Source organism: Pedobacter jeongneungensis, assembly GCF_039538295.1.
GTDB lineage: Bacteria > Bacteroidota > Bacteroidia > Sphingobacteriales > Sphingobacteriaceae > Pedobacter > Pedobacter jeongneungensis.
The window spans coordinates 230,687-288,357 of the sequence record NZ_BAABBY010000009.1 but is presented as its reverse complement, the minus strand read 5'-3'; the positions used below and the strand labels follow the sequence as shown (position 1 = coordinate 288,357).

Sequence of the window (57,671 nt, the reverse complement as noted above, 5' to 3'; positions counted from 1 at the left end):
TCTCAAATCTTATATCTCAAATCTCAAATCTATTCAAAATGAATTTAGAAATATTAACTCCAGATAAAAAAGTTTTCGAAGGTGAAGTAACTGCGGTTACGGTGCCTGGTACTTTAGGTTCTTTTCAGATTTTAAAAGACCACGCCGCTATCATCTCTACTTTAGAAGATGGAGAAGTTATTATAAAAGCAAACAAAGCCGATGAGCAACGCTTTTTTATCAAAGGCGGTGTAGTTGAAGCGATCCACAACAAAGTTGTGGTTTTAGCAGAAGGTATCGCTTAAACAAAAGGTTAACTCATTTATAAAGCCTCCCGATTTAAAAATCGGGAGGCTTTTTTGTTTAACTTAAAGTTTCAAAAAATTAAAATCAGCATCGTCACCCTGAATTTATTTCAGGGTCTATTTTGCAGTAAACATACATTACACAAAAAAGCTATTATTATAGTTGTTACTTAACAAACCCGCAAACCGCAGCAATAAATTCTTTATTGTTTTCATAATAGAGCATGTGCGAACCAGCTAACTGCACCACTTTCTGATTGATAAACTTATAATTTTTATAATAATCCGGTCCAACAGCGTGATCTTCCTTCCCTGTTATAATTAAAGCCGGAATTTTAATTTTATCGGTTAACAAGGCGTAATCCTTAAAATATTCAGGGTATTGCTGAACTTTTGTACTATCTACCAACGGCATAAAAAGCATCATTCCGAAATCTGATGTACGCTTATAAGAATTTTCGATGCTGTCCATTTTGATAATCGTATTCACATTATTGGCAATGTATTTATACCCAAGATGAGCTGCACTTAACTTTTTTCGGACTAAAGCCGCGCTACTCATTAATTTTTTAAAATTCGTTTCATTTATAGTGGTATCCCTTTTTAATAGCCCGTACCCATATTCAATTTGTTCCTGCATCTGATTTGAATTCATAAAATGGGCAATTGTATTGGCCATGATGATACCAGTTAAGTGTTCAGGATATTTTAACGCATAATTAATCGCCAGAACCCCACCAAATGAATGGCTGAGTAAATACACTTTTTCTACACCCAATTTTAACCGCAGCTCTTCAATATCTTGCACAACCCGATTTAAACTATAGTTACCCGCATTTTGCGAATGCCCTGATCCTCTTTGATCGAAATAAACCATAGTTAGGCATTTCTCCAGATTTGCACCACCCATCTTTTCAAAGGAAAGGAAATCCTGACCAGGCCCGCCATGCAGATAGATACAAACAGGTCCCTTACCAGCTACTTTAACCGATAATTTTATACTATCTGAAGTCAAAACTGTATGGTTGCCAGCTTTAAGCTTAAGCGTTGAATCTGGTGAAGAACAAGCAGCACACAATAGGATCAACAACATCACAAATAAATTATTTTTTATCATAGGTAGGTTTTATAGAATCAAATTACATAACTATTTCCAATAAGCAACAAAACTGATATAAGTATGTATTGATTTCTCACTTAAAGTCAATAATAATTTCTTCAATTTTACCAACCAAATTTTCAATTTTCTGAGCACTTTTACCCATTTTAGGCAGAAAAACAGAAAATTTACAATGCAAGCATAACAAACATACCATATACCGTTTTGATATTTAGTCTACAGCTGCCGGCATTAAATAACTAACCAAACTCCTATTAAGAATAAAATTCTGTTTTAAATACAAATAAAAGAATAATGTTCCGATTTAACTTTTTTATGATTTCTCTTGCATATTAATGAACCAAAAACTAAATTGGTTTTATAAACAATAAGATAAGAATGACAACTCAAAATAACACATTTACTACCTATACAACTGCAAATGCAGCCAGGTATATTGTGTTGTTACCAGTCATTTTACTTAACCTCCTACTCTTAAATATTTTATGGAGTAAGAAAATGGGCAGCTTTTAAATAGATTTAAAAAAACTAAATATACCTAAAGCGTCCCGATACAAACGGGACGCTTTTTTTAAATAACAAAACACAGTATTATGAAATACTATAATTCTAATACGATTATTTACCTTGATGGAAAGTTTGAGAAAGCTGTAAATAGCAACACTGATCTTTACGGGCAATCGCTGCACTACGGTTATGCTGCTTTCGAAGGTATCAGAGCCTATAAAACGCACAATGGTAACCGCATTTTTAAAGCTGCTGCCCATTTCGATCGTTTAGAGCGTTCATGCCAGTTGGCAAACATTCCTTTTCCATGGGATAAACAGGAACTAATTGCTGCAACCTATAAATTGCTTCAGTTAAACAAACTGAAAGATGCTTATATCCGTCCGCTGGTATTTTGCCACCCAAACATGAAGCTGAATGAGCCAAACGGGGTTTCCATATTAATCTGTGCCTGGGAATGGGATGCTTATTCGGGCAACAAATTATTAAAATTAACCATTTCGGATTACGAAAGGCCAAATCCTAAATCAACTCCAATGGAAGCAAAGTTGAGCGGAAATTATGTCAACTCCATTTTAGCAACCACAGCAGCAAATATTAAAGGTTACGACGAAGCTTTGCTTTTGGATATGCATGGTTTTGTAGCAGAGGCATCGGGAGCAAATATCTTCCTCGAAAAAGATGGTAAGTTATATACGCCTTCACTAGGAAACATTTTACCAGGCATTACACGTGCAACCGTTAAAGAACTTTGTAATGTATTGGATATTGAGTGCATTGAGAAAAAATTAACTGTTGAGGATTTAAAAAAGGCCGATAGTGCTTTCTTATGCGGAACAGCAACCGAAATAGCAGGCATTGCCTCAATTGACGATATTGTTTTTCGCCCTTTGTGGAGAGAATCAATTGGCTATACCATACAACGGGCCTATAAAAACCTGGTGCTGGAAAAAGTGAATTACGAGGTGATAATATAGTCCGAACTCGGTAAGTCAGGAGTCCGAAGTAGAGAAACGAATAAAAAAGTCAACAATAAAACCAAACCAATGACTGAAGAAATCAATCAAAATTACCCTAAAGCTTACCAGCAGATCAATGCGGCTACTAAGGCTTCGGGATTTGATATGGCTTCGGATGTGTTAACCTGCTCTTTGCTTAAAACGCTTGCTGCATCTAAACCTTCGGGCAGATTTTTAGAGCTTGGCACAGGAACAGGTTTATCTACTTCGTGGATACTGGATGGCCTCGACCAGGGCAGTAAATTGACTTCTATAGATAACGACGCTAAATTTTTAGCGATTGCGAAAGATTTTCTTGGCAATGATGATCGTTTAACTTTAGTTGATACCGATGGTGCCGAGTGGATTGAAAAGAATAAAGACAAAAAATTTGATTACATATTTGCCGATACCTGGCATGGAAAATATTTGCTTTTGGACCAAGCCATTGCCATGCTGAACAAAGGTGGTCTTTATATAATTGATGATATGTTGCCTCAGCAAAACTGGCCTGAAGGACATCAGGAAAAAGCAATTAAGCTGATTAAAGATTTAGAATCCCGGGATGATCTGCACCTTACCAAACAGGTTTGGGCTACAGGGATTGTAGTCGGAGTAAAAAAATAGAGAAATAATAAAATAGTTCTTTGCAGTTTTTAATAAGTTAGTATGTTTGTGATTCAGTCGAAGACATGAATATAAACACAAACATTATTAGCAACTTAATTATTGTCATTTCTCAAAAGAGAGGTGGAAATCGTTGCGTATAATATAAAATATACCCTATCGAAACCGCCTCCGAAACGAGGCGGTTTTTTTTTGCCTCAAAATATTTACAACTAACAGAACCAGAATATACATTTTAAACAATGAGCGAATTAAACAAGTACAGTAAAACATTTACACAAGATCCAACACAACCGGCAGCACAGGCTATGCTTTATGGAATTGGTTTAACCGATGCTGATATGGCGAAGGCACAGGTGGGTATTGCAAGCATGGGCTACGATGGTAACACCTGCAACATGCACTTAAACGACCTTGCAAAAGACGTCAAAGCGGGGGTCTGGAAAAATGATTTAGTCGGCTTGGTTTTTAATACCATTGGCGTGAGCGATGGAATGAGTAATGGTACCGACGGGATGCGTTACTCGCTTGTAAGCCGCGATGTAATTGCAGATAGCATCGAAACCATTTGTGGTGGACAATATTATGATGGAATTATCTCTATTCCTGGTTGTGATAAAAATATGCCGGGCGCCATCATGGCCATGGCCCGTTTAGATCGCCCTTCTATTATGGTTTATGGTGGTACAATTGCTCCCGGCCATTATAAAGGTGAAGAATTGAATATTGTTTCGGCTTTCGAAGCTTTGGGACAAAAAATCTGTGGTAACCTTTCTGAGGAAGATTATCAGGGCATCATTAAACATACCTGTCCTGGTGCCGGTGCCTGTGGTGGAATGTACACCGCAAACACAATGGCTTCGGCTATTGAGGCTTTAGGAATGAGTTTACCTTATTCTTCTTCAAACCCTGCAGTAAGCCCCGAGAAAAAACAGGAATGTCTGGATGCGGGTAAATACATTAAAGTTTTACTGGAAAAAGATATTAAACCATCTGATATCATGACGAGAAAAGCATTCGAAAATGCAATCCGTTCAATCATTATATTAGGTGGTAGTACAAATGCTGTTTTGCACTTTATTGCCATGGGAAAAGCCATCGGTGTAGAAATTACGCAGGATGATTTCCAGAAAATGAGTGATGTAACACCGGTACTTGCCGATTTTAAACCAAGCGGGAAATACTTAATGCAGGATTTACATCAATATGGTGGTATCCCTGCAGTATTAAAATATTTATTAAATGAAGGTTTATTGCATGGCGATTGCTTAACCGTAACCGGAAAAACCGTAGCTGAGAATTTGGCTGATGTAAAATCGATTATGGATTACGATCAGAAAATCGTTCAAAAATTAAGCGAGCCTATCAAGGCAACCGGTCATTTACAAATCCTTTATGGCAATTTAGCCGAAAAAGGTTCTGTAGCCAAAATATCAGGTAAAGAAGGTGAAAGATTCGAAGGTCCTGCTCGTGTATTTGATGGCGAACGTGATTTAGTTGCCGGAATTTCCTCTGGGAGAATTAAACCAGGTGATGTTGTCGTAATTAAAAATGAGGGGCCTGTAGGCGCACCTGGTATGCCTGAAATGTTAAAGCCAACCTCGCTGATTATCGGTGCCGGTTTAGGTAAATCAATTGCATTAATTACCGATGGTCGCTTTTCGGGCGGTACACATGGCTTTGTGGTTGGCCACATTACTCCGGAGGCCTACAAAGGTGGCTTAATTGGATTAGTGCAAGATGACGACCTCATTGAAATTGATGCAGTAAATAATACCATTAATTTAAAGGTTAGCGACGAAGTGATCGCCGAGCGTAGAAAAAACTATGTTCAGCCAGCATTAAAAGTAACAAAAGGTGTTTTATATAAGTACGCTAAAACAGTGTCGGATGCAGCTAGTGGCTGCGTAACCGACGAATACTAAAATCAAAAAATCATCCCCGGGATTAATTGATTAAAAAAACAGATTATGCAAATAATTAAAAGTATTCAGAACAGGATTTATGAAATCCGGGGAGAAAGAGTAATGTTGGATTTCGATCTGGCATTACTGTACGAAGTGGAGACAAGAGTATTAAATCAGGCGGTAAAACGTAATATAAAGCGTTTCCCTGATGATTTTATGTTCCAGTTGACTCTGGCAGAGTTTGAAAATGTAAAATTTCAAACAGAAGCAATTAACCAGGGTGCATCACAAATTGTGATAAAAGATCAACCCAACTTGAAGTCACAATTTGTGACTTCAAGTTGGGGCGGCACCAGAAAGTTGCCATACGCTTTTACAGAGCAAGGGGTAGCCATGTTAAGCGGTGTTGTAAATAGCGACAAAGCCATTAACATGAACATTGCCATTATGAGGGCCTTTGTTGATGTCCGCAAAATTTTGCTGAAACAAGGCAACATTAACGAACAGTTAACAGAAATTAAAGAACGGATTGGTGAGCACGACATTCAGCTAAACGAACTTTACGATGCAATGGAAAATTTAATCGACGAGAAAATTGCTCAGATAAAGTGGAATGACAGAGAAAGAATTGGGTTTAAAATTAAAGAATAATAGAACCGCAAAAACATAACTATGGAAACTGCACAAGAAACAATACAACAAACCGAGGCGAAAGCAGAAACCTCAAAAACCTTTAAAGGAACAGGCTCGCAGGTTTTGTTGAATGGATTAATTGAAGAAGGTGTAACCACCATTTTCGGTTATCCGGGTGGAGCAATCATGCCTATTTATGATGCCCTTTACGATTATGCCGATAAATTAGAACATATATTAGTCCGCCATGAACAAGGTGGTATCCATGCAGCTCAGGGTTTTGCAAGGGCCAGCGGCGAAGTGGGTGTTGTATTCGCAACCAGCGGACCAGGTGCAACCAACCTGGTTACCGGTTTAGCTGATGCTCAGATTGATAGCACGCCTTTAGTTTGTATCACCGGACAGGTTTTTGCACATTTATTAGGTACTGATGCTTTTCAGGAAACCGATGTAATCAACATTACCACACCGGTTACCAAATGGAACTACCAGGTTACTGATGCCAAAGAAATCCAGGAAGTATTGGCTAAAGCTTTTTACATTGCTAAAAGCGGAAGGCCAGGACCTGTTTTAATCGACATTACCAAAAATGCACAATTACAGTTAGAGGAATTTCCTGAATATGTAAAATGCAACCACATCCGCAGTTACCGTCCGAAACCAAAAGTTAGAATCGAATATATTGAGCAGGCGGCTGAATTAATTAATTCAGCTAAAAAACCATTCATTTTGTTTGGACAAGGCGTTGTTTTAGGCAAAGCTGAAGAAGAATTTAAAGCTTTTATCAATAAAACCGGAATTCCAGCAGCCTGGACCATTATGGGCGAAGGTGCTATTCCAACTTCACACCCTTTAAACGTAGGTATGTTGGGCATGCATGGTAATTATGGGCCAAATGTGTTAACCAATGAGGCTGATGTAATTATTGCCATCGGTATGCGTTTTGACGACCGCGTAACCGGCCGTTTAGATAAATATGCAAAACAAGCTAAAGTTGTGCATTTGGATATCGATCCTGCAGAAATTGATAAAAATGTTAAAGCAGAAGTAGGTGTTTGGGGCGATTGTAAAGAAACATTACCCCTGTTAACCAATTTAGTTAACGAAAATAAACACGAAGATTGGTTAGCTAAATTCAGACAGTATAACCAGGAGGAAATTGATCAGGTTATTACGCCTGAACTTTACCCAACAGGTGATGAAATGACCATGGGTGAAGTATTGCGCAACATCAACGAAATTTGCGGTGGCGATGCCGTAATTGTTACCGACGTTGGTCAGCACCAGATGGTGGCCTGCCGTTACGCAAAATTCAACAATACCCGTAGCAACATCACTTCTGGTGGTTTGGGTACCATGGGCTTCGGTTTACCGGCTGCTATTGGCGCTAAATATGGTGCACCTGATAAAACGGTTATTGCCATTATTGGTGATGGTGGTTTCCAGATGACGCCCCAGGAATTAGGTACCATCATGCAGTTTGGTGCAGCTGTTAAAATCATGATCCTCAACAACCGTTTCTTGGGTATGGTTCGTCAATGGCAACAGCTATTCCATGATAAGCGCTATTCTTTTGTAAACATCACCAGTCCTGATTTTGTGGCTTTAGCCAAATCTTACTACATCGAAGCAAGCAAAGTAGACGAGCGTGCAAATTTAAGGCAGGCTTTAGAAACCATGATCAACCACGAAGGCTCTTACTTATTAGAGGTAATGGTTGGAAGAGAAAACAACGTTTTCCCAATGGTTCCACAAGGAATGAGTGTAAGCGAAATCAGGTTGAAGTAAAGGAAGGTAAAAGCTAGCGTATCGTCATCTCGACTGTAGCGCAGCGAAACGGAGAGATCTTTCTTTAACAGTAGATTTCTCCACAAAGTCGAAATGACGAATACGTAAAAAAGAAATTATCATGAGTACTGAAAATACATTAGAACATAAAATAGATAAAGCCGATTTAGACGGAAAACAGGAATACACCATTACGGTTTATGCCGAAAACCGCATCGGTTTATTAAACAGGATTGCGATTATTTTCTCGAAAAGAAAAATCAATATCGAAAGTTTGAATACCTCTCCATCAGAAATTGACGGGATTCACCGTTTCAATATCGTAATCCAGGAAGGTTACGAAGTGGTAAGAAAACTTGCACGTCAGATTGAAAAGCAAATTGAGGTATTAAAAGTTTATTTCAACACCAACGAAGAAATTATCTGGCAGGAACTGGCACTTTATAAAGTTTCTACAGATGAAATTGCAGAAAAAGTAACTGTTGAGCGTTTATTACGTCAATATGGTGCAAGTGCAGTAGTAATTCGTAAAGATTATACTGTTTTTGCAGTAACCGGTCACCGCGAAGAGACCGATGCATTAGTAAAAGCTTTAGAACCCTACGAACTTATTGAATTTGTGCGTTCTGCAAGGGTGGCCATTATTAAAGATAGTGCTGGTTTCCACGAAAAGTTAAAAGAATTCGAAGCTATCGAACCTGGAGAAGAATTGGTAGAAAACGAATTTTTAGAAAAAGGAGAAAAGATTTTCACGATGTAAGCGCAAAGCTAAAAGGCTAAAGACTAAAGCTAGCGCCTTTGCGGTTAAAAAACGGAATATGAAATGTAATAATGTACGACCAATTTTAAGAATATTCGATTACGATAAAGCAATCGAGTTTTATGTAAACTGGCTGGGTTTTAAAATAGACTGGGAACATACTTTTGAAGAAAACACCCCGGTTTATTTACAGATTTCGCTCGGCGGAATTGAGTTGCATTTAAGCGAGCACCATGGCGATTGTTCTCCCGGTGCACATGTTCATATTGATTGTACAGGTTTAAAGGAGTTTCATAAGGAACTTATTGATAAAAAGTACAAATACAACAGACCAGGTTTAGAAAAAACTTTTTACGGAACCTGGGCTGTAACTGTAAACGATCCGTTTTTTAACAAGATCACCTTTAACGAGTTGCTAAGTGAGGATGAAAGCTTAAAGAATAAAGACCAAAGCGAAAACATTAATTAAGATAGAAAACGAGATGAACGAAGTATTTGATTTTATAATAAACTCACGCAAGGCCTTTATCCGGTTAATTGATGGTTTAACCATCGAAGAGCTGAATAAAATACCTGATGGTTATAACAATAACATCATCTGGAATTTCGGGCACATTGTAGTGAGTACACAAACACTTTGTTATGTGCGTACAGGTATTTTGGAAGATGCTGCTTCGGTAAAATTTAACGAGTATTATAAAAAGGATACCAAGCCATCTTATATAGTAACTGAAGAAGAAGTAGCAGAATTGAAAACCATTACTTTAGAAAGCATTGAAAAAATAAAAGCAGATTATGCAAATGGAAAATTTTTTGGCATCACTCCTTTCACAACAGCTACCTATGGCGTACAGATGAATAGCATAGAAGAAATTCTGATCACAACCATTGGTCATGATAACGTACATTATGGTTACGCATCGGCACTGAAAAAGTATATGTAATAAATGGAAGATGTCTGATGGAAAATGGATGAAAAATCTGTGTAATCAAACCATCTGTGCAATCAACCCGAATGAAATAACAAAATATAATTGATAATTAAACTAGAAATTAACCAATAAAAAACAATGGCAAATTATTTTAACACATTACCTCTTAGAGAAAAATTAAACCAATTAGGTGTTTGCGACTTCATGGATAGTGCTGAATTTTTAGACGGCGTTAGCGCATTAAAAGGCAAAAAACTGGTAATTGTAGGTTGTGGTGCACAAGGCTTAAACCAGGGTTTAAATTTAAGAGATAGTGGTTTAGATGTAAGCTACACTTTACGTAAGGAAGCAATTGAAGGCAAACGCGATTCGTGGAAAAATGCAACTGAAAACAATTTCACAGTTGGTACCTATGAAGAACTGATACCAAATGCAGATGTGGTAATTAACCTTACTCCAGATAAACAACATACCGCTGTTGTAAATGCAATTATGCCTTTGATGAAAGAAGGTGCTACTTTATTATATTCTCACGGTTTCAATATCGTAGAAGAAGGTATGCAGATCCGTAAAGATTTAACCGTGATTATGGTTGCGCCTAAATGCCCGGGTAGCGAGGTTAGAGCAGAATATGTTCGTGGTTTTGGTGTTCCTACCTTAATTGCTGTTCATCCTGAAAACGATCCTCAGGGCAAAGGCTTGGCCCAGGCTAAAGCTTATTGCGTAGGTACTGGTGGCCACAGGGCAGGTGTATTAAAATCTTCTTTCGTAGCCGAAGTAAAATCTGATTTAATGGGCGAGCAAACCATCCTTTGTGGTTTATTGCAAACGGGTTCTATCCTGTCATTCGATAAAATGGTAGAAAAAGGAATTGATGCCGGTTATGCTTCTAAATTGGTTCAATACGGTGTTGAGGTAATTACCGAAGCCTTAAAACAAGGTGGTATTACTGCGATGATGGACAGATTAAGCAACGTGGCTAAAATCAAAGCTTTCGAAATTTCAGAAGAACTGAAAGATATTATGCGCCCATTATTCCAGAAACACCAGGATGACATTATGAGTGGCGAATTTAGCCGTACCATGATGGAAGACTGGGCAAATGGAGATAAAAACCTGTTAAAATGGAGAGCCGAAACTGGCGAAACTGCTTTCGAAAAAACACCTGCTGGTGATGTAAAAATCGGTGAGCAGGAATATTTCGACAATTATACCTTAATGGTTGCTTTTGTTCGTGCCGGTGTTGAATTGGCTTTCGAAACCATGGTACAGGCAGGTATCAAACCAGAGTCGGCCTATTATGAGTCGCTACACGAAACACCACTTATTGCCAATACCATTGCACGTAAAAAATTATTCGAAATGAACCGCGTGATTTCTGATACTGCAGAATATGGTTGTTATTTATTCGATCAGGCATGTAAACCGCTTTTGGGCGATTTTATGAAGAAAGTAGATACCGATTTAGTTGGTAAAAACTTTAACGAAGGTAAAGATGGTGCGGTTGACAACAGAAAATTAATCGATATTAACGAAGCGATCCGTTCACACGAAGTAGAGCAAATCGGCGCTACATTGCGTAAGGCAATGACCGCGATGAAGGCGATTAAAACAGCATAACCTCACCCTAATTCCTCTCTCCTAAAATGAGAGGGGACTTTGGACAGGTCTTATAAAAATAATAATTACAAACTTAACTTCCCCCTTAAAGGGGGCCAGGGGGTCAAAATGTCAAAAACATTAGTAGAAAAAATTTGGGATGCTCACGTTGTAAAAAGTGAAGAAGGATTTCCTGATATTTTATACATTGATACACACTTAATACACGAGGTAACCTCTCCGCAGGCTTTTGATGGTTTGCGCAAAAGAGGCTTACCTGTTTTCCGTCCAAAGCAGACTGTAGCCACAGCCGATCACAATGTGCCAACCCTAAACCAGTTGTTGCCGATTAAAGAAGAGCTTTCGCGCTATCAGGTTGATATGCTCACCAAAAACTGTGCAGAATTCGGCATAGAACTTTACGGTTTAGGCCATCCTTTTCAAGGGATTGTACACGTTATCGGCCCGGAGCTGGGTATTACCCTGCCAGGAAAAACGATGGTATGTGGCGATAGTCATACCTCTACTCACGGTGCTTTCGGCGCCATCGCATTTGGTATCGGTACCTCTCAGGTTGAGCAGGTTTTTGCAACACAGTGTTTATTGCAATCGAAACCTAAAACCATGAAAATTGAGGTAAACGGCGAACTTGGACAAGGTGTTGGTGCAAAAGACATTATCTTATACATTATTGCACAGATTTCTGCCGCTGGCGGTACCGGTTATTTCATCGAATATGCAGGCTCGGCAATCGAAGCTTTGAGTATGGAAGCCCGTATGACGATCTGTAACATGAGTATCGAAATGGGTGCGCGTGGTGGCTTAATTGCACCAGACCAAACCACCTTCGATTACATTAAAGGAAGAGAATTTGCGCCTGCCGGCGAAGAATGGGATAAAGCCCTTGCCTACTGGAAAACTTTATATAGTGATGCTGATGCCAAATTCGACAGCATATTAACTTTCGATGCTGCAGATATCGCTCCAATGATTACCTATGGTACAAACCCTGGAATGGGTATGGGTATTCAGGAACATATTCCGGCAACAGCTGCACAACCAGAAAAAGAAAAACTTTCGTACCAGAAAGCTTTAGATTATATGGGCTTTGATGACGATTCATCTTTGATCGGAAAACCGGTTGATTATGTGTTCATCGGAAGCTGTACCAACTCACGCATTGAAGATTTACGCGAAGTTGCCGATTTTGTTAAAGATAAACGCAAAGCAGATAATGTTACCGTTTGGATTGTTCCGGGATCGAAACAGGTAGAACAACAGGCTAAAAACGAAGGTTTGGATAAAATTTTCGAAGCCGCTGGTTTCCAGTTACGCGAGCCAGGTTGCAGTGCTTGTTTAGGCATGAACGAGGATAAAATCCCTGCAGGTAAATATTGTGTATCTACATCGAACAGAAACTTCGAAGGCAGACAGGGACAAAATGCACGTACCTTATTGGCCAGTCCGCTTACTGCCGCAGCAGCAGCTGTAACCGGAAAAATTACCGATGTAAGGGATTTGTTGGAGAAGGTTTAAAATAACTGTCATTCTGACGAAGGAAGCATCTGCAGGCGATGAAAAACCTGCCCAAAAAAATTAAAGATTCTTCGTTCCTCAGAATGACAATTTTGAAAAATTATGATTTTAGAAGTTGCAATACTAAATGTAAAAGCCGGATTATCGGCCGATTTTGAGAAAGCTTTTAACGAAGCGCAAAAAATCATTTCCACAATGGAAGGTTACATTTCGCATCAGCTTCAAAAATGTATAGAGGTAGAAAATAAGTATATCCTGCTGGTAAACTGGAAAACACTGGAGGCACATACCAAAGGTTTCCGAGGATCAGCAGCATACCAGGATTGGAAAAAGTTATTACATCACTTTTATGATCCTTTTCCAACAGTTGAACACTTTACCAGAGTAGAAGACTGAAGGTTATTATAAATATTAAATCAATGAAATCGCCCCTCAATCGGTGAAATCATTTAATCTGTGTAATCATCATTAAAAAATGAAAAAATTCACAAAATTAACATCGGCAGTAGTGCCTTTAAACATAGAGAACATCGATACCGACCAGATTATCCCTGCGCGGTTTCTAAAAGCGACCACCCGCGAAGGTTTTGGCGAAAATTTGTTCCGCGATTGGCGTTATAATGGTGATAATACACCAAAGCCAGAATTTGTAATGAACAATCCAACCTACAGTGGTCAGGTTCTAGTTGCAGGAAAAAACTTTGGTTGTGGCAGTAGTCGCGAGCATGCCGCATGGGCCATTCAGGATGCCGGTTTTGATGCCGTAATCAGCAGTTTCTTTGCCGATATCTTTAAAGGAAATGCCTTAAACAATGGTTTATTGCCTATTCAGGTGAGTGAAGAGTTTTTGGCGCAAATTTTCAAAGCGGTTGATCACAATGCAAAATCAGCGTTAGAAGTTGATCTTGAAAATCAAACCATAACCATTATAGAAACCGGAGCTCAGGAATCTTTCGAGATTAATCCTTACAAAAAATCATGCCTGATTAATGGTTATGATGATATTGATTTCATCTTAAACCAAAAACAATTAATCGAAGAATTTGAAGGAGCCAGAGGGTAAAAACCTTTAAAAAGGTAGAAGACTAAAGCAGAAAGACAAAGTAAAATCAGCATAATCATCCCGAAAGGAGAAAAATAATGTTTAAACCATTCCTTCACATACAGGATTTAAACTTAAGTTATCACAACAAAGTGGTGCTAAAGGATTTGTATTGGGAAATGAATATTACCGAGAATTATGTAATCGGTGGAAAAAGCGGAACGGGAAAAACCTCCTTGGCAAAAGCGATTGCAGGTTTAGTTTCATTTCAGGGAAGTGTTGAGCTCAATTTCGATGACTCGAGTAAACTCCCAAAAGAAGTTCTTTACGTAGAAAGCTGGTACCAGTTCAAAAATTTAGAGGGTGTTGCCAATTTTTATTACCAGCAACGTTACACCAGTCAGCAGGCCAAAGAAACGTTAACCGTTCATGCCGAATTGGTTTCCTATGGCAAAGAAAAAGGACTTCATTTCGATCAGGTAGAACCCATTTTAGAGGCATTAGGATTTGCAACATTCGCCAGTTCACAATTAATCGAACTATCCAGTGGCGAACATAAAAAACTGCAACTGGTTAAAGCTTTGTGGTTAAAACCACAATTATTAATTATCGATCAGCCTTATACTGGTTTAGATGCCGCTTCGCGTAAAAACCTGAACATTTTATTGGATCAGGCGGCTGAAGATGGGGTGCAATTGATCCTGATTTGTAATGACAGCGAATTGCCAAATTCAATCAATTCATTTGCCGAAATAAAAGACGGACAATTGGTTAAAGTTGATGCTTTACAAAGTGTATCGACTGAAATCCATTGGAGAGAAATTCCGGCTTTCTTAAAAGAATCGCCTGTTTACAGCGCTCAGGATATTGTAAAAATGGTTAATGTAAACATTAGCTATGGCGAAAAACAAGTGCTCAAAAATATCAACTGGGAAGTTAAAGCAGGAGAAAAATGGCTTTTACAAGGCCATAACGGATCAGGAAAATCTACCCTGTTAAGCCTGGTAAATGGCGATCACCCGCAATCTTATGCCAACGAACTTTATTTGTTCGGCAACAGGCGTGGAAGCGGCGAAAGCATTTGGGACATTAAACAGCATATCGGCTTAATATCGCCCGAATTCCACTGGTATTTCGATCCAACAGCAACCGTTTGGCAAAGTATAGCTTCCGGTTTTTACGATACTGTAGGTTTGTTCCAGCAGTTGCCCTATACCAAAAGTACGCAGGTGGATGAATTAGTGGAATACTTTGGCCTGACTGAAAATAAAAATGAATTATTAACCGCACTCCCTCTCGGTAAACAACGATTGGTATTGTTAGCGCGGACGATTATAAAAAATCCTGAATTGTTAATTCTGGATGAACCTTGCCAGGGCTTAGACCGCCAGCAAACGCAGCACTTTAACCAACTGGTTGACGAACTGTGCAGCAACGGGATGACCCTGATTTATGTTGGCCATTTTGAATCGCAGCTGCCAACCTGCATAGAAAAAAGAATATTGTTAGAAAAAGGCGAAGTAAAAGTCGTCGAAACTATACTAGAAAACGTTTAGTACAATGAAGAAGAACATTTTAGTAATACCTGGAGACGGTATTGGTCCCGAAGTTACTACCTGGGGAAAAGCAGCATTAGAAAAAATTGCCGAGATTTTTGGCCACGAATTTACATTTGACGAAGCCCTGATGGGCCATGCGGCAATTGAAGTTACCGGCGAACCTTTGCCAGACGAAACTTTAGAAAAAGCAAGACAAAGTGATGCGATCCTTTTTGGAGCAATTGGCCATGCCAAATATGATAATGATCCAAGTTTAAAAGTCAGACCAGAACAAGGCCTTTTAAAAATCCGTAAAGAACTTGGCTTATTTGCCAATCTCCGCCCGATATTACTATTTGATGAACTTCTTCAGGCATCGAGTATTAAACCGGAAATTTTAAGGGGGACAGATATTCTTTTCTTCCGCGAACTAACCGGTGATGTGTACTTTGGCGAAAAAACACGCTCTGAAGACAGAAACACTGCTTCTGATCTGATGATTTACCACCGTTACGAAGTAGAACGTATTGCACATAAAGCTTACCAGGCCGCACAACAACGTAATAAAAGACTATGTTCAGTAGATAAAGCAAATGTTTTAGAGAGTTCCCGCCTATGGCGCGAAACTGTTCAGGAAATTGCAAAACAATACCCTGATGTAGAAACCGAACACATGTTTATCGATAATGCAGCGATGCAACTGATCAAAAACCCTAAAAAATTCGACGTGGTGTTAACCGCCAATTTATTTGGTGATATTTTAACCGACGAAGCTTCACAGATTGCAGGTTCAATGGGTATGCTCGCTTCGGCATCTGTTGGCGAAAGTACCGGTTTCTTTGAGCCAATCCACGGTTCGGCACACGATATTGCAGGTAAAGATTTGGCTAACCCGTTGGCTTCTATCCTATCGGCAGCATTAATGTTAGAAATTGGTTTCGGATTAAAAGAAGAAGCCAAACTATTAGTCGATACCATCGACCAGGTGTTGAAAGACGGCTTTAGAACACATGATATCGCCGACCAAAGCACAAACCGTTTCAAAGTTTTAGGCACAGCCGAAATGGGCAAATTGGTAATTAAATTCTTATCCCAAAAATTAATCACATCCTAAACTTAAGATTATGATTCACGACCCAAACAAAGTTTATATTTTCGACACCACATTGCGTGATGGCGAGCAGGTACCAGGCTGCCAGTTAGATACAAACCAGAAAGTAGAAATCGCAAAATCACTCGAGCTTTTAGGTGTAGATGTAATTGAAGCTGGTTTCCCGGTATCCAGTCCTGGGGATTTTAACAGCGTAATCGAATTATCGAAAGCGGTAACTAACCCGATTATCTGCGCTTTAACCCGTGCAAACAAAAATGATATCGATGTTGCTGCTGATGCTTTGCGTTATGCAAAAAGACCACGTATCCATACGGGTATCGGCGCATCCGATTTCCACATTAAACATAAATTTAACAGTACCCGCGAAGATATTTTAGAGCGCGCTGTTGATGCAGTGAAATATGCCAAAAAATATGTTGAGGATATCGAATTTTATGCTGAAGATGCCGGCCGTGCCGATATTGAATTTTTAGCCAAAATGGTTGAGGCCGTAATTGCTGCCGGGGCAACTGTGGTAAACATTCCGGATACCAACGGCTATTGCTTGCCAGACCAATACGGTTCGAAAATCCTTTTTTTGAAAGAAAATGTAAAAAATATCGATAATGCCATTATCTCTGTGCATTGCCACAATGATTTGGGCCTGGCTACAGCGAATTCTATCGCCGGCTTACAAAATGGTGCCCGTCAGGTAGAATGTACCATTAACGGTATCGGAGAGCGTGCAGGCAATACATCAATGGAAGAAGTCGTCATGATTTTGAAAACGCATAAGGTTTTGGGCTTAAATACCCAGATTGATGCGACCCGTTTCTACGAAATGAGCCACATGGTGCGTAACCAGATGAATATGCCGGTACAACCGAACAAAGCAATTGTGGGTGGAAATGCATTTTCACATAGCTCCGGTATCCACCAGGATGGTTTCTTAAAAAACCGCGAAAATTACGAAATTATTAAACCGGAAGATGTTGGTTTCCCTGATGCAACCATTGTATTAACGGCAAGAAGCGGTCGCCATGCTTTAAAACACCATTTAGACCGTTTAGGCCATAAATTAGAAAAAGACCACCTGGATATTGTGTACAAACAGTTTTTGGTTTTGGCCGATAGCAAACAGGGCATTAACGACCACGATTTAAATCAATTGGTTGCGCTGCATTTAGCATAAATGCTGAGGGTTTGGAGTTAAGCGGGTGGCGTTTTTATTTAACGCACCAACTTTACTTTCCTAAACCTGATAGCAGTGGAAATACTTTTTAATTGCAGCCACCTTGGATACAATGTCATGCTGAGGCACGAAGCATCTACAACCGATGAAAAAGGTTCTTCGTTCTTCAGAAGGCAGCTGTTTTAAAAAGATTGGAACGAATAGCAGGACTGCTGCAATCGATAAAATACCGAACCCTGCTTTACAAAAACACAAGCGAGATTTAAGTTTTGATACTCTTATCTCACATCTTGATACTAAACTATGAACACAACAACACCAAATACGCTAGATTTTCAATCTGCACATCAACGATTAAAGGGCGTGGTAAAACGTACACCTTTAGAGTTTAACGCCGGACTTTCTGCTCATTATAATGCCAATATTTATCTAAAAAGAGAAGATCTGCAGATTGTACGCTCTTATAAATTGCGTGGTGCTTACAATAAAATCAGCACCTTACCGCAGGATGCTTTGACTAATGGTGTAGTTTGTGCAAGTGCGGGTAACCATGCGCAGGGTGTAGCCTATTCATGCAAAAAACTGGGTATTAAAGGGGTTATTTTTATGCCAGAAATTACGCCTAAACAAAAGGTTAAACAAACCTACATGTTTGGTGGCGACAGTGTGGAAGTGGTTTTGGTTGGCGATACTTTCGACGATTGTTTGAAAGAAGCCCTTGCTTACAGTGCAGAAAAATCGGCTACTTTTATTCCTCCTTTTGATGATGAAAAGGTAATTGAAGGACAGGCCACGGTTGGTGTTGAAATTTATGAAGATCTGCCTGATTTAGACATCGTGGTGATGCCTGTTGGCGGAGGAGGTTTAGCCTCGGGTGTGAGTGCTTATATGAAAACCGTTAAACCTGATGTAAAACTGGTTGGTGTTGAGCCTTTGGGCGCACCATCGATGGTTACGGCGATGGAACATGGCGGACCATATACATTAGACGAGATAGACCGTTTTGTGGATGGTGCAGCGGTTAAACGCATCGGCCACATTACTTACGAATATTGTAAGGAACTTCTCGATCAGATGCATTTGATTCCTGAAGGAAAAATCTGCACCACGATATTAAAGCTTTATAATGAAGACGCTATTGTGGTTGAACCTGCCGGAGCACTCTCTGTGGCTGCATTAGATCAACTTAGAGACCAGATTGCAGGCAAAACGGTGGTTTGTATTGTTAGCGGCGGAAACAACGATATAGAGCGCATGCAGGAGATTAAAGAGAAATCTTTACTTTTCGAAGGACTGAAACATTATTTCATTGTTCGTTTCCCGCAAAGACCGGGTGCTTTAAAATTATTTGTAAACGAGGTTTTAGGTCCGCAGGATGACATTACCCGTTTCGAGTTTATTAAAAAAACGAATAAGGAAAACGGTCCGGCACTGGTTGGCATCGAACTTTCTAACAAAAATGATTATGCCAGCTTGTTGCAGCGTATGAAAGATTTTAAATTCGAAATTATCGAACTGAACCAGGATCAGACGCTGTTTGAATATTTGGTTTAGCATTGAACTGCAAAGGACGCAAAGAACATCAAGCCCAGCCGTCATTTCGAGCGGAGTGCAACGAAGCCGAGAAATCCATCTCGAGACAGATCTCTCCCTGCCCGATGCAGGCGGGCATTACGCTTTGCTTCAATCGAGATGACGCTTTATTTATAATAGAACTTATAAAAAATGAACTTCAAAGACCTCAACAACCAAACTTTAATTTCCGACAGCGATATCGATTGGGAAGATTTAGGCGCAGGCGTAAAACGCAAGATTATGACTTACGATGACAATCTGATGCTGGTGAAGGTAGAATTTGAAAAAGACGCCATCGGTTCAATTCATAATCATCCGCACCTGCAAATGAGTTATGTTGCCAAAGGAAGTTTTGAAGTAAGCATGGGCGATAATAAGAAAATCCTGAATGAAGGCGATGTTTTCTTCGCGCCATCAAATGTTTTTCATGGTGTGGTATGTTTAGAAGCCGGATTATTAGTTGATATTTTTAGCCCGCATAGAGAAGATTTTTTAATTACGTCACCCTGAATTTATTTTAGGGTCTTCTCGCAGAAGCCACAAGACTTCCAAAGTTTCTCCTATGCACATGCCCGGCACCGGCAAACTTCGGAAGTCTACTCCCTTGTCGTCATTTCGAGCGAAGTGCAACGAAGTCGAGAAATCTATCTCGAGATAGATCTCTCCACTACGCTTTGCTTCAGTCGAGATGACGAAATCTATTGACGATCGCTTGGAACCTTACCCCCCTAAACCTTACACCTTCTACCCTACTCAAAAGTGAACTTCACATTTTTATATCCTAGGCCTTCAACAATTGGTTTAAGCACAGTTGTGGCATTGGTTTTAGTCTGCGCTAAAATACTCGATTTTTTAACTTCGGCAGTTACCTGTCTTTCAGCAGCTTTATAAGCTTCATCTACCAAACTGGCCTCGCGGAAGAAAGCCATCTTTGTATCGTAAACGCGTGAATTTTTGTGGTCAATTTTAACATAGCAGATTTCGGGCTGTGGTAAATTTACTACAGCAGTGTCCGCATCGATGCTAATATCTTCGCGGGTAATTTTCGTAAGGTCGATACAACCTACCGCTTCAGCTTTTACAATCAATAAAACGCTGGCTTCAGGCAAAAAATCGGTTTTATTCTTATGTTCCAACACATCGCTAATCTGGTACCTCACCAGCTCCAGTTTGCCAATGGTCTCGATTTTCTCTACCAGAAGCTGATGTTTGCTTTCAACGGAAGTATTGATACTAAACTTTTTGGAGATAAATAAATACCCGGCAACGATTAAAATTAACCAGGGTAAGAGACGGAAAAAGATCTTCATTTCATAAAAAAATCGGGGTTCAACATGTTGTGTATTTAATCCGTTGCACAATAATTAATCCATAATTCTGATTTAATATTTTTTTGGCAGAAGATTTGTAATACCAATATCACACACACAAATAACACTAATCAAAATGAAAAAACTTACCATCCTGATGCTTTGCATTGCCACACTAGGTCTGGCTTCTTGCAAGAAAGAAACACTTGTTCAACAAACAGCTCCAAATAGAACAGTTGTGTTTGATGTAACTCCAAATAAATGGGTACTTGAAAATGGAAAATATTATCTAGATTTAAATATTCCGGAAATTGATGATATTAATTTCTATGATGAAGGAATATTAATTTACTCAGCGACTCCAAATTATAATAATTATTATCAGTTGCCATACGGTGATATGGATTATGAAGCTCATATTGGCGGAGTCTCAATTAGCAGAACAACGCTTCCAACAACACCTGTTAGAATAAAAGTTGTTTTAGTTGCTGCAGAAAATGTAACGTAATAAATAATATCACTTTACAAGGGCATTTAATATTCACAGATATTAAGTGCCCTTTTTTTTTACATTAATTCCTTATTTTGATATAGCCCTTGTATTATTACTAATAATGTAGTTATTTAGAAAAAAATACTACTATGAATAATAAATACTTAATCGCGTGGGTAATTCCACTCCTTCTGTTTGGAACCTCTTGCAAAAAGCAGGAAAAATTGAATCAGGAGAAACCTGACAAGAAAATTGAAAAAGCTGCTCTTATTGGAGCTTGGAATCCAACAAAGATTGAAACGTCATTTATTGACAAAAAAAATCATGAAATATCCAGGGTAGATAGTTCTGATAAGGTTAAATTTTATATTCCTGCCTATAAATTTACAGCTGATCAGGTTAACGTAGATTACAAAAGCTGGGATTACAGTATCATTACATCTGACAAATCCATTACATTAGAATATTTAAGATTTGGCGTTTTACAACATTATGAAATTTTAAAATTAAATAATAGCCAATTAATTTTAAAAAATATAAGCAATGAAGAATCTGGATTGAGAACTGAAATTATTTATTATAAAAAGGATTAAGATGAAAAGAATACAAATTTTAGCCTTGTTAATTCTACTAATTTTTTCAAAAACAGCATTTCCTCAAGTTCTTATCGAGTTCAATAAAATCACCTATAATCCTGATTTTTTTAATAATAGTGGCTGCTCAACATATAATAGATTCGGACCTAATCCGGTTGCGGTTAATGGCTACAATATAAGAACAGTTGGAGGGACATTATACACATGGAACGCACCGAAGGATTTAAGTCTATATGCTTGGGGAAATACTGAAACAGGGCAGCGTACCAATGCTGTAGTCTCAGTAGAATATCCATTTCTGGCTAATAAAACATATTTAGTAGAAATATATGGAATGAATGATCATAACTGGAATAATTGGGTTGTACCCAAAGATCATTACAATGCCGTTTTCTGGTTTAAGTTAGAAAACAACCCTCAAATTCTAACAACTGCTTCAAATCCATGCGAAGAATCTTATTCTCCAGTAGAAAAAAGCGTAGGAAGGTATTCTAAATTAATTGCTGATCCGGCTATTGCCTTCGAGATGAAAACTTATAGTGTAAAATTTTCACCACTCGAAAATCGAAGTGCTCTAAAAATATTTTTTGACTCCTCACCTGTTGATCCTAAAGTAATTATTGACAACATTTTTAGATTGAGGAATATTAAAATTGTAGAAATGCCTTATGAAGAGGATAGTAGGTATACTGCTGCTTATGAAAATGTTCCTAGAGATCTAAGAATTGGAGAAGCGTACAATATAAGCGTCGAACAACCTCTGGTAGGTGGAGGTGGAACAGTTGTTAGACCAATAATTATCAGCCCTAATCAATGGTTATCCAATTCTAACGGGATTGGATATCACGTTAACTTAAGTAGCATTATTCCAAATTTATACGTTTCAAACGGAGTAGAATTATCAATACATGAACCTTGGAATGGTGTGGGAAGACCTACTAGGGGAGAATACTTTCCAGTACCTAAAAACTACAAAAATACTTATTTTACCTTTATTCTTGAAAATCACGATGTAATCATTAATACAGACAATCTTCCTACAACATCGGTAGAATTTAGTTTAAGTTATAATCCTTAATTAAAAATCTTTAAATCTCTAAAAAACGACTAATGTTCAATTGAAAGTGGTTGTTTTTTTTATGTACTAATTTTCCCACATTAAAAAATAGGGGACGTAAACATAATGTATCCGTTGATATACTAAAAAGTTATAATTATACTTATAACTTTTACAAAAATAGCTGAAATTATAATCACATTTAAAACTCTAAAAAACGACTAATGTTCACTTGAACGTGGTCGTTTTTTTTATGCTCTCCCCTGTTCAACTGTATGGCACGGATGTTAACACCATTCCTTTCTAACAACAGTTCATCATAAAAGCCTTTATAGTACACATCTTTTATTTCAAAACGTCTGCTGCTCCAGTTACTGCTGATTTCAGCCCATTCAGGATAAAAAACAACAGTATCTTTTTCAGTTTTTAAACCGATTTTTTCGGCATCTGCTTTTGGTAAAACTACCGCATTGCCTAAAATCTGGGCAGTGTAAATATGTTTGGGATACTGGTAAATTTCAGCTGGTTTTCCGGTCTGTAAAAGTTCGCCATTTTTTATGATCAGTAACTGATCGGCCAGAAACAAACCATCGGCAGGATCGTGTGAAACCAAAATAACAGTAACACCGGTTTCGGAAGCAATCCGTTTGATATCGGCACGCAGCTGGTTTTTCAACAGCGCATCAACCTGACTAAATGGTTCATCTAAGAGTAAAACCTGCGTATCGGCTACCATGGCTTTAGCTATGGCCACACGCTGCTGCTCTCCGCCACTCAACTCAATGATTTTTTTGTGCTGCAAGGGTAATATCCTGAGGTGATCCATCATCTGGAGTGTTTTTTCAGCTTTGGTTTTCAGGTTGGTGTTCGATAATTGTGAGGCAATGTTATCGTACACTTTTGCATAAATATTCAGCGAAAAATCCTGTGTAACCATTTTCATCTGCTTATGGCCGGGAATCAGTTGTTCATCCGGACCTTTAACCCTTTGATCTTCGAAAAAGATTTCGCCTTCATCAGTTTTTAACAACCCGTAAATGGATTTCAGCAAGGTTGATTTCCCACTTCCACTCTCGCCAATTATGGCCACTACATCGCCTCTTTTAATGTCGAAACTTACATTTTTAATGCCGCCGGCCTGTTCTGCCTGATATTGTTTGGTTAAATTTTTAACGCTGATTAGGATATTGCTCACGTGGTAAAGATAAGAAAAAGGTGGAGCGATAAAAATTACACGTGTATTATATTTTATTTTTGCACGTATAAATATGTATTTATATATTTGTATATTTATATAAAGACGTCAATTATAGATAATATGAACACCAAGCTAACTTTAACTATAGATAAATCTGTTATCAAACATGCTAAGGCCTACGCAGAACAGCAAGGAAGAAGTTTATCTGCAGTCGTAGAGAATTATTTAAAAGCTGTAACCAAAAAGGAAGAAGTGACCAAGGATGATGAGCTGTCTCCTATAGTTAAATCATTGATGATGAATCGTTCAAAAGTAGACTTACCAAAAGACTATGATTATAAAGAGGAATTATCAAAAATTAGAGACGAGAAATATAAAAAATATTGGGACAATGAGTAATATTATTATTGACTCTGACATACTCCTCGACTTTTTTCTTCAAAGAAAACCATTTCTTGATGAATCTATTAAAATTTTAAGTGCCTGTGAAAAAAGACAGGTAAAAGGATTTGTAACAGGTTTAATAATATCAAATACTTATTATATTCTAAGGAAGCATTTCCAACACAAAACGATTATGGCCGATTTTAAACAGCTGTTAGTTTTCTTAGACGTGATAACAATAGACAAAAATGCTATTATTAAAGCTATTGATTCTGAGTTCACAGATTTCGAAGATGCGCTCCAAAATTTTTCGGCTGAAAACCATGGATCAATTAATGCTATAGTTACAAGAAATATTAAAGACTACAAAAAGAGTAATCTAAGCGTGCTAACACCTATAATGTTTTTAAAAACATTATAAACCAAAAAATCCTGTCTCGCCTAACCGAAACAGGATCTGTTTTATTTGTGTGCTGTCGTAATCAAGTCCCCTTTAGGGGATTTAAGGGTATTAGTTTAATCCGAAAGTAACCCCGAAACTCATATTTTTTAAGCCAGCTTGCTGAGAGGTCGTAAACATATCGTTGAAATAATATTTGGTAAACAAACCTAAACCTCCATAACCAAACCTCACTGTACCTCCGTAACGAACCGATTGGAAGTGGTAACTGTCGTATTGTTTTTCTTTACCACGCTCTTCGCTAATCTGTTTAATTTTTCCGTTTAACAAAAAGCTAACTTCAGGACCTAATACTAAATAGAATCTCTTCCCATTTTTATTTTCGTTGGTGCGGAATTCGAAGTTTAACGGAATATGCACATAACTGCTAGAGAAACGGTTTTTAGAGAAATGTACCGGCGATTGATCGGTATAAACAAATTCGTTAGAATTTTTAGCGATGGTAATGTCTTTTCTCAAACGAATCAATGTCCAGTCGAAACCACCAGCCACATAAACCTTAAAGTTAGAGTTAAAACGATAGCCAAACTGTAAGATATCAAAAGAGAAAGTACTGGTTTTACCTCCTTTATAATCCAAAAAATCGTTATTTGGTGATAAATTGAAACTTCCGTTATCGATTAACCTCGAGAAACCCCAATCAATCCTGGTGAAGGTAATTCCTCCTACAAAGCGGCCTTTTTTTGCTTTATCCAAAGAATCTGAACTTTTCGTAATCAAATTGCCACCGCCAATGTTTAAAGTATATTTTGCTTTCTTTTTAATCACGGTATCTTTAACAACCGTATCTTGTTGAGCAAAAGCTCCTGGAGCCATAACACCGGCAAGTCCGCTTACCATAAGTGCTGTAAATATTAGACGTTTCATATCTGTGTGCTTGTTATTTTATTGTTTGAAAGTTGGAAGGTTGTAATGTTTATATATTGAATGTTATAAAGTTGAAATGTTAGCTACTGATAACTAAAAACTGTTAATTGAACACTGTTAACTGAAAACTGCTATTTCTTCCGTTTACCAATTTTAAAAGGCCCGATATTGATGGATGATAAAGAAGAATCATCATCATCTGTACGGAACTGGATCAGTTTATCTTTTCTCTTATCTACTTTGTTAACAATGATGTTAATTACATCACCCATGTTGCGGATGCCTTTATTACTTTGTTCGTTATCGTTAACCGGTTCATCAGTTTTAACCGTTGTTGGGTTACTTGCCGTTACCATATCCACTTTAGGCTGCGAAAAAATAGCGGCATCAATTTGTGCTTTAATATCTTTTTTAGGTTCTTCAACCTGGGCAATCATGGTTTCCTGCTTTTGCATTTCTGGCGCTGTAACCATCCGTTGTTTTTCAACAGGTTTGGCAACATCTTGTTTAACCTTTGTTTTAGCAATAGCCCTTGCTGGTTTAGCCTCTACTGGCGAAATCGGCGTAATCACTTTAACCGGTTCTACAACTGCAGGGAGCTGATCTTTCACAACTGGTTCCTCCACCACTTGCTTTGGCTTCTCAACGGTGTTACTGGCCAGTTGTTTAGTTTCATGGGTATTATTTTGTTGTTGATAAACCAAAATCCCGATGGTAGCAATCAACAAAATAGCCGCTGCCGATAACCAATAAACCGGAACAATCCTTTTTTTCTTAGGTGTTATTTCACTTTCAATATTGCTCCATAAATCCCTTGATGGGGCTACTTCTGCATCGGCAAAAGTATCCTTAAATAACTGATCAAAATCCTTATCCCGTATAGGTTGCATAACCAAATCCCTCCATTTTTATAATTTCTTCCTTTAATATTGTCCTTGCTCTCGATAACTGCGATTTACTTGCCCCTTCCGAAATGCCAAGCGCTTCTCCAATTTCTTTGTGCGAATAACCTTCTATTACATACATATTAAAAACCATGCGGTAACCATCGGCCAGTTTCTGTATTGCCTTCATCAGGTCCTGCATGCCCAAGGTACCAAAATCGAATCCGGTTGAGGGTTGTTCGTAAGCTTCATCAATTTCTACCACGTTTAAGCTGCGTAAATTTTTACGGTAACTTTCAATCGCGGTATTAACCATTACCCTCCTGATCCAGCCCTCAAAAGAGCCATCGCCCCTATACTCTTTTATTTTTTGAAAGATTTTGATGTAACCCATTTGCAGCACATCTTCTGCCTCCATCCTGTCTTTGGCGTAGCGCATGCAAACGGCCAGCATTTTCGAGGCAGTTTGCTTATAAAGCAGCTCCTGCATCTTCCGGTCGCCAGCCTTGCAGCCTTCCATCAAATCGTTTATCGTATAGCTTCGCGTCAATTTCATTGTGTGTTTGTATATAGAAGATGGCAGATTACAAACAATGGTTGCATGGAGGAGAGAAAAAAGTTAAATAAAGTTAAAATCAGAATAAGATATATTGATTATCAGACGGATACAATTAAAATAAATTTTCAGAAAGATATAAATTTTGATTTGGAAAGCAAAGGCAGAAGCATTTTTGAAGTGTTAGTCCCGCTATTCGTTACAATCTTTTTTATACTTCTGTCATTTGAGGAACGAAGAAGCTTTTCCATCGGTTGCAGATGCTTCGTACCTCAGCATGACAGCATATTGAAGGTATTGCGGAAAAAAGGATTTCCACTGCTATCGGGTTTAGAAATTAGGGACAGTTTAAAAATAAAAAACCTCGCAGGTTTTGAAAACCTGAGAGGTTTGAAATCGAGTATGGGTTTAATACCCTAAACCTTACACCTTTTACCTCTCACCTTTCTGCCCTCTACCTTCCATCCTTTTTCACTTTAAACAATTTAAAATCCTGTTTATAGGTCAAAAAGAACGAGTGATTAAACTGAAGTTGTTTATCGGTATGATCGAGGTCGATATGCGGTTCGAAACGCACATCAAGGTATAAATGTGGGATCAGTTCTTTTTGGTAAGCATAACGCAGTGAAACAATGTTCCTCGAGCTCTGCCTCAAGCCCGGACTATACAAATTATCGGAGACTGATTCGTACAGCGGCATCCCCTTAATCGAAATAAAGTTATTGCCCTTCCAGTAAGAAGCAACCAGGCTTCCCCATTTACTTTCTACCCCGGCGTTTAACCACAAGCCAAAACCGCCCTGGTAAGCCCTTCTTTTATCCGGCGAAAAATCTTTATAAACCGCTATGTAATTATCGGTATATACTTGTTTAATATTGGTGTTAATGTCTTTATGTAATTTGATACCCGTTGCACCGTTAAACATGGTCGTAATCGGAATTTCTTTTAAAACGTCAATTTGTCCGCCCTGATGGAAAGCCAAAAACTGTGCTGGAATACTTAATTTCCAATCGTCGTTTTTAATTAAGAAACTTTCGGTTGATAAACCACCAATGATTTCTTCTTTGGCAGGATCACCTTTATAAATCATTTTCTGCCAGGCAATCCAGGCATCCAAGGTAAATTTCTTACGTTCTACCAATAATTGCGTTCCATATTCAATCGGCGTAGTGATGGTTCTTTCGAAATCGTATAATGGCTCAATATATTTATGCTGAATATTTCCTTCTAAACTACCAAAAATCAAAGTAAGGTTTCGCTTGTGGTATTTAACACTGAACAAAGGTTTAGCATCAGAAATCCCGTTTCTTCCAAAATCCTTTCTAATAAAAGCCCCTGCGGTAATGGCCAGATTAGGGTGTGCATAATAAACAATTTGCGGTTGCAACTGCGTTCCGTACAAGGTATAGCCATCATGAAAATCGTTGGTGTACTCGTAATTGCGGACGTAGTTTAAATTGTAAAAGTTGAAGTGAACTTCGTTTGTTAAACTGCTATCAGGGCGAATCCGGTTTTCAAAAGCCGATTGATTGAACTGGGCAGAAGCAAAATAAGAACTAAAAAGAAAAGTTATTAAGAGTAAGGTCTTTTTCAGACCTGTAGTTATAAACATGAGCTTGGATTTTATCGCCCAAATTTAGGATAGTTTTTTATTAAATTATCAAGTACCGGTTATCAAGTATCAGGAGGACTGTACAAGTTGACGAAAAGCAAACAATGAGCACAGTTTCATTTTGCTTTAGTCATTCAGCTTTTAACCTATTTTCTCAAACGATAGTTCTTATACAGCTTAACAGCAATCATAATGGCCATGGCTACACCCATGATACCGATTAGGCCATAAATCCAGTTAATTGCATTTTTTAAGATCACTACAAATACAATTGCGATCATAAAAATGGTAGCCAGCTCGCGCCATAACCTCAATTGGAAACTAGTTAGCTTGTATTGGTTATTTTTAAGCTGCTTAACAATGTTTTGGCAGATAAAATGATAAATGAGTAAACCAACCACAAAACCCAGTTTAACCCACATCCAATCCATTTGTAGCAAACCAGAATTTAAAGTTAGCATAGATGCACCGGCCAGAACAGAAATAATCATAGCCGGGGTTGCAATAATTTTCCATAAAGTAGCCTCCATTTTAACAAACTGTTTCTGCAGGATACTTTTTTCGGGTTCAGGTTTATCGTTTGCCTCAGTGTGGTAAATAAAAAGACTTAAAATATAAAATAAACCGGCCATCCAGCTGATCACAAACACAATGTGTACAGCTTTAAAATATTGGTAAAATGGCAATAGGGTTTCTATCATTTATAAAACTTAATACGAATCTAAAGAAATGGCTGTGAAGAGTGGTGAACAGTAAGTATTTCTACCAGATCAATCTGTTTATCGAAAAAATAAATGATACGGTAATTTCCTTCTATAAGTTCGCGGATTGATTCATGATCTCTTTCAGGAACTATTCTGCCCAGCTCCGGCATTTCCTTTAATACATTTGGTTTATTAAACAGCTTTTTGATTAACGCAGAAGTAAAACGATCAGAATATTGACTATGAAAATTTGCAATGTTATTTAAATCATCAATAGCAATTTCAGTCCAAACTATTTTAGCCATTTTTCTAATTTTTGCTCAGCCTGCTCTTCAGAAAGTACTTTCCCTTCAGCAACCTGTTGCAAGCCGGAATCAATTTTTTGAAGCAACAATATCCGCTCAATTAGTTCATCGGCAGAAAATTCATCTGGCATTTCTTTCAGTGCATCTATAATTTCTGTTTTTTTCATCAGAATATAATTTGTTTTTTGAAACTAATGATCTATTGTGAACATATCTTTCACTGATACTAAGTGATATGCCCGTCTGGTTTCATTTGAAAATTATTTTATACAAGATACAAATAAATCAGCAGACTATTAATACCTAAACTCCTTCACTACGTCAATTGCATATTTCACATTATCGAAAGGAATATCGGGCATAATACCATGACCTAAGTTGAAGATAAAACCTTCGGTACCGCGCATACGCTCGAACAACTTATGGATCTGTGCTTTAATTACCGCTTTATCGGCATATAAAATATGTGGGTCTAAATTTCCCTGAACCGCAATACCAGCTGGCAAAGCATTTTTAATGTTTAATAAATCAGCGTTCCAGTCAACCGAAATTACATCTGGTTTAGCTTCTGCCATAATCGGTGCAAAAACCGAACTTCCTTTACAGAATGAAATCACCGGGATGTCGTTTCTATTGAGGTTGGCAATAATTTCCTGAATATACCGGTGAGAAAACTCCTGATAATCATTCCATGATAAAGCAAGTGCCCAACTGTCGAAAATTTGGACAGCGTTAACGCCAGCCGCAATCTGAAGGTTAAGATAATCGGCTGTTACTTTTGCAATTTTCGCCAGAAGTTTGTGTGCTAATTCTGGTTGGTTATGGATAAAAAGTTTGGTTAATTTGAAATCTTTAGAAGAACCTCCTTCAATTAAATAACTCATTACTGTAAAAGGTGCACCAGCAAAACCAATCAATGGAATTTTGTTGTCAAGTCGCTGTTGGATCACTTTAATCGCATCAGCTACATATTGTAACTCATCTAAACAATCAACATTTAGGTTTTCAATATCCTGAGCCGTGCGTACAGGATTTGCAAATTTAGGACCAACGCCCTGAGTGAAACTTAAATCACCACCCATAGCCTCTCCGGTTACCAAAATATCACAGAATAAAATCGCCGCATCAATATCCAGCAAATCAACCGGCAACATCGTTACATCAGCCGCAATCTCAGGAGTTTTGCACATCTCTAAAAAAGAGTATTTGTTTTTAATTTCCCAATATTGTGGCATAAAACGGCCTGCCTGGCGCATCATCCATACTGGTGGACGTTCGGTCTGTTTTGAAAATGCTGCGTCTAAAAATAAGTTATTCTTCATGATTTGTATTTGGTGTCGCGTTATCGTCACCCTGAATTCATTTCAGGGTCTAACTAAGAAAGATGCTGATCCCGAATATTCGGGACAGCATGACGACCGGGCTAAAATTTAATTTTGCAAAGGTATGAATAAAAAAAAAACGAAGTACCTTTTTATCGCTAAACTGGTGCTTCGTTTGTTCAAAATGACAATTTTAATATTATATTTTGCTTATTTCTCTTTCAATTTTAACAATAATGTCTTTCGATCGTTGCGTTTCAGCTAATTCTTTTGCCAGTTTGGTATAAGCTTCTGCCCTTTCCCTGTCTTTTTTTCGCAAAGCCAGGTTAGCCAAATGAATCAGTACATACGATTTCTCATTTTTACCGCCCACCGGAAAACGACTGGCCAATTGAAAATGATATTCGGCTTTATCGTAATCCTGTTCTTTCAAGGCCATATTGCCTTGCATAAATTCGTAATAACCCCTCCGGCTTTTTGCTAAACGTACTGGTTTAGCTACCTCGGCCAACAAAGCTTTTGTTTTACCAAATTCGTTATTTTTGAAATGTTTCGATGCCATTAACACCGAACTATGCTTAAAATGACTCCAAATAACAAAGGCAAATAATACACCGGAAACGGCAGCCAGCTGATATTGATTGTAAAAAACACAAACCAATGCAGCCAGCACAAAAACGGCCATTAAAGCATACCTGCCTTTATTATTGTACATTAATGACTATCGGTAAATTTATAACCTACACCACGAATAGAGTGGAAATAAACCGGATTTTTCTGATCTGGCTCGAAATATTTACGGAACGTTAAAATAAAGTTATCAATCGTTCTGGTTGATGGATAAACATCATAATTCCAAACCGTTTCTAAAATCTGTTCTCTTGAAACCGCATCGTTTTTACGCTCGATTAACAGTTTCAGCAACATCGTTTCCTTTTTGGTTAACGGTGTGATGGTGCCATCATCATGTTTTAATTCGAAAGAGTTAAAATAGATTGTTTTATCTCCGATTTTATAAGAGTTTAATTCTTTTAAATCATCAGATTTTAAACTGCGTTTAACCAAAATACCCACACGAAGAATTAATTCTTCTAAGTTGAATGGTTTAACCAAATAATCGTCAGCTCCTTTTTTCAAACCTAGAACACGGTCTTCTGAAGTGTTTTTAGCTGTTAAAAACATAATCGGAACTTCTGCATTCTCTAAACGGATTGTCTCGCAAACCTGGAAACCATCCATTTCAGGCAACATTACGTCTAAAATAATCAGATTAAAGCGTTCTTCTTTAAAAATTTTAAGAGCGGTTTTGCCATCTTTTACGGCGTGAACTTTATAACCCTCAAGTTCGAGGTTTAATTTGATAGCATCTAACAAGTGATCCTCGTCTTCTACCAATAGAATTCTTAATTTTTGTGACATAATTGAGATTAACTAAATGTTACTTCAAAAATACTTCCCTGAGGCAAATTGTCTTTTACTGTAATATCTGCATCATGGTATTGTAAAACCTCTTTCACAATAAACAAGCCTAAACCTGTTCCTTTCGCTTTTCTGACATTCTCGTTACCAACGCGGTAAAACTTATCAAATATCAACATTTTTTCGGCATCTGAAATACCCGGCCCTTTATCTATCACACTTAACTGAATATGCCCGTCTATCTTATTTAAATGCACATTTATCTCATCACATGGACTTGAATATTTTACCGCATTCTCGATTAAATTGGTTACCACTGACGATAAGGCAAATTTGTCACCCAATATCTGCAAATTTGGCTGAATTTGGGCGCTTATTAATTGTTCGTTGCCACAAGAGTGAACCTGAAGCCGATCTGTAATTTTATAAACCAGTTCTGAAAAATTAAATTCTTCTTTCGGAAAAGTGTAAGAACGGTTTTCGATCTTGGTGGCCAATAACATATTTTCGACCAGATCGTCTAACCGCTCAATATCTTTTAGTGAATTATTGAGCAGTGAAACCTGTCGTGCTTTATCCAGATCTCTTTTAACAATGGTTTGGATGGAAAGTTTGATTGCCGCCAAAGGCGATTTCAGCTCGTGTGTTATCGACATCAGGAAATTTTGTTGTTGCTCTCTTAATTTATCTTCACGTTTTAAAGATTGATGGAGAAAATATCCGCCGATACAAAGCAAAAATAAAAACACCGAACCTTCGCCCATAATCATTGTCATTCGGCTGGGCTGCAAACGCACAACCAATGTTCCCCACGAAATGAGCTGAACGAGTGCATAAAGCAATAAGGCGTAAAATATAATTATAGATTTCTTCATTTATCGATTTTTCCTTCGGGTTGATCACACAGATTTTTGGATGACACAGCTTGTTTTTCTTTCTGTTATTACGAGGCAGTAGCAATCTTAATGTTATAAGGTTTTAAAGCCTGGCGATTGTAATAGGATTGCTTCGTTCCTCGCAATGACGATCTTTTGAATAAAAACTTATTTCTTAAACACCAGATCCAGCGCTTCAAAAATAGCACGTTTCGCTTTCTCCAATTCGATCTTTGTGTGTGCTGAAGATACGAAACCAACTTCATATCCCGATGGGCCTAAATAAATTCCCCTGTTTAATAATTCGCGGTGCATCACTTTGAATTTTTCCATGCTACCCGCATCAATATCATCAGCCGACTGGATTTTATCTTTATCGGTAAAGGCAAACCAGAAGATAGAACCTATGGTAAACACCTTGAATTTATAATTACGCGCTGTTGCGAAACGTTGAATACTGGCTACAAATTCTTGTGCTTTATTATTCAAATCTTTATAAAAACCAGATTTATTTAATTCGGTTAAGGTTGCAATTCCTGCTGCCATGGCAACCGGGTTTCCTGATAAGGTACCGGCCTGATATACACCACCATCGGGAGAAATGTGTGCCATAATTTCAGCACGTGCACCGTACATACCTACAGGTAAACCACCACCGATAATTTTTCCATAAGTAACAATATCAGGTGTAATGCCATAATGTGCAGCAGCACCTTCAAAACCGATCCTGAATCCGGTAATTACTTCATCAAAAATTAAAAGGGAACCATTATCAGTAGAGATTTTACGCAAGAATTGAATATATTCTTCATCCTGCATAATTAAACCATTGTTTGCAGGGATTCCCTCAATAATTACCGCAGCAATCTGATCTTTAAACTGGGCATAAGCTTGCTCGATAGCCGTTTTATCATTTAAAGGTACCACAATGGTTTCTTCAGCAAAAGATTTGGGCACACCTGCAGAAGATGTTTCGCCAAAAGTAACCAAACCCGAACCTGCTTTAACCAAAAGTGAATCGCTATGGCCATGGTAACAACCCTCGAATTTTAAAATTTTATCGCGACCGGTAAAGCCTCTTGCCAAACGGATGGCCGACATTACGGCTTCGGTACCTGAACTGGTGAAACGAATTTTCTCTACAAAACGATTGTTTTTAATAATCAGCTCTGCCAGTTCATTTTCTAGTGCAGTTGGTGCGCCAAAGCTCATGCCGTTCTGCATTACTTCGGTAACCTTTTCGCGGATTTTAGGATTGTTGTGCCCTAAAATTAATGGTCCCCAGCTACCGCAGAAATCGATAAACTGATTCCCATCGGCATCCCAAATGTAGCAACCATCCCCTTTTTCGATAAAAAGAGGTGTACCGTAAACCGATTTAAAAGCCCTTACCGGTGAGTTAACCCCACCAGGGAAATACGTTTTCGATTTTTCGTACAACTCCGCTGATTTTACTCTCGAAATATCAGGTTTACTACCCGTATTTACCGGAATATCGGCTTCGTTGCCTGAAAACATTTTTTTTAATGAATCTAACATTTTTGTTAAGCTTAAAGCTGAAAGACTAAAGCTTAAAGCGAAAAGTAAAGCGCTAAGTAATGGCTTTAGTCTTTTGGCTTTAAGCTTTCAGCTCAAATTACATCCAGTTGTTATTTAAAATATCTTTAATATGGTAAGTGGTAATAATGCTTGCGCCTGCACGGGCAAAGGCATGCATGGTTTCCATTACTACTTTTTGTTCATCTATCCAACCGCGTTCTGCAGCAGCTTTTACCATCGAGTATTCGCCCGAAACGTTGTACACTGCAATCGGCAGATTAGTGTCTTGTTTTAAGCGCTGGATAATATCCAGATAAGCTAAACCTGGTTTCACCATTAGTACATCAGCACCTTCCTGTTCGTCTAAAGCAGCTTCACGTAAGGCCTCCAGCGGGTTTCTGAAATCCATCTGATAAGCTTTTCTATCGCCTTTACTTGGCGCACAATCGGCCGCTTCTCTGAAAGGACCATAATAAGCAGAAGCAAATTTAGTGGCATGGCTCATAATGGCTGCATTTACAAAACCATTTTCATCCAGCATGTTACGCATGGCTTCGATACGGCCGTCCATCATATCAGACGGTGCAAACATGTCGGCACCAGCTTCGGCATGCGTTAAAGCCATTTTAGCAATTACTTCAACCGTTTTATCGTTTTGAACGTAATCGTTTTCCAAAATACCGCAATGGCCGTGGGTAGTGTAAGAACAAACGCAAACATCAGTAATTACATATAAATCATCACCGAATTGTTTTTTGAGCTCACGAACCGCAGTTGGCACTAAAGAATGATCGTGATAGGCAGACTTCGCATCTTCCGATTTCTCATCGCCAACACCAAATAGCATTATTTTGTTAAGGCCTTTTTTCATTCCAGCCTCAACATCTTTTACCAGGGTATCAACCGAATAATGATTTACGCCTGGCATGGCATCAATGGCATGTGTAACATTAGTGCCCGGCACCACAAAATAAGGGTACACAAACATATCTTTCGATAACCGGGTTTCGGCTACCATCTCTCTCACTAAAGGATTTTTCCTTAATCTACGCGGACGGTTTAACATTTTTTCAAGTATTTAGTATCAAGAGCTGAAGTATCGACATTTTAGTATCGGGTATCAAAACTTGAATATCCTATATTTTTTTTCTTTCGGATTGATTACACAGATTTTTGGATTTCAGCTTAGAGTATCAAGATTTTAGTACCGGGTACCAAATCAGAAGTGTTTTAAATCCTAAAACTTTTAATCCTTTAACTTACATCCTAAATCCTCTACCTTACTTCTATTCCAAAAACTGCTTCGGCCAAACCAATTTCATCTGGTGAATACGGCAATGCATATTTCACGCCCATTTCGTCGAATTTTTTGCCTGTAGAGTTACCGATGGCAATTACCTGCTGACCGGGTTCCAATAAATTATCGGCGAAATAAGCATCTACATTTGATGGACTGGTAAAAATCAGCACATCGGCATAACTTTGATCGATATCTTCTTCGATTACGGTTTCGTAAATCGGCAGGTCGATGATTTTAGCATCAGCTGGCAACGATTTTTGGATCGATTGCAAAGAATCCTGTGCCCTTGGAAACAAGATCTGCTGACCGTTAACCAATTTTGCAAAATCTTCTGCTACCTCGGTAATATCACCACTTGCTCCAACGAAATCGGCAACATGGCCAAATTTGCGCAAAGCGTCTTCTGAGCCTCTTCCTACAACGCCAAACTTCGTTTTCTTTGGCAAGAGCGGCTTTAAATTAAAAAAATATTCAACGCTATTGCGGCTGCTAAAGAAAACCCAATCTATATGTTTTAAAATAAATTGATCTAAAACGGTTACTATCGGGAACGTACGGATTAACGAACGCCCTTCTATTTCTATATTATTATTTTCTAAAGCCCTGCGGAAATAACTGTGTTCGCCAATTTCGCGTGAGATGAAAACCTTAGCCGGTTTCTTTCTTTCTACATTAAATTTGGCCACAATTTTTTCTGCCAAACCTTCGGTAGTATCGGCACGCAAAAACAAACGCTCAGGAAAATCATCAGCAGTTTCTGCTTTTGAAGTCCAGATTTCGAATTTTCCGTTTTCCTTTTTGCAATAACAACCTAAAGGCATGTGGCAGCCACCTTCGAAAAGATTTAATACTTTACGCTCGACATTTACGGTCTCTGCAGTTTCGGGATCATGCAGTTTTTGAAGGGCATCAAAAAGCTCGGTATCATTTTCCCTGATCTGAATGGCCAAGGCTCCTTGTGCAGGTGCAGGAATAAACTCAGTAGTTTCGAGTTCTTCTACATGTAAATCGCTCACGTCAAGATTTAAGCGTTTAACACCTGCTTTTGCAATTAAAATCGCATCGTAATCTTCATCACGGAGTTTCTGGATACGGGTTGGTACATTTCCACGTAAATCTTCCACTTCCAAATCAGGACGCAAACCCAATAACTGCGCTTTACGGCGGTTGGATGAAGTACCTACCATAGCACCTTTTTTTAGCGAAAGTTTCTGCGAAACATCAACGCAATCTTTTAAAATCAACAGGTATTCACTCGCTTCTTCGCGTGGAGGCAAGGCGGCAATGGTTAATCCTGCAGGGTGTGTGGTTGGTAAATCTTTAAGGCAATGTACCGCCAGATCGATCGTTCCACCCAAAAGCTCTTCTTCAAGTTCTTTGGTAAAAAAGCCTTTGCCTTCCAGTTTATCCAATCTTAAATTCAGGATTTTATCGCCCTGCGTTTTAATGATTTTAATTTCCGCTTCAATTCCGATGGCCGCCAATTCATCTTTTATATGATTTGCTTGCCATAATGCCAGGTCGCTACCGCGTGTTCCGATGGTTAATTTCTTCACTATAAAGGTTAAATGAGTTGCAAATTTAATTTAATTAGTGGTTTATACCATGAATTGTTTAAAAATGAGACAGTGAGGTTACAGAAGGGATAATTTAAAGGATTTCTATGACATTAGGAGATTAATTTGTCATTCAGAGCGCAGCGAATCTGTAACCCGTAGGCATTGTCTTTAAACTCAACAGAAACAGGATCCAAATTAATTATCATGAACTTTATAGAATTGAACCATATAAGAAATGTAAGGCCATTTAAGCTCAGAAGCATGAAAGATACTTACACAGATTCAGGATGAAGGTAAGCGAGTGTAAGACTTGGAATTACAATTGATATTAAAAATTCCTTTCGAGAAATAAAAGATTCTTCACTGCGTTCAGAATGACAGAAAAAAAAATAATGAAAGGAAATTAAGCTTAGCTTTCTTTGCGGTTAGATTAGGATTGGTTAACCAGGATTTCTTTGGCCATCACCATCGGTACGCTGATGTATTTTTTCTCCATGTAATTCATCACACGTTCTAAAACTTCGCGTGAGGCATCATCCATCTGACTTATTTCATCGGCAAATACACCGTTGATAGCCGTATTTTTGATTTCTTTAATCTTTCTTGGCACTTCCTGCATCGCCAGTTCGATACGGCGTTGTTTTAAAACAGAGAAAAATTCGGTAATGTTGTTGCTGATGATTTCTTCGGCGTGTACCAGTTCGTTATAACGCTCCTGGATATTTTTACGGGCCACTTCTTTCAGCGATTCTACCTCGATGTAATGAACCAGGTTATTATGGATCACCGCAGGGGTAACATCATTAGGAATAGCCAGGTCTACAATTACCTTTTTACCGGTTTCGCCATTAAGCAATTTTGCATAAAGTTCTTCGGTTATAATGGCCTCGGTAGAACCCGTACAGGTGATAATTACATCAAAACCCTCATTAAAATCTTCAAGTGCAGCTAAGGGATAAGCTTTTCCGTTTAACTCTTCGGCCAAAGTTTCGGCTTTAGAAAGTGTACGGTTAAAAATCGAAAAGTTAGAGTATTTATGTTTGTTAAGGTATTTTGCAATGTTCTGGTTGGTTTCGCCGGCACCGATAATCAGGATACGTGAGTTGCCACACATATTTAATTCTTTTAATTTGCGGTAAGCCAATGAAACAACAGAAACCGGATTTTTCGAAATATTGGTATGGGTATAAACTTCTTTGGCCGTTTTAACTACCCGCTCCATAATCATCCGCATATAGTCACCGGTAAATCCGGCATCGCGGCAATTCTCATAAGCCCTGCGGATTTGGGCAAGAATTTCTTTTTCGCCAACCACCAAGCTCTCTAAAGAGCACGATGTTCTTAATAAATGGTTAAAAGCTTCTTCATTTTCATAAACAGAAACACTGTCTAGAAAACGCTCCATAAACTCCGGAGGCAGCCCCATATCTAAAACGGTAAGGAATTTAGTTACGAATTCTTTGTCGGTTTTCTCTTTGGTAAGAAAAACAAACTCTACGCGGTTACAGGTTCCGATGTAAAAAATTTCGCTAACGGGAAGTTCAGACTGAACATTTTTCAACCTGCTATCTAGACTTTGATCACAAATAACTAATTTCCCTAAAGATTTCAGGTCGATGTGGTGATGCGTAAAAGCTATTACTTTTAAATATTCCAAGTGCTTCCGTTATTAACTATTATCGGGATACAAAAGTAACATGGTGAAGGCATGTCACTGTCATTAACCTGTAATTTACATCAATTTAGAACGGTTTTAAATAGCGACCATTCTAAGATTAACTTAAAATATTGAACATGATAGACAGACCAATCTACACAATTTTTCTTTGGGTTTATGCCATCTTCTATGTTTTAGCAGGATGTAACCACTTTTTATCCACTGCAGTATATTACGGTATTATGCCAAAATGGTTGCCTGCACCTGGCTTTTTAATTTACTTTTCTGGAGTACTGGAAATGGTTTTCGGCTTTTTATTGCTGTTTAAAAAGACAAGAAAGCTTGCTGCGATACTGATTATACTCATGTTGATTGCCTTTATGCCTGCGCACATCTACATGATCCAGAAGGCACCGTTTATGCTCGGATCAATAGAAATTACGCCTCTTATTGCATGGTTAAGGCTGCCTTTTCAGTTATTGTTTATCGGCTGGGCATGGTATTATTATAAAAGGACAGTTTAATGTGTTTTCTTTTTGGAAAAGCAAAACCTGCATTTCATTTTTGGGTTAGTCCCGCTATTCGTTACAATCTTTTTAAACTTCTGTCATTCTGAGCACGAAGAATCTTTTCCATCGGTTGCAGATGACAGCACATTCAGGGCAATTGCAACAAAAAGGATTTTCACTTCTATCGGGTTTGGTTAATATCGGTCATGCGCCTATTATCGTTTTCTTCTTAAAAACCTGTCATTTCGACCGCAGCGGAGAAATCTAAAACAATATCAAGAAAAATAGTTTCTCCCCTGAACATTCGGGGAATTGCACTACAATCGGAAACGATTCTCTATAAAACCACACAACAAAATTAGATTTCGTAGGTTTATATTTTATATCAATTCCTTTTAAATTATGATTACACAAAGCAATTTTAGCCTTAGCGGTTCAGACGGAAAATTAATTATCGGCGATATTACTTTTGATGAAAAAAATCCAAATACGCCCATCATACTTTTTGTTCATGGCTTTAAAGGCTTTAAAGATTGGGGCGCCCATAATTTAGTGGCCAGGTATTTTGCCAGCAATGGTTACCGTTACGTTAAGTTTAATTTATCGCATAGCGGTGTGCCGGTTAACGACCCGAAAGATGTAACCGATATGGAGGCTTTTGCCAGTAATACCGTGTCGAAAGAACTTTTTGATGTAAATGCCGTACTCGATTTTATTGAGAAAGCTTATGGTGCCAATACCAAAGTAAATCTGATCGGCCATAGTCGCGGCGGCGGTTTATCAATTATTGAGGCTGCAAACGATTTAAGGATCAACAAACTGATTACCTGGAGCGCCATTGCCGATTTTAACAGTCTTTGGAAAAAAGAGCAGGAAGCAGAATGGAAAAAGAACGGCAAAATATTCGTCACCAATGCACGTACTAAAGAACAGATGCCTTTAAATGCAACGTTACTGGAAGATCTGGAGAAAAATGCTGCAACATTGAATATTATTGATGCGGCAAAGCGGATCAATATTCCCTGGTTAATTATCCATGGCGATGATGATGTGAATGTGCCTTTTGAAACGGCACAAACTTTGGCTGAGGCCAACCCCGGCAGCAGATTGGTTAAAATTGAAGGTGCCAATCATGTTTATGGAGCAACACAGCCTTATACCAGCGAAACTTTGCCACCACTTTTATTTAAGGTTTGCGAAAAGGTTTTGATGTTTTTGGGGGAGTAATAAAATTAATGTAAGTGATTATTACAGGGGCCTTTCAAATATAAAAACATTTTAATTTTATTGGAGCGCAAGGCCATCAGTAGCGATTAAGGGTTCTGTCCTGCTGTACACTCCAATCCTTTTGGGAATGTATTTATTTAAAAAAAATTAATCGTACCCAAAAGGGATTTCCATTTCCATCAGGGCTAGATGGAAAGGCCAGAATATTGAAAGCTAAAAATTTGATAATGATAAAAAAATATTAATCATCCCCTCTTCTCACAAAATTACGCATATCACTTCCGCTTGGGCTTTGGAAAATCTCCAGATCAAAATAAGGTACCGCAGCTAACAGGTGGTCAAAAATATCTGCTGCCACTTCTTCAAAACGTTTTAAGCCTTTTTCTTTCGAGAATACATAAATCTCAATAGGAAGACCGTTTTCTGTGGCCTGTAACTGGCGCACCATGAAGGTAAGTTCTTTATTGATATGTGGATTACTTTCGAGGTATTTTTCGGCATAAACCCTAAAAGTACCAATATTGGTCATGTGGCGGCCGTTAACCAGGTTGTTCGGGTTTACCGTATTTTCGGCATTATATCGTTCGATAAAAGTTTGTGTTTCTCTCAGATAATCTTTCAGAAAATCGATGCTCTGCAGCCTTCCGATTAATTCCTCATCGCAGAATTTAATGCTCGAAATTTTAATGTTTATGTGGCGTTTAATCCTCCTGCCTTCGCTCTCTTCCATGGCGCGCCAGTTTTTAAACGATTCGCTTACAATGGCATAACTAGGCACAATGGTTACCGTTTTATCCCAGTTTCGTACTTTAATGGTGGTTAAATTAATCTCGGTTACTTCGCCATCAGCACCATATTTTTCAACCGTAATCCAGTCGCCTACCCTTACCAGATCAATGGCACTCATTTGTACTGAAGCCACAAAACCCAAAATCGGATCTCTGAAAACCAATATAAAAACGGCTGTTACGGCACCAAAACCTCCAAAAACATATAATGGCGATTCGCCTAGAATAATCGACAGGATAAGCACAAAACCAACAATGTAAAATACAATTTTGGCCACCTGTTTATAACTTCTGATGGGTTTATCGGCATATTTCTTTGATGATTCCATGATCGAAACCACCGCATTTAAAAATGCATTTATAGCAAACATCACCGCCAAAACCATATAGATTTTAGCAAAAATCAAGGCATAAAAATGCCAGTTTTTAAAATAGATAAAAAGATAAGGAACTACGTTATAAATAATGTAGGCACCAAATATTAGGGCAAATGCCCTGAATACCCTAAACTCGAACAATGCTTTTTGCCAGTCGGATTTAGTTTTGGCACTTTTTACCATCACAATAAAAATCTGGCGGGTTACAAAAATGGTAACAAACAAGAATAAAACTACCGCAACCAGTCCGATAAAGAAATAAGAATAAACGAGTTCGCTACCTGACAGGCCTTTACCAGCCAGCCAGTTTCTAAGTTCGTTAAACAGCAATTGAAACTCGGGAATTTTCATCACGGCAATTTAGGATTTATTGATTAGAAAAGTAAATGTAACGTGAACTGTCAATATTTAACCACAGATGAAAAGAATAAACACAGATCATAGTCCCCGGTCTGTGTCCTTACAGAACGAAACCTACAATACTATAGTGGTGGTCTGTGGGGACACAGACCACGGCACCAATGTAGCGTGAACTGTCAATATTTAACCATAGATGAAAAGAATAAACACAGATCTTTTATTAACCAGATCATAGTCCCCGGTCTGTGTCCTTACAGAACGAAACCTACAATACTAGATAGTGGTGGTCTGTGGGGACACAGACTACGGCACCAATGTAGCGTAAACTGTCAACATTTAACCACAGATGAAAAGAATAAAAACAGATCTTTCATTAACCAGATCATAGTCCCCGGTCTGTGTCCGCACAGAACGAAACCTACAATACGATAGTGGTGGTCTGTGCGGACAAAGACCCGGCACCAATGTAGCGTGAACCGTCAACATTTAACCACAGATGAAAAGAATAAACACAGATCTTTTATTAACCAGATCATAGTCCCCGGTCTGTGTCCGCACAGAACGAAACCAACAATACGATAGTGGTGGTCTGTGGCGGCAAAGACCACGGCACCGGCTTTTCGAAACACTTTTACAAAACTTAACATTCTTCGAAAAGCTAAGAATGACAATACAGTAGTTTGCGGGCAAACCACGGCTCGTATTATTAACGATTAAACCTTTTCCACCCAATTGCCATCACCTTTGATGATGTCGATCAGTTCATCCAAAGCGTAAGCTGTAGTTACATTTTTCTTTACCACTTCTTTACCGCGATACAGGGTAATTTTATCGGGTCCGGTACCCACATAGCCATAATCGGCATCGGCCATTTCGCCGGGGCCGTTAACGATGCAACCCATAATACCAATTTTGATGCCTTTTAAATGGTCGGTACGCGAGCGGATCAGTTGGGTGGTTTCCTGCAGATCGAAAAGGGTACGGCCGCAGCTCGGGCACGAAATATATTCCGTTTTACTGATTCTGGTACGTGTTGCCTGCAAAATTCCGAAACTGGTCGAATTAATCAGCGAAAGGTTTTGACCTTGTGCATCAATCCACACGCCATCTCCAAAACCATCAGTTAGTAAGGCACCCAAATCAGTAGCGGCATAAAGCATTAAATGATCGGCATCTGCATTCTGGTAAGTTCTTTTTACTATAACCGGAATCTGGATATTGTTCTCCTGTAAAGCAACAAAAAAGGCTCTTTGCTCGGCCATGCCGTGGGTTGAAGACGTTTTTAAGATTAAAACAACATCAGGTTGAAAGGTTGGGATGTTGGAATGTTGAAATGTTTCCGCATCAACCTCAACAAAGTTTAAAAACTCGTCTTTAATGCCAGCTTTGTTGTATTCTTCCAGTGAAAATAAAGGGTGACAGTTGTTTTTATCTCTCAGCTTTAACCAGGTCTGGTAATTGTAAACCTGCTTTAAATTTCCGGGGAAAGAGAAAGAAGGTAAATGATCTCCCAAATAAGCCAAATCGCAAGCCTGATCGGCCAGATTATATTTATCTAAACCTGCACTATAATTATAACCAACCGAATTTAAAAAGTAAGGATCTTTTAAATTTTCTTTCGAAACATCGATCATCACTACCGGATGGTGGTGCCCGCCGATGTGCTGTACAGGTGTTGTGATGCGGCGGTTGTATTCGTAAGGACTGTAAGTTTGGCGTTGAGCGTGGGGCGTAGAGCGTAGAGTAATCGACTCAAGACTTCCGACTTCGGACTTCGGACTCCTTAAAGAATATCGATCTGCCAAAGCTTTAGCTACTGGCGCTTCAAACTCAGGGTCTTCAGTTAACGAAACGCGGATGGTATCGCCTAACCCATCTTCCAGCAAAGTACCAATACCCACAGCTGATTTAATACGACCATCTTCTCCATCGCCGGCTTCGGTAACGCCCAAATGCAAAGGATAATTCATCCCCTCTTTAGCCATGGTTTCTACCAGCAAACGGTAAGCCTGCACCATTACCTGGGTATTACTGGCCTTCATCGAGATGACCAGATTATAATAGTTCTGGTCTTCGCACATGCGGATAAACTCCATTGCCGATTCTACCATTCCGCGTGGGGTATCGCCGTAATGGCTCATAATCCTGTCTGAAAGTGAACCATGATTGGTACCGATGCGCATGGCCGTACCATACTCTTTACAGATTTTAACCAATGGAATAAACTTTTTGTAAATCCGGCTTAACTCTGCATTGTAGGCATCCTGGGTATATTCAATATTTTCGAATTTCTTTTTATCAGCGTAGTTGCCTGGGTTTACGCGTACTTTTTCTACAATACGGGCGGCCATTTCTGCGGCATTTGGCGTAAAGTGGATGTCGGCAATTAACGGAACATGATAACCACGAAAACGCAGTTCTTTTTTAATATTGGCAAGGTTTTCTGCTTCTTTAATACTTGGCGCCGTAATACGCACATACTCGCAGCCCGATTCTACCATGCGGATGGTTTGCGCTACCGTGCCCAAAGTATCCATGGTATCAGTAGTGGTCATCGATTGGATCCGGATGGGGTTGTGCCCACCTAATGCAATATCGCCAATGTTCACTTCGCGTGTTAAATACCTTGAATAAGCGGTTAAACTGTTGCAATATCCGCCTTCCAGATCATGTTTTGCCAATATATTTTCCATCTGTTTGCAAAGATAAGGATTGTTGGAATTTTTGATGTTGTAATGTTGTAATTAAATCAAGCTAATGATAAAGCGATTTTTTTTTGGAAACGGAAGGGCTGTTGTGCTTGGCAAATGCAGTCCCGCTTTACGCTTTACTTCGTTGCACTTCGTGTTCGCTTCAATCGGGTTTATTATTAACGGTGGGTGGGTTTGGCATCATCGCACCGGCTAAGGTGTATAAACGGAATGGAAGCGGCATACTTTGGCTGTCAGACTGAGCGTAGTCGAAGGTCAGCCAAAGATATAGCGAACAGCCCGGCTAACGAAAATAGTTGTAATATCCCTGCTTTTCTACTTAAATCAATCTGTCTTTTATCACCAGAGTATTGGCGGCAATATCATGCCAGCATTGGTTTTTCTTGTTTAAAAAACTGTACAGGTAGCCAAAAAAGACAGGAATAACGGATAAAACTTTAGATAAATTCCTGATCAGGGAAATTCCAAAAGAAACCCGGCTCCCTTCTAAATCGGTTACTTTAATGTTGAGCAGTTTCTTGCCTATTGTTGCCTGGCTTTTAGATGCTTCGGCAATGCTTCCATAAATGAGTTTAATAATAAATATAGAGGGAAAAGGAACCATAAAAGCCATTATCCGCTGGTCTTTTCCGTCTATAAAAATATAACTGATTAAAATAATGATGGTGTAAAACCCAAAAATGATAAAATGATCGATTACCGTAGCCAGCAAACGCTGATCGAAAGCGGCAAAATACTGAGGCGCGGTTTTTTGATAGCTAAAACCCAAAAGCTCACGCAATTCGGGCATTGCGTGAGCTTCTTTATAATCGTCCATACCGGGTTTGCGTACAAAAGTATTTGCGCTGATGTTTAAATCTTTTAGCTCGCTTAAATTATACGGACCTTGTGGCTTACCATTAATTACTACTGTGTATTGATCGGGATTCATTAGACAGGATCAGGATTGTTTGGATTTTAGGATTGTAAGATCAGGGTTGTATAATTCAGATCGAATAAAGCCTTATGCCAAAGATTTTAGCAAAATCTAAGCTTTCTATCCTCAACCTTTTTATCAGAATTGTAAGATCAAAGTTTAAAAATTTCCTTCCATTTTCCATCTAACATTTTCCCTCTCCTAATACCTGCTCACTTCAAAGTTACTCAATCCGCCGTCTAAACTGATAAAGATTTTTTTGGTTGAGGTTTTATAGTTAGAAGTTTCGTAAACGCCATCACTCAGTTTCTCAAATCCGTCGAAATCTTTTGCAGATAAACCTGTTTTGGTTTTAATTCTGCAACCTGAGCCATTAGGCACTTTAATTTTAACATCAGCCACTCCCGATTTTACCACCACATCGGTAATCGGTAATAAATCTCCCATTTTAATGTCTAAAGCTGCGGCACCACCATCAAAACGGAACGTACGTACTTTATAGGAAGAAAAATCGAAGTTAGCTTCGCCGGCGCCAAGTTTCATCAGCACATCCCAGGTAGCAGTTTTGTTTAACTTAAAGTTTACATCGTTACCGTTATCGCCAAAATTCCATTTACTTTTCCTGTCTTCCATTGCAAAAGTCAGCACGGTTGCAGAATCGGTAACCAGTTTTTTCAGAGAGAAATTACCATGCCTTTTTCTGATATCGGCATCAATTAACGAAGCCGTTTCGCCATCAAGGTTAAATGAAATGCCTCCGCCGGAAATATTAAGCACTGTTTTTTTGGTATTGTCGGCCGCCACAAAAGGCTCTGTTAAATTTAACTGGTTATATGAAGAATCCTTGTCGTCATCACTGTCGTTATCATCATCGCCATCGTTATGATCGATATTAACATCGATGTCTTTTTTAAAATTTCGTCCCCACCAGCTGCTATGTTCCGGAACTTGCTGACCTCTGTAAAAAAGGAAAGATAAGGCGATTACAAGCACCCCGATGGAAATAATGCTACCGGTTTGCGAATTGTTTCTGTTAAAAAGGATATTTAAACCTGCAATAATTAAAAATACAGGCCAAAAGCTCCAAACGTTACGCCAATAAAAATTGATTACGCCAAAATTTTCGAGTAGAAGTACACCGCCAATAAAAAGCAGGATGATACCCCATATTAATCTATCTAGTTTCATTTTATTTATACTTGAGGGTTAGCGGATGTTGATTGATCATCTTTATTTACAGGGGTTACCGGCTCACTTTCTACAACAGTTTCAGTAAAATCAGCTGTTTTTTTCTGTTCTGCCTCTTGCTGGTTCTGAAAAGCTGCCCAGTCGTTTTTTCTTTTTGATTTGGCAATAATACTAATACCCAATGCGATAAATATTAAAGGCCACATGTACCTGAATAAATTGCGGATACTAAACCAATCGGGAATAAAATCCATTTCGCGCATCAGGAAAAAACATCCGATTACCAGAAGCAATAAGCCTCCTATGGTGCGCCCGGTATCATTCGGTTTATTGAATTTGCTAAAATCAGGTTGCGTTTCAAATGGTGTTTTCTGCGTAGCATCTACCGGCTGTGTCCAGTTTGGTGTTGCACCGGTATTCGCTGCAAAGGGATCAGGATTGCCAAAAGGATTTGCGCCCGGATTATTCTTATTAAAATAATCGTTAAATTTTGAGAATTTTGCAGCCGGATCATTATTAACCGGAACAATAATCCACATAATAATATAGGCTATTAAGCCAGCGCCAGCCATAAAGATGGCCGATAATGCAAACAATAATCTGATTATGGTAACCTCCACCTGCATATAATCTGCAAGTCCCGAAGCTACACCGGCAATCATCTTATCGTGTTCGTTTCTAAAAAGCTTCTTTTCCATAACGTTGTTCATTTTGTGTTAAAAATCGAGCGGGGTAATTAAAACCTCATCTACGTTTACACCTTTACTTAAGTTTAAAATGGTGAATAAAGTTTCGGCAATGTCTTCAGGCTGTACAAATTTTTCATCGGGGATTGTTGTTCCTTCCCACGATGAGGTTTTAGTAGAACCTGGTAAAAAAGCTGTAACTTTAACGTTGTGAGGGGCTAACTCTTGCCGCAATACATGATTAAGACTTAACATCGCTGCTTTTGTTACACTATAACTGCCACCATTTTTTACAGGTGCTTTGCTGGCTACCGAACAGATGTTGAATATATGGCCCTGCTTTGCTGAACGCATTTTTTTGCCAAAAAACTTACTGATATAATAACCTGCATTGAGGTTTAAATGCTGTTGTTTTTCGAAGATTTCATCAGCCTCATCCAATAAACTGCCGGGTAAAAAAATCCCCACATTATTTACTAAAACCGTTACATTGCTAAAATCGATAACTGTCGAATTTAAAAAAGCATATACTTCTTCTTTAACCGAACAATCGGCCTGATGGATAACAACAGCATTCCTGTAAGGGGTTAATTCATGTTTTAAAGCGTTTAAATCATCCTCACCCCTGGCTACTAAAATTAAATCGTATCCGTTTTGTGCCAGTTTTAGCGATATAGCCCTTCCAATCCCTTTAGTTGCCCCTGTTATTACAGCTTTCATGTTTTGTGGTTTAATTTTTGTTGACAAAAAACCATATTTATATTCAAAACCACGAATATTTTTGCAATTAGCAAAGAGCGACAACTTTTTTATCGTTTCTTTGTAGTAGTATAAGAATGATCATTTAAATTAAGCAAATACATACGGAATGAATTTTACCAATTTCGGCAGATACATCCTGCTACTCAAGTCTGTATTCAGAAGGCCGGAAAAACTGAAAATATACCTTAAAGAAATCGCCAAACAGATGGATTATGTTGGTGTGGGTTCTTTAGGCTTGATTGCCATTATCTCTACCTTTATTGGCGCGGTAATGACTTTACAAATTGCTTTCCAGCTGGTTAGCGATTTTATTCCGAAAACCATTATTGGTTCAGTAAACCGCGATTCGAGTATTCTGGAGTTAAGTCCAACCATCAGTGCAATTGTACTGGCCGGAAAAATAGGCTCGGCCATTTCATCAGAAATTGGTTCTATGCGGGTTACCGAGCAGATTGATGCTTTAGAAATTATGGGTATTAATGCACCGGGTTATTTAATTCTGCCAAAAATTATTTCAGGGATTACCATGGTGCCCATGCTGGTAATCATTTCTATGTTCTTAAGTATTACCGGTGGTTATATTGGTGGTTCAGTATCGGGAGCAGTTACCCCGGCAGAGTATATTCAGGGTATTACAACCGATTTTAACCCTTACACCATTGTGGTGGCACTTGTAAAGGCATTTGTATTCGGTTTTATCATTACATCAGTTCCGGCATACGAAGGATTTTATGTTCGTGGTGGTGCTTTAGAGGTTTCTCAAGCCAGTACAAGGGCTGTTGTAATTAGCTGTATTTCTATTTTAGCTTGCGATTATATCGTGACCCAATTGTTATTGTAATGATCGAAATTAAAGATATTCATAAATCGTTCTCAGGAAATGAGGTATTAAAAGGCATTTCCGGCAAGTTTGAAGAAGGCGTAACCAATTTAATTATTGGTGGTTCGGGCTCTGGAAAAACAACCCTGCTTAAATGTATGGTAGGTTTACACCAGCCTGATTCGGGTTCGGTACTGTACGATGGCCGTGATTTTACACCGATGACTTACGAGCAACGTATCGAAGTACGTAAAGAAATTGGTATGCTTTTTCAGGGATCTGCCCTGTTTGATAGTATGACCGTTGAAGAAAACATCATGTTTCCTTTAAATATGTTTACCGATCAAAGCCGAAAAGAAAAACTGGAAAGGGTTGATTTTTGCCTGGAGCGTGTTAACCTTGCCGGTAAAAACAAGTTATTCCCTGCCGAACTATCCGGAGGTATGAAAAAACGTGTAGGTATTGCCCGTGCCATTTCTATGAATCCGAAGTACCTGTTCTGTGATGAACCCAACTCTGGTTTGGATCCAAAAACTTCGATTGTTATTGATGAGCTGATTCAGGAAATTACCGAAGAATATAAAACCACCACTATTGTGGTAACGCATGATATGAACTCGGTAATGGGTATTGGCGATTATATCCTCTTCCTGCACGAAGGAAAGAAATTCTGGGAAGGCAGCAATAAAGAAATTGCACACACCGATATTAAAGAATTAAACGATTTCGTATTCGCCAGCCGTTTCATGAAAGCAGCAAAAGATAAGTTTTAATAAAATTCTTATATTTGTTAATTATGACTACGGCTACAAAAAATATCATTCACAAATTAGAAACCTTACCAGAAAATATGGTAAATGAGGTAGAAGATTTTATTGATTTTTTACAAGCTAAACATGTCAAAAGCTTTCCTGAATCGGAGAGTGAAAAAATAAAATTATTGAAGAGCCAAAAAGCTTATATGGTGCTGCAAAAGGCACAATTCTTTACATTTCTGATGATTTTAATGATCCATTAGATTTTAAATAAAATAAATAAATCGTCATTGCGAGGCACGAAGCAATCTATTCTATACATCTACCGCATTAAGATTGCTTCGTGCCTCGCAATGACGAACTATACAAATAATAAATGATACAATTACTTGCCCCAACACACTGGAAAGATTACGAACTGATAGATTGCGGGGATTTTGAAAAATTAGAACGTTTTGGAAATGTAACTCTTATCCGCCCTGAACCGCAGGCCGTATGGAAAAAAACATATTCAGAACAGGACTGGAAAAAAACAGCAAACATAACTTTCAGAGGCCGTTCTGCTACTTCCGGCGAATGGATAAAGAAAAATCAATCTATTCCAGATCGCTGGCATGTAGAATATAAAAATGATGAAGTGGCCATTAAGCTTCGTTTAGGCTTAACTTCTTTTAAACATGTAGGCGTATTCCCTGAGCAGGCCGTAAACTGGGATTTTATCTCATCATCAATTAAAAAATTTAAAACACCGCAGCCAAAGGTGTTAAATCTCTTTGCCTATACCGGAGCAGCATCATTAATTGCGAACGCAGCTGGTGCAGAAACTACCCATGTTGATTCTATTAAACAGGTGGTTACCTGGGCAAACGAAAACCAGGAACTTTCTGGCTTAAAAGATACCCGCTGGATGGTTGAAGATGCTTTGAAGTTTGTAAAGAAAGAACTGAAAAGAGGCAAAAAATACAATGGAATCATTTTAGACCCGCCAGCATACGGCCATGGACCAAATGGCGAAAAGTGGAAACTGGAAGATCATATCCAGGAAATGATGCAGGATGTTGTACAGTTACTGGATGAAAAGGAACATTTCCTGATCTTAAATACCTACTCCCTTGGTTTTTCTTCGGTAATTGTCGAAAATCTAATCCGCACTTCTTTCCCGGCAGTTAAAAACCTCGAAACCGGAGAGCTTTTTTTACAGGCTACTTCTGGCATTAAATTACCATTAGGTGTTTTTGGTAAATTCTGCAATGTGTAAATGTTAATTACTTTATTTTAAACTATCAGATTTCCGACCTACTTTCATCCACAACAGAACCGGAAACTGTCTAAATTTTAAATCATCTAATAAATCTATGAAATTCCCTCAATTAGCAGGCACCCTAATACTTGGTTTTGCCGCAATCAGCTTGTTCGCCAACTGTAATTCAGACGGTAAAGGCGGCAGCGGCGTTGGTAAAATCTTCTCATCTGATACCACTAAAAAGAAAACCGACTCAACAGCAAATGTAATGAAACCTGTTGATCCGAAACTTTACGATTCGTTGGTAAAAAAACTGGCCAATGGAGATACGACCGGAAAATGGCCGGTAAAAAAACAGCCATATCCTTTGGCGGGAGCCATTCTGCCATTTAAACGCATTGTGGTTTATTATGGAAACCTGCACTCAAAAAAAATGGGTGCTTTGGGCGAATATGCACCAAAAGAAATGTGGCAACGCCTGAATGCCGAAGTTAAACATTGGGAAAAAGCCGATCCAACTACACCGGTACAACCGGGCTTGCATTATATTGCAGCTGTGGCAAGCGGAACACCTGGAAAAGATGGAAAATACATTAACAGAATGGGTAATAAACAGATCGATTCTGTTTTAACCATTGCTAAAATGCAACCAAATACCATTGTATTTTTAGATCTTCAGGTAGCTTTAAGCACCATTAAGGCTGAGTTGCCCCATATTGAAAAATACCTTGAACTGCCTTACGTTCATTTAGGTATCGATCCTGAATTTTCGATGAAAGATGGTTCGTTGCCAGGAAAAAAGATCGGTACATACGATGCTGCAGATGTAAATTATGTAACTCAATACCTTGCTGATATTGTTAAAAAACATAACCTGCCTCCAAAAGTATTTGTATTGCACCGTTTTACAAAGAAAATGGTAACCAACTCTGCAAGTATTAAACTTCGTCCGGAAGTACAGGTAGTGGTGCACATGGATGGATGGGGCGAGCCTGAATTGAAAAAAGGAACTTACCGCCACTTTGTACAGGGAGAGCCGGTTCAGTTTACAGGTTTTAAACTGTTTTACAAAAACGACCTTAAAAAAGATCCTAAACGATTGATGACACCAGAAGAGCTTTTAAAGCTTACTCCAAAACCGATATATATTCAATATCAATAACATAACAAACGCCTCCCGATATAAGATCGGGAGGCGTTCTGCTTATCATATTATGAAACATCTATTTTTGCTCCTAACTATATCTTTCCTATTAATTTCAAATGGATTTGCTCAAAATAAAGCTGTATTTACAATGCAAGAAATTGTTAATAAAGCAAATCAATCTGGAAAGCCTTTAATGTTAATAATAGATGATACTCCAAATCGTATTTCTGCCAAAAGTAGATTCTTTAAAAAACCTATTTGGACGATAGCATTATTCGAGAAAAAGTTTTTTAAGACTGTAAAAAATGAATTCTATGTTTATTATGCACTCTCATCAAATCAGGCTGTTAAAGAAATATTAGCTTATAAAGCTACCCCTGATTATCCTGCATATTTTTTCTTTAACTCAAAAGGCGAAATTATTTATCAAAATTCAGGCATATCAGATCAAAAAGAAAAATATATAAAAATGCTTGAGAACGCAAAACTAGCACTTGACTCTCAATCAATATAATACTTCTCATCGGCTTTCTTACAACTTTGAATATTTGCTTTTTAAACGAATTGCTATTTTATTAACGTAAAATACTATATTGATCCTCTGTAAGTCAAACATTTACAACTTAAAGGAATAATTAGTCGTTAATCCAAACTTTCGATCTCAAAAAAGCGTTTTTTTAACAGATTACAAAAGTTGGGACAGATTTTATATAAGTAGGATATGCAAACAGCAACATTTGGCGGAGGCTGCTTTTGGTGCACCGAAGCCGTATTTCAGACGTTAAATGGCGTAAGCCAGGTAACATCAGGCTATATGGGAGGGGAATTAAAACATCCAACTTATATGGAGGTGTGTAATGGAGATACCGGCCATGCCGAAGTAGTTCAGATCAGCTTTGATGAGGAAGTTATATCTTTCAGTACACTTTTACTGGTATTCTTTAAAACCCATACCCCAACAACCTTAAACAGGCAGGGAAATGATATTGGTACACAATACCGTTCTGTAATTTTTTACGAAAATGAAGAACAGAAAAAGCAGGCCGGGCAAATGATTAGCGACCTTACGCATGAGCAGGTTTTTGATAAACCCATCATTACCGAAATTAGCCCGGCAACGGAGTTTTATGAAGCTGAAGATTATCATCAGAACTATTTTAGCGACAACCAGGGCAAGCCATACTGTGCCTTTGTGATTCAGCCAAAACTAAATAAGTTTGCCAAAGATTTTCAGGATAAAATCAGGCCTGAACTTCTGGAATAATTAAATTTCGAAGGTAAGCAAGGCGTGCTGGCTGGCCGTATGGAGATCACGCCAAACACGGTTAATTTCTGACTCTTTTTTGGCCGCTTCTAAACCACAGTAAGGAAACAATCTGGCTGCCGTTCTCCAACAGGCATGTGCCAGTTTACGGCTGATCGAACTCACTTCTGTTAATGTATTTTCCTCAATTTTATTATTATTAATCAGCTGATTCCAGGATGCATCAAAAGTGCTGTAAAATTTCGCCCGCAGATTTTGGATTTCTTCCTTACAGCTACTGAGTTCGTTTGTAAAAAACAAAACCTGCTCATCAGTATATCTTTTTAAGCCTGTACGTACGTAAAAAGCATCTTCAACCAGTTTAATAAAATGATTGGTCATACCTAAGCTATTTACCGTTAAAGTGGTTTCTGCCAGCTGCAAAAAAGGATAATCAAAACCAGCATCTGCAACTTCAATATGCTGATTGATTTGAAAAGTCCGGTTTTCAGGAACATTTAAATTTTTCACCTCAAAGGCATGGCTTCCGGTTGCAATTAAACCAAAATAAGACCAGCCGGGCAGAATATTTACTTCTTCTTTTGTAAGGATAAATGATCGGATTTGGGGCGTGCCGTTTTCATCCAAAATATCTTTGTCGTTTTCATCTTTTAACGTACAGTTTGCGGTAAATATGGTTGCATGTAAAGCACCACTGGCATAATTCCATTTACCATTTAACAGATACCCTGTTTTGGTTTTTATAGCCACACCACCCACAGCCCCGCTTCCTGCAAAACAAACTTCACGGTCGGCGAAAATTTCTGTAGCCAATTCAGGATTTAAAAATCCTGCAAACCAGCCCGCACCTGCACATAAAGTAACCGTCCAGCCCAAACTTCCATCGGCTTCTGCCAGTTCTTCTTCTAACCTTAAAATTTCAGGGAGTTTTTTGCCTGGCCCGCCATAAACTTCGGGCACAAAAAGCTTAAACCAGTTTTCCTGATAGGCAAGTTCTAAAATTTCGGGATGAAGTTTCCCCATTTCTTCCGAAAGTGCCGCATAAGTTTTTACCTTTTCCTGCCAGGTGGTGGTTAATGTATCTTGCATGATCATATTTTTGCTGCTACGATTGAGCTGGTTTAAACCTGGTTTTATTAATGATTTTCTTCCAGTCAAAAAATCCAAAAATGGCAACCATAAATAAAAATGTGGTTAAACAGGCCATAAGCGGGAGTTTTTTATGAAAAAGTAGCGGAATGGCCACAATGTTCGAGATATTTAGAAAAATCCAGTTCTCTATTTTCCGCTTTGCCAACAACCACATCCCTGCCCAGGCCGTAGCAGAAACAAATGCATCGAATAAAGGAACGTCAGAATCAGTATAATGCCTTAATACAAGGTAAAGCAGCCCAAAACCAATAACTGAAATTAATACAGCTATGGTTAATTCATTACTACTGGACCACGACACCTGGTTTTCGCCATCCTGCTTTCTTTTTTTCCAGATTACCCAACCATAAACACTCATTACCAGGTAATAAATACTCAGCAGCGTTTCTGCATATAACTTTACGTTCAGCAATAAAAACATCGATAGTAAAATGGAAATTATGCCTGCTGGGTAAAGCCAGATACTGTTCTTTTTGGCCAATAGCACTTCTGCAACCCCAAAGCCAACAGCAAACCATTCGATTAAAGAAGTATGTACAATCTGCTCCTGAAAAAGCTTAAACCAATCCTGAAAATCCATTTACGATAAAAATTTGAAAACTGTTTTCAGGGCGAAACAGCGCGGTAATTTAACCTCTTCCTACGGCAGCATTATCTGCATCAGGTTCATTAGAAGATGTAGGGTTAAAAGTATAAGGTTAAATCTTCTACCTTAAGTCTTTTACCGTAAGCCTCTAAATGGGTATAATCTCAGCAAATTGATGGCAACAGAAATTGCAACATCAAAAGCACCCCTTTGAGCATTGCAAATATAGGCTTTTTTAATTTAAGGGCATTTTTAAGTCTGTTTATCCTTCATCATTTCATAATATGCTTATTATCAGCAAATATTAAACCGGCAAAATATATTTTTTTATATATTTAAAATCTAAATCATCCCATCTTAACATCCCATGTGCCTTATTAACCATTTTTTATGTGTTAGTTTATTAAAAAGGATATCCGGCATTTTCTGTTTTTTATTATTACACTTATCGGTTTCTGCGCAAACCAAACCCACGTTATTATTTAAACACCTTACGCTGGAAAATGGCCTGAGCGACCCCACCATACAAGCATTACACGTTGATAAAGATGGTTTTTTATGGATGGGTACCGAAAATGGAATGAACCGTTTTGATGGCAAAACCTGCATTACCTACAAAAACAAAAATAACCTTGCAGCTTTCCCGGGCAATTACATTACCAATATTATAGAAGATAAAAATGGCGATTTAATCATCGGTTCGCAAAGTAACCTGGCAAAGTACAACAGGAAGCAGGATAATTTCACACTTTATCATTTCAAAAAGGATGTTAAACTGAGCGACAATTATTACACCTTTCCTTTTTATATCGACAAACAGGAGGATCTTTGGGTTTATCTGGCGGGCAATGTTTATAAATACAGTAAGAAAGACGGTACGGCCAAATACATCACCACTTATTCTAACGGATATATTTTTACACCGGTTTCATTTTACAATAAGCTTGATTGGTTTATCAGCAGAGGAGTAAAAGGCATATACATCTATAAAACAGATGATGTAAAAGAACAGCATGTTCAGGAGTTTTTTATGAACAGCAACAATACAGCACTTAACAGTCATATCGCCGATGTTTATGTGGCATCAGATAGTTTGCTCTGGTTAGCCAGCGATAAGGGATTGATTAAATTAAACCTCAAAACCAAACAGCACAAGTGTTTTAACACTTACAAAACAGGTAAAAATATTGCTGCAACAGCAATAGCGAAATACCCCAATAAACCCTGGCTACTAATTGGCACAAGAAGCAGTGGCTTGCTGTTATTCGATCTGGTTAGCAAAAAATTTATAGCTGATTATACCCACCAATCAGATGATCCGTTTAGTTTATCGGCCAATTACATCAAAAAAATTTACATCGATCAAAAACAGAACCTGTTTTTAAGTATTAATGGTTACGGCCTTGATTATACCAACTTAAATAAGGTTATCTTTTCTCGCTATATAGATAAGGCCGATATTGTTTCTCCCAATTTTGAAAATGATATCAGCGTTATTATAAAACCAGAAAAGGGCGGAATCTGGTGCGGAACAAAAACCTCCGGTTTATTAATCTATAATCAGGATTTAACAAAACCATTAAAACATGAATTTTTAAAACTCGGTATCTCTCAACTTGTAGAATTAAATAACGGCAATATTTTAACCGGGCTTTCTAATGGCTTTTTCTTTGTTTACGATGCTAAGAAAGCAAGTTTTAATCAGTTAAAAACAAGCTTTTCTGAAAAAATGAACGGAAAAGTGCAGATTAACCAAATTTTAAAAATCGGAGCAAATTTATTTGCGGCTACGGAATACGGTATCGCCAGGGTTATTTTTAAAGCAAATAACGTTTTATATTTCGATATGGATCAGGGTATTAACAACGCTATATCATGGCCAAATATCCAAACCATCGTTCCTGTTGCACCAGATAAGGTTATTATCCAATCTTATTATACATCATTATACC

60 protein-coding genes (1 of these 60 cut by a window edge) are annotated in these 57,671 nt (G+C 38.3%); 34 read left to right on the top strand and 26 right to left on the bottom strand.

Annotated elements, in window-relative coordinates:
• The first annotated feature begins 38 nt into the window (after positions 1–38).
• Positions 39–284 carry an ATP synthase F1 subunit epsilon gene (gene atpC, locus ABD769_RS18935; RefSeq protein WP_113950937.1) on the top strand — a complete coding sequence of 82 codons (246 nt, stop codon included), beginning with the start codon at positions 39–41 and terminating at the stop codon, positions 282–284.
• A 166-nt stretch (positions 285–450) separates the two neighbouring features.
• On the opposite strand, the gene ABD769_RS18930 is transcribed toward atpC, so the two are convergent.
• Positions 451–1,401 (bottom strand): alpha/beta hydrolase, encoded by a 951-nt coding sequence (locus ABD769_RS18930; RefSeq protein WP_344852929.1) that lies wholly within the window; start codon positions 1,399–1,401, stop codon positions 451–453.
• Between the two features lie 596 nt (positions 1,402–1,997).
• Here ABD769_RS18930 and ilvE point away from each other — a divergent pair.
• The 17 genes from ilvE (at position 1,998) to ABD769_RS18845 (ending at position 19,641) form a co-directional block, all read left to right on the top strand.
• Positions 1,998–2,888 carry a branched-chain-amino-acid transaminase gene (gene ilvE, locus ABD769_RS18925; protein ID WP_344852928.1) on the top strand — a complete coding sequence of 297 codons (891 nt, stop codon included), beginning with the start codon at positions 1,998–2,000 and terminating at the stop codon, positions 2,886–2,888.
• Between the two features lie 69 nt (positions 2,889–2,957).
• Positions 2,958–3,536, top strand: coding sequence for an O-methyltransferase (locus ABD769_RS18920; RefSeq protein ID WP_344852927.1), 579 nt, complete (start codon positions 2,958–2,960; stop codon positions 3,534–3,536).
• A 242-nt stretch (positions 3,537–3,778) separates the two neighbouring features.
• Positions 3,779–5,461 carry a dihydroxy-acid dehydratase gene (gene ilvD / locus ABD769_RS18915; RefSeq protein ID WP_344852926.1) on the top strand — a complete coding sequence of 561 codons (1,683 nt, stop codon included), beginning with the start codon at positions 3,779–3,781 and terminating at the stop codon, positions 5,459–5,461.
• 45 nt (positions 5,462–5,506) lie between these two features.
• Complete coding sequence (locus ABD769_RS18910) at positions 5,507–6,094, top strand: ORF6N domain-containing protein (protein ID WP_344852925.1); 588 nt, start codon at positions 5,507–5,509, stop codon at positions 6,092–6,094.
• A gap of 21 nt (positions 6,095–6,115) precedes the next feature.
• Positions 6,116–7,864: a biosynthetic-type acetolactate synthase large subunit gene (ilvB, locus tag ABD769_RS18905; RefSeq protein ID WP_344852924.1), complete on the top strand. Its 1,749-nt coding sequence runs from the start codon at positions 6,116–6,118 to the stop codon at positions 7,862–7,864.
• Positions 7,865–7,985: 121 nt separating this feature from the next.
• Positions 7,986–8,624 (top strand): acetolactate synthase small subunit, encoded by a 639-nt coding sequence (gene ilvN, locus ABD769_RS18900; RefSeq protein ID WP_344852923.1) that lies wholly within the window; start codon positions 7,986–7,988, stop codon positions 8,622–8,624.
• Positions 8,625–8,682: 58 nt separating this feature from the next.
• Complete coding sequence (locus ABD769_RS18895) at positions 8,683–9,093, top strand: glyoxalase superfamily protein (protein ID WP_344852922.1); 411 nt, start codon at positions 8,683–8,685, stop codon at positions 9,091–9,093.
• 13 nt (positions 9,094–9,106) lie between these two features.
• Positions 9,107–9,568 carry a DinB family protein gene (locus tag ABD769_RS18890; RefSeq protein WP_344852921.1) on the top strand — a complete coding sequence of 154 codons (462 nt, stop codon included), beginning with the start codon at positions 9,107–9,109 and terminating at the stop codon, positions 9,566–9,568.
• Positions 9,569–9,694: 126 nt separating this feature from the next.
• Entirely contained in the window at positions 9,695–11,176 is a 1,482-nt protein-coding gene (gene ilvC / locus ABD769_RS18885; RefSeq protein WP_316827868.1) for a ketol-acid reductoisomerase, read from the top strand.
• 108 nt (positions 11,177–11,284) lie between these two features.
• A complete protein-coding gene (gene leuC / locus ABD769_RS18880) occupies positions 11,285–12,691 on the top strand; it encodes a 3-isopropylmalate dehydratase large subunit (protein WP_344852920.1) in 1,407 nt (468 codons plus the stop codon).
• A 102-nt stretch (positions 12,692–12,793) separates the two neighbouring features.
• Positions 12,794–13,087: an antibiotic biosynthesis monooxygenase family protein gene (locus ABD769_RS18875; RefSeq protein WP_344852919.1), complete on the top strand. Its 294-nt coding sequence runs from the start codon at positions 12,794–12,796 to the stop codon at positions 13,085–13,087.
• 79 nt (positions 13,088–13,166) lie between these two features.
• Positions 13,167–13,754 carry a 3-isopropylmalate dehydratase small subunit gene (leuD, locus tag ABD769_RS18870; protein ID WP_344852918.1) on the top strand — a complete coding sequence of 196 codons (588 nt, stop codon included), beginning with the start codon at positions 13,167–13,169 and terminating at the stop codon, positions 13,752–13,754.
• A gap of 77 nt (positions 13,755–13,831) precedes the next feature.
• Complete coding sequence (locus ABD769_RS18865; RefSeq protein ID WP_344852917.1) at positions 13,832–15,289, top strand: ATP-binding cassette domain-containing protein; 1,458 nt, start codon at positions 13,832–13,834, stop codon at positions 15,287–15,289.
• Between the two features lie 4 nt (positions 15,290–15,293).
• A complete protein-coding gene (gene leuB / locus ABD769_RS18860; RefSeq protein WP_344852916.1) occupies positions 15,294–16,385 on the top strand; it encodes a 3-isopropylmalate dehydrogenase in 1,092 nt (363 codons plus the stop codon).
• Positions 16,386–16,395: 10 nt separating this feature from the next.
• Entirely contained in the window at positions 16,396–17,556 is a 1,161-nt protein-coding gene (locus tag ABD769_RS18855; RefSeq protein ID WP_344852915.1) for a 2-isopropylmalate synthase, read from the top strand.
• A gap of 303 nt (positions 17,557–17,859) precedes the next feature.
• A complete protein-coding gene (gene ilvA / locus ABD769_RS18850) occupies positions 17,860–19,110 on the top strand; it encodes a threonine ammonia-lyase IlvA (RefSeq protein ID WP_344852914.1) in 1,251 nt (416 codons plus the stop codon).
• A gap of 171 nt (positions 19,111–19,281) precedes the next feature.
• Positions 19,282–19,641, top strand: coding sequence for a cupin domain-containing protein (locus tag ABD769_RS18845; protein WP_344852913.1), 360 nt, complete (start codon positions 19,282–19,284; stop codon positions 19,639–19,641).
• Positions 19,642–19,880: 239 nt separating this feature from the next.
• Here ABD769_RS18845 and ABD769_RS18840 read toward each other — a convergent pair whose 3' ends face one another.
• Complete coding sequence (locus ABD769_RS18840) at positions 19,881–20,441, bottom strand: DUF4230 domain-containing protein (RefSeq protein WP_344852912.1); 561 nt, start codon at positions 20,439–20,441, stop codon at positions 19,881–19,883.
• A gap of 136 nt (positions 20,442–20,577) precedes the next feature.
• Between ABD769_RS18840 and ABD769_RS18835 the strand changes: the two genes are divergently transcribed.
• The 3 genes from ABD769_RS18835 to ABD769_RS18825 all read left to right on the top strand — a co-directional run bounded on the left by ABD769_RS18835 (position 20,578) and on the right by ABD769_RS18825 (position 22,608).
• A complete protein-coding gene (locus ABD769_RS18835) occupies positions 20,578–20,949 on the top strand; it encodes a hypothetical protein (protein ID WP_344852911.1) in 372 nt (123 codons plus the stop codon).
• Between the two features lie 134 nt (positions 20,950–21,083).
• Complete coding sequence (locus ABD769_RS18830) at positions 21,084–21,527, top strand: hypothetical protein (RefSeq protein WP_344852910.1); 444 nt, start codon at positions 21,084–21,086, stop codon at positions 21,525–21,527.
• A gap of 1 nt (position 21,528) precedes the next feature.
• Positions 21,529–22,608, top strand: coding sequence for a hypothetical protein (locus ABD769_RS18825; RefSeq protein WP_344852909.1), 1,080 nt, complete (start codon positions 21,529–21,531; stop codon positions 22,606–22,608).
• A 181-nt stretch (positions 22,609–22,789) separates the two neighbouring features.
• On the opposite strand, the gene ABD769_RS18820 is transcribed toward ABD769_RS18825, so the two are convergent.
• Positions 22,790–23,782, bottom strand: a complete 993-nt coding sequence (locus ABD769_RS18820) for an ABC transporter ATP-binding protein (protein ID WP_344852908.1) — start codon at positions 23,780–23,782, stop codon at positions 22,790–22,792.
• Positions 23,783–23,905: 123 nt separating this feature from the next.
• On the opposite strand from ABD769_RS18820, the gene ABD769_RS18815 reads away from it, so the two are divergent.
• Entirely contained in the window at positions 23,906–24,184 is a 279-nt protein-coding gene (locus ABD769_RS18815; protein ID WP_187591535.1) for a DUF6364 family protein, read from the top strand.
• Entirely contained in the window at positions 24,177–24,590 is a 414-nt protein-coding gene (locus ABD769_RS18810; RefSeq protein WP_344852907.1) for a type II toxin-antitoxin system VapC family toxin, read from the top strand. The genes ABD769_RS18815 and ABD769_RS18810 overlap by 8 nt, the downstream gene beginning before the upstream one ends.
• Before the next feature lie 90 nt (positions 24,591–24,680).
• On the opposite strand, the gene ABD769_RS18805 is transcribed toward ABD769_RS18810, so the two are convergent.
• From ABD769_RS18805 to ABD769_RS18795, 3 genes are all read right to left on the bottom strand, one after another.
• Complete coding sequence (locus tag ABD769_RS18805) at positions 24,681–25,496, bottom strand: outer membrane beta-barrel protein (protein WP_344852906.1); 816 nt, start codon at positions 25,494–25,496, stop codon at positions 24,681–24,683.
• 131 nt (positions 25,497–25,627) lie between these two features.
• Positions 25,628–26,386, bottom strand: a complete 759-nt coding sequence (locus ABD769_RS18800; RefSeq protein WP_344852905.1) for a hypothetical protein — start codon at positions 26,384–26,386, stop codon at positions 25,628–25,630.
• Positions 26,367–26,936 (bottom strand): RNA polymerase sigma factor, encoded by a 570-nt coding sequence (locus ABD769_RS18795; protein ID WP_344852904.1) that lies wholly within the window; start codon positions 26,934–26,936, stop codon positions 26,367–26,369. The genes ABD769_RS18800 and ABD769_RS18795 overlap by 20 nt, the downstream gene beginning before the upstream one ends.
• A 45-nt stretch (positions 26,937–26,981) precedes the next feature.
• On the opposite strand from ABD769_RS18795, the gene ABD769_RS18790 reads away from it, so the two are divergent.
• Entirely contained in the window at positions 26,982–27,356 is a 375-nt protein-coding gene (locus ABD769_RS18790; protein WP_344852903.1) for a hypothetical protein, read from the top strand.
• Positions 27,357–27,390: 34 nt separating this feature from the next.
• Here ABD769_RS18790 and ABD769_RS18785 read toward each other — a convergent pair whose 3' ends face one another.
• The 12 genes from ABD769_RS18785 to hemA all read right to left on the bottom strand — a co-directional run bounded on the left by ABD769_RS18785 (position 27,391) and on the right by hemA (position 39,228).
• On the bottom strand, positions 27,391–28,548 hold the full coding sequence (locus ABD769_RS18785; protein ID WP_344852902.1) for a hypothetical protein: 1,158 nt from the start codon (positions 28,546–28,548) through the stop codon (positions 27,391–27,393).
• A gap of 146 nt (positions 28,549–28,694) precedes the next feature.
• The gene (locus ABD769_RS18780; RefSeq protein ID WP_344852901.1) at positions 28,695–29,249 is read right to left on the bottom strand and encodes a CopD family protein; all 555 of its coding nucleotides are present in this window, start codon (positions 29,247–29,249) and stop codon (positions 28,695–28,697) included.
• A 20-nt stretch (positions 29,250–29,269) separates the two neighbouring features.
• A complete protein-coding gene (locus ABD769_RS18775; RefSeq protein ID WP_344852900.1) occupies positions 29,270–29,557 on the bottom strand; it encodes a type II toxin-antitoxin system RelE/ParE family toxin in 288 nt (95 codons plus the stop codon).
• Entirely contained in the window at positions 29,545–29,724 is a 180-nt protein-coding gene (locus ABD769_RS18770) for a hypothetical protein (RefSeq protein ID WP_344852899.1), read from the bottom strand. Before ABD769_RS18770 ends, ABD769_RS18775 begins: the two co-directional genes overlap by 13 nt.
• 129 nt (positions 29,725–29,853) lie before the next feature.
• A complete protein-coding gene (hemE, locus tag ABD769_RS18765; protein WP_344852898.1) occupies positions 29,854–30,879 on the bottom strand; it encodes a uroporphyrinogen decarboxylase in 1,026 nt (341 codons plus the stop codon).
• A gap of 199 nt (positions 30,880–31,078) precedes the next feature.
• Positions 31,079–31,594: a hypothetical protein gene (locus ABD769_RS18760; RefSeq protein ID WP_344852897.1), complete on the bottom strand. Its 516-nt coding sequence runs from the start codon at positions 31,592–31,594 to the stop codon at positions 31,079–31,081.
• Positions 31,594–32,298, bottom strand: coding sequence for a response regulator transcription factor (locus ABD769_RS18755; RefSeq protein WP_025146905.1), 705 nt, complete (start codon positions 32,296–32,298; stop codon positions 31,594–31,596). Before ABD769_RS18755 ends, ABD769_RS18760 begins: the two co-directional genes overlap by 1 nt.
• An 8-nt stretch (positions 32,299–32,306) precedes the next feature.
• Complete coding sequence (locus tag ABD769_RS18750) at positions 32,307–33,173, bottom strand: sensor histidine kinase (RefSeq protein ID WP_344852896.1); 867 nt, start codon at positions 33,171–33,173, stop codon at positions 32,307–32,309.
• Between the two features lie 168 nt (positions 33,174–33,341).
• Positions 33,342–34,712, bottom strand: a complete 1,371-nt coding sequence (hemL, locus tag ABD769_RS18745; protein ID WP_344852895.1) for a glutamate-1-semialdehyde 2,1-aminomutase — start codon at positions 34,710–34,712, stop codon at positions 33,342–33,344.
• 97 nt (positions 34,713–34,809) lie between these two features.
• The gene (gene hemB / locus ABD769_RS18740) at positions 34,810–35,778 is read right to left on the bottom strand and encodes a porphobilinogen synthase (RefSeq protein WP_344852894.1); all 969 of its coding nucleotides are present in this window, start codon (positions 35,776–35,778) and stop codon (positions 34,810–34,812) included.
• A 209-nt stretch (positions 35,779–35,987) separates the two neighbouring features.
• Complete coding sequence (gene hemC / locus ABD769_RS18735) at positions 35,988–37,568, bottom strand: hydroxymethylbilane synthase (RefSeq protein ID WP_344852893.1); 1,581 nt, start codon at positions 37,566–37,568, stop codon at positions 35,988–35,990.
• A gap of 433 nt (positions 37,569–38,001) precedes the next feature.
• Entirely contained in the window at positions 38,002–39,228 is a 1,227-nt protein-coding gene (hemA, locus tag ABD769_RS18730; protein WP_344852892.1) for a glutamyl-tRNA reductase, read from the bottom strand.
• 137 nt (positions 39,229–39,365) lie between these two features.
• Here hemA and ABD769_RS18725 point away from each other — a divergent pair, with 137 nt between their 5' ends.
• Positions 39,366–39,752 carry a DoxX family protein gene (locus tag ABD769_RS18725; protein WP_344852891.1) on the top strand — a complete coding sequence of 129 codons (387 nt, stop codon included), beginning with the start codon at positions 39,366–39,368 and terminating at the stop codon, positions 39,750–39,752.
• Positions 39,753–40,139: 387 nt separating this feature from the next.
• Positions 40,140–40,964: an alpha/beta hydrolase family protein gene (locus tag ABD769_RS18720; protein WP_344852890.1), complete on the top strand. Its 825-nt coding sequence runs from the start codon at positions 40,140–40,142 to the stop codon at positions 40,962–40,964.
• Between the two features lie 241 nt (positions 40,965–41,205).
• Here the strand turns inward: ABD769_RS18720 and ABD769_RS18715 are convergent, their stop codons facing one another.
• From ABD769_RS18715 to ABD769_RS18690, 6 genes are all read right to left on the bottom strand, one after another.
• On the bottom strand, positions 41,206–42,480 hold the full coding sequence (locus tag ABD769_RS18715; protein ID WP_344852889.1) for a mechanosensitive ion channel family protein: 1,275 nt from the start codon (positions 42,478–42,480) through the stop codon (positions 41,206–41,208).
• Between the two features lie 722 nt (positions 42,481–43,202).
• Positions 43,203–45,182, bottom strand: a complete 1,980-nt coding sequence (gene ispG, locus ABD769_RS18710) for a (E)-4-hydroxy-3-methylbut-2-enyl-diphosphate synthase (protein ID WP_344852888.1) — start codon at positions 45,180–45,182, stop codon at positions 43,203–43,205.
• 337 nt (positions 45,183–45,519) lie between these two features.
• Positions 45,520–46,131, bottom strand: coding sequence for an RDD family protein (locus ABD769_RS18705; protein WP_344852887.1), 612 nt, complete (start codon positions 46,129–46,131; stop codon positions 45,520–45,522).
• Between the two features lie 186 nt (positions 46,132–46,317).
• Positions 46,318–47,304, bottom strand: coding sequence for a LiaF transmembrane domain-containing protein (locus ABD769_RS18700; protein WP_344852886.1), 987 nt, complete (start codon positions 47,302–47,304; stop codon positions 46,318–46,320).
• 5 nt (positions 47,305–47,309) lie between these two features.
• Complete coding sequence (locus ABD769_RS18695; protein WP_344852885.1) at positions 47,310–48,002, bottom strand: PspC domain-containing protein; 693 nt, start codon at positions 48,000–48,002, stop codon at positions 47,310–47,312.
• A gap of 18 nt (positions 48,003–48,020) precedes the next feature.
• A complete protein-coding gene (locus ABD769_RS18690; RefSeq protein ID WP_344852884.1) occupies positions 48,021–48,710 on the bottom strand; it encodes an SDR family oxidoreductase in 690 nt (229 codons plus the stop codon).
• Between the two features lie 148 nt (positions 48,711–48,858).
• On the opposite strand from ABD769_RS18690, the gene ABD769_RS18685 reads away from it, so the two are divergent.
• The 7 genes from ABD769_RS18685 to msrA all read left to right on the top strand — a co-directional run bounded on the left by ABD769_RS18685 (position 48,859) and on the right by msrA (position 53,981).
• The gene (locus ABD769_RS18685; RefSeq protein WP_344852883.1) at positions 48,859–49,593 is read left to right on the top strand and encodes an MlaE family ABC transporter permease; all 735 of its coding nucleotides are present in this window, start codon (positions 48,859–48,861) and stop codon (positions 49,591–49,593) included.
• Positions 49,593–50,345 (top strand): ABC transporter ATP-binding protein, encoded by a 753-nt coding sequence (locus ABD769_RS18680; protein ID WP_344852882.1) that lies wholly within the window; start codon positions 49,593–49,595, stop codon positions 50,343–50,345. The genes ABD769_RS18685 and ABD769_RS18680 overlap by 1 nt, the downstream gene beginning before the upstream one ends.
• A 23-nt stretch (positions 50,346–50,368) precedes the next feature.
• Positions 50,369–50,590, top strand: coding sequence for a DUF2281 domain-containing protein (locus ABD769_RS18675; RefSeq protein ID WP_344852881.1), 222 nt, complete (start codon positions 50,369–50,371; stop codon positions 50,588–50,590).
• 113 nt (positions 50,591–50,703) lie between these two features.
• On the top strand, positions 50,704–51,585 hold the full coding sequence (locus ABD769_RS18670) for an RsmD family RNA methyltransferase (RefSeq protein WP_344852880.1): 882 nt from the start codon (positions 50,704–50,706) through the stop codon (positions 51,583–51,585).
• Between the two features lie 97 nt (positions 51,586–51,682).
• Complete coding sequence (locus ABD769_RS18665; protein WP_344852879.1) at positions 51,683–52,732, top strand: hypothetical protein; 1,050 nt, start codon at positions 51,683–51,685, stop codon at positions 52,730–52,732.
• Between the two features lie 52 nt (positions 52,733–52,784).
• On the top strand, positions 52,785–53,231 hold the full coding sequence (locus tag ABD769_RS18660) for a hypothetical protein (RefSeq protein ID WP_344852878.1): 447 nt from the start codon (positions 52,785–52,787) through the stop codon (positions 53,229–53,231).
• A gap of 207 nt (positions 53,232–53,438) precedes the next feature.
• Entirely contained in the window at positions 53,439–53,981 is a 543-nt protein-coding gene (gene msrA, locus ABD769_RS18655) for a peptide-methionine (S)-S-oxide reductase MsrA (RefSeq protein ID WP_344852877.1), read from the top strand.
• On the opposite strand, the gene ABD769_RS18650 is transcribed toward msrA, so the two are convergent.
• Both ABD769_RS18650 and pnuC read right to left on the bottom strand, forming a co-directional pair.
• Positions 53,982–55,070 (bottom strand): acyl-CoA dehydrogenase family protein, encoded by a 1,089-nt coding sequence (locus ABD769_RS18650; protein ID WP_344852876.1) that lies wholly within the window; start codon positions 55,068–55,070, stop codon positions 53,982–53,984.
• Between the two features lie 16 nt (positions 55,071–55,086).
• Positions 55,087–55,713, bottom strand: coding sequence for a nicotinamide riboside transporter PnuC (pnuC, locus tag ABD769_RS18645; RefSeq protein ID WP_344852875.1), 627 nt, complete (start codon positions 55,711–55,713; stop codon positions 55,087–55,089).
• 373 nt (positions 55,714–56,086) lie between these two features.
• Between pnuC and ABD769_RS18640 the strand changes: the two genes are divergently transcribed.
• Positions 56,087–57,671: the 5' portion of a two-component regulator propeller domain-containing protein gene (locus ABD769_RS18640; RefSeq protein ID WP_344852874.1), read on the top strand. 1,481 nt of this gene lie beyond the right edge of the window; only the first 1,585 of its 3,066 coding nucleotides appear in the window; the start codon lies at positions 56,087–56,089; its stop codon lies beyond the right edge, outside the window.

Bases quoted from the DNA above. Each gene is read 5' to 3' on its own strand.
- atpC (WP_113950937.1), top strand. From the start codon at position 39: ATGAATTTAGAAATATTAACTCCAGATAAAAAAGTTTTCGAAGGTGAA.
- ABD769_RS18930 (WP_344852929.1), bottom strand. From the start codon at position 1,401: ATGATAAAAAATAATTTATTTGTGATGTTGTTGATCCTATTGTGTGCT.
- ilvE (WP_344852928.1), top strand. From the start codon at position 1,998: ATGAAATACTATAATTCTAATACGATTATTTACCTTGATGGAAAGTTT.
- ABD769_RS18920 (WP_344852927.1), top strand. From the start codon at position 2,958: ATGACTGAAGAAATCAATCAAAATTACCCTAAAGCTTACCAGCAGATC.
- ilvD (WP_344852926.1), top strand. From the start codon at position 3,779: ATGAGCGAATTAAACAAGTACAGTAAAACATTTACACAAGATCCAACA.
- ABD769_RS18910 (WP_344852925.1), top strand. From the start codon at position 5,507: ATGCAAATAATTAAAAGTATTCAGAACAGGATTTATGAAATCCGGGGA.
- ilvB (WP_344852924.1), top strand. From the start codon at position 6,116: ATGGAAACTGCACAAGAAACAATACAACAAACCGAGGCGAAAGCAGAA.
- ilvN (WP_344852923.1), top strand. From the start codon at position 7,986: ATGAGTACTGAAAATACATTAGAACATAAAATAGATAAAGCCGATTTA.
- ABD769_RS18895 (WP_344852922.1), top strand. From the start codon at position 8,683: ATGAAATGTAATAATGTACGACCAATTTTAAGAATATTCGATTACGAT.
- ABD769_RS18890 (WP_344852921.1), top strand. From the start codon at position 9,107: ATGAACGAAGTATTTGATTTTATAATAAACTCACGCAAGGCCTTTATC.
- ilvC (WP_316827868.1), top strand. From the start codon at position 9,695: ATGGCAAATTATTTTAACACATTACCTCTTAGAGAAAAATTAAACCAA.
- leuC (WP_344852920.1), top strand. From the start codon at position 11,285: ATGTCAAAAACATTAGTAGAAAAAATTTGGGATGCTCACGTTGTAAAA.
- ABD769_RS18875 (WP_344852919.1), top strand. From the start codon at position 12,794: ATGATTTTAGAAGTTGCAATACTAAATGTAAAAGCCGGATTATCGGCC.
- leuD (WP_344852918.1), top strand. From the start codon at position 13,167: ATGAAAAAATTCACAAAATTAACATCGGCAGTAGTGCCTTTAAACATA.
- ABD769_RS18865 (WP_344852917.1), top strand. From the start codon at position 13,832: ATGTTTAAACCATTCCTTCACATACAGGATTTAAACTTAAGTTATCAC.
- leuB (WP_344852916.1), top strand. From the start codon at position 15,294: ATGAAGAAGAACATTTTAGTAATACCTGGAGACGGTATTGGTCCCGAA.
- ABD769_RS18855 (WP_344852915.1), top strand. From the start codon at position 16,396: ATGATTCACGACCCAAACAAAGTTTATATTTTCGACACCACATTGCGT.
- ilvA (WP_344852914.1), top strand. From the start codon at position 17,860: ATGAACACAACAACACCAAATACGCTAGATTTTCAATCTGCACATCAA.
- ABD769_RS18845 (WP_344852913.1), top strand. From the start codon at position 19,282: ATGAACTTCAAAGACCTCAACAACCAAACTTTAATTTCCGACAGCGAT.
- ABD769_RS18840 (WP_344852912.1), bottom strand. From the start codon at position 20,441: ATGAAGATCTTTTTCCGTCTCTTACCCTGGTTAATTTTAATCGTTGCC.
- ABD769_RS18835 (WP_344852911.1), top strand. From the start codon at position 20,578: ATGAAAAAACTTACCATCCTGATGCTTTGCATTGCCACACTAGGTCTG.
- ABD769_RS18830 (WP_344852910.1), top strand. From the start codon at position 21,084: ATGAATAATAAATACTTAATCGCGTGGGTAATTCCACTCCTTCTGTTT.
- ABD769_RS18825 (WP_344852909.1), top strand. From the start codon at position 21,529: ATGAAAAGAATACAAATTTTAGCCTTGTTAATTCTACTAATTTTTTCA.
- ABD769_RS18815 (WP_187591535.1), top strand. From the start codon at position 23,906: ATGAACACCAAGCTAACTTTAACTATAGATAAATCTGTTATCAAACAT.
- ABD769_RS18810 (WP_344852907.1), top strand. From the start codon at position 24,177: ATGAGTAATATTATTATTGACTCTGACATACTCCTCGACTTTTTTCTT.
- ABD769_RS18805 (WP_344852906.1), bottom strand. From the start codon at position 25,496: ATGAAACGTCTAATATTTACAGCACTTATGGTAAGCGGACTTGCCGGT.
- ABD769_RS18800 (WP_344852905.1), bottom strand. From the start codon at position 26,386: ATGCAACCTATACGGGATAAGGATTTTGATCAGTTATTTAAGGATACT.
- ABD769_RS18795 (WP_344852904.1), bottom strand. From the start codon at position 26,936: ATGAAATTGACGCGAAGCTATACGATAAACGATTTGATGGAAGGCTGC.
- ABD769_RS18790 (WP_344852903.1), top strand. From the start codon at position 26,982: ATGGAGGAGAGAAAAAAGTTAAATAAAGTTAAAATCAGAATAAGATAT.
- ABD769_RS18785 (WP_344852902.1), bottom strand. From the start codon at position 28,548: ATGTTTATAACTACAGGTCTGAAAAAGACCTTACTCTTAATAACTTTT.
- ABD769_RS18780 (WP_344852901.1), bottom strand. From the start codon at position 29,249: ATGATAGAAACCCTATTGCCATTTTACCAATATTTTAAAGCTGTACAC.
- ABD769_RS18775 (WP_344852900.1), bottom strand. From the start codon at position 29,557: ATGGCTAAAATAGTTTGGACTGAAATTGCTATTGATGATTTAAATAAC.
- ABD769_RS18770 (WP_344852899.1), bottom strand. From the start codon at position 29,724: ATGAAAAAAACAGAAATTATAGATGCACTGAAAGAAATGCCAGATGAA.
- hemE (WP_344852898.1), bottom strand. From the start codon at position 30,879: ATGAAGAATAACTTATTTTTAGACGCAGCATTTTCAAAACAGACCGAA.
- ABD769_RS18760 (WP_344852897.1), bottom strand. From the start codon at position 31,594: ATGTACAATAATAAAGGCAGGTATGCTTTAATGGCCGTTTTTGTGCTG.
- ABD769_RS18755 (WP_025146905.1), bottom strand. From the start codon at position 32,298: ATGTCACAAAAATTAAGAATTCTATTGGTAGAAGACGAGGATCACTTG.
- ABD769_RS18750 (WP_344852896.1), bottom strand. From the start codon at position 33,173: ATGAAGAAATCTATAATTATATTTTACGCCTTATTGCTTTATGCACTC.
- hemL (WP_344852895.1), bottom strand. From the start codon at position 34,712: ATGTTAGATTCATTAAAAAAAATGTTTTCAGGCAACGAAGCCGATATT.
- hemB (WP_344852894.1), bottom strand. From the start codon at position 35,778: ATGTTAAACCGTCCGCGTAGATTAAGGAAAAATCCTTTAGTGAGAGAG.
- ABD769_RS18725 (WP_344852891.1), top strand. From the start codon at position 39,366: ATGATAGACAGACCAATCTACACAATTTTTCTTTGGGTTTATGCCATC.
- ABD769_RS18720 (WP_344852890.1), top strand. From the start codon at position 40,140: ATGATTACACAAAGCAATTTTAGCCTTAGCGGTTCAGACGGAAAATTA.
- ABD769_RS18715 (WP_344852889.1), bottom strand. From the start codon at position 42,480: ATGAAAATTCCCGAGTTTCAATTGCTGTTTAACGAACTTAGAAACTGG.
- ispG (WP_344852888.1), bottom strand. From the start codon at position 45,182: ATGGAAAATATATTGGCAAAACATGATCTGGAAGGCGGATATTGCAAC.
- ABD769_RS18705 (WP_344852887.1), bottom strand. From the start codon at position 46,131: ATGAATCCCGATCAATACACAGTAGTAATTAATGGTAAGCCACAAGGT.
- ABD769_RS18700 (WP_344852886.1), bottom strand. From the start codon at position 47,304: ATGAAACTAGATAGATTAATATGGGGTATCATCCTGCTTTTTATTGGC.
- ABD769_RS18695 (WP_344852885.1), bottom strand. From the start codon at position 48,002: ATGGAAAAGAAGCTTTTTAGAAACGAACACGATAAGATGATTGCCGGT.
- ABD769_RS18690 (WP_344852884.1), bottom strand. From the start codon at position 48,710: ATGAAAGCTGTAATAACAGGGGCAACTAAAGGGATTGGAAGGGCTATA.
- ABD769_RS18685 (WP_344852883.1), top strand. From the start codon at position 48,859: ATGAATTTTACCAATTTCGGCAGATACATCCTGCTACTCAAGTCTGTA.
- ABD769_RS18680 (WP_344852882.1), top strand. From the start codon at position 49,593: ATGATCGAAATTAAAGATATTCATAAATCGTTCTCAGGAAATGAGGTA.
- ABD769_RS18675 (WP_344852881.1), top strand. From the start codon at position 50,369: ATGACTACGGCTACAAAAAATATCATTCACAAATTAGAAACCTTACCA.
- ABD769_RS18670 (WP_344852880.1), top strand. From the start codon at position 50,704: ATGATACAATTACTTGCCCCAACACACTGGAAAGATTACGAACTGATA.
- ABD769_RS18665 (WP_344852879.1), top strand. From the start codon at position 51,683: ATGAAATTCCCTCAATTAGCAGGCACCCTAATACTTGGTTTTGCCGCA.
- ABD769_RS18660 (WP_344852878.1), top strand. From the start codon at position 52,785: ATGAAACATCTATTTTTGCTCCTAACTATATCTTTCCTATTAATTTCA.
- msrA (WP_344852877.1), top strand. From the start codon at position 53,439: ATGCAAACAGCAACATTTGGCGGAGGCTGCTTTTGGTGCACCGAAGCC.
- ABD769_RS18650 (WP_344852876.1), bottom strand. From the start codon at position 55,070: ATGCAAGATACATTAACCACCACCTGGCAGGAAAAGGTAAAAACTTAT.
- pnuC (WP_344852875.1), bottom strand. From the start codon at position 55,713: ATGGATTTTCAGGATTGGTTTAAGCTTTTTCAGGAGCAGATTGTACAT.